This window comes from Micromonospora sp. DT228 (assembly GCF_049841595.1).
Classification (GTDB): Bacteria; Actinomycetota; Actinomycetes; order Mycobacteriales; family Micromonosporaceae; genus Micromonospora.
The window spans coordinates 56,174-110,132 of record NZ_JBNCKO010000010.1; the positions used below are offsets into that span (position 1 = coordinate 56,174).

At 72.4% G+C, this 53,959-nt stretch carries 60 protein-coding genes and 1 pseudogene; 35 read left to right on the plus strand and 26 right to left on the minus strand.

The features are described from left to right. The first annotated feature begins 11 nt into the window (after positions 1-11). Both ACLQ29_RS20750 and ACLQ29_RS20755 read left to right on the plus strand, forming a co-directional pair. Positions 12-1,211 carry a mechanosensitive ion channel family protein gene (locus ACLQ29_RS20750; protein ID WP_425773151.1) on the plus strand — a complete coding sequence of 400 codons (1,200 nt, stop codon included), beginning with the start codon at positions 12-14 and terminating at the stop codon, positions 1,209-1,211. A gap of 210 nt (positions 1,212-1,421) precedes the next feature. Continuing rightward, positions 1,422-2,693 carry an MFS transporter gene (locus tag ACLQ29_RS20755; RefSeq protein WP_425773152.1) on the plus strand — a complete coding sequence of 424 codons (1,272 nt, stop codon included), beginning with the start codon at positions 1,422-1,424 and terminating at the stop codon, positions 2,691-2,693. Between the two features lie 42 nt (positions 2,694-2,735). Here ACLQ29_RS20755 and ACLQ29_RS20760 read toward each other — a convergent pair whose 3' ends face one another. The 6 genes from ACLQ29_RS20760 to ACLQ29_RS20785 all read right to left on the minus strand — a co-directional run bounded on the left by ACLQ29_RS20760 (position 2,736) and on the right by ACLQ29_RS20785 (position 7,059). Continuing rightward, entirely contained in the window at positions 2,736-3,122 is a 387-nt protein-coding gene (locus ACLQ29_RS20760; RefSeq protein ID WP_425773153.1) for a VOC family protein, read from the minus strand. Next, positions 3,119-3,868: a hypothetical protein gene (locus tag ACLQ29_RS20765; protein WP_425773154.1), complete on the minus strand. Its 750-nt coding sequence runs from the start codon at positions 3,866-3,868 to the stop codon at positions 3,119-3,121. The genes ACLQ29_RS20760 and ACLQ29_RS20765 overlap by 4 nt, the downstream gene beginning before the upstream one ends. Before the next feature lie 201 nt (positions 3,869-4,069). Then, entirely contained in the window at positions 4,070-4,489 is a 420-nt protein-coding gene (locus tag ACLQ29_RS20770; protein ID WP_425773155.1) for a YchJ family protein, read from the minus strand. 172 nt (positions 4,490-4,661) lie between these two features. Then, positions 4,662-5,762 carry a magnesium and cobalt transport protein CorA gene (locus tag ACLQ29_RS20775; RefSeq protein WP_425773156.1) on the minus strand — a complete coding sequence of 367 codons (1,101 nt, stop codon included), beginning with the start codon at positions 5,760-5,762 and terminating at the stop codon, positions 4,662-4,664. A 110-nt stretch (positions 5,763-5,872) separates the two neighbouring features. Further along, positions 5,873-6,484: a class F sortase gene (locus ACLQ29_RS20780; protein WP_425773157.1), complete on the minus strand. Its 612-nt coding sequence runs from the start codon at positions 6,482-6,484 to the stop codon at positions 5,873-5,875. Positions 6,485-6,573: 89 nt separating this feature from the next. Further along, a complete protein-coding gene (locus ACLQ29_RS20785; protein WP_355033209.1) occupies positions 6,574-7,059 on the minus strand; it encodes a hypothetical protein in 486 nt (161 codons plus the stop codon). Positions 7,060-7,468: 409 nt separating this feature from the next. Between ACLQ29_RS20785 and ACLQ29_RS20790 the strand changes: the two genes are divergently transcribed. The 3 genes from ACLQ29_RS20790 (at position 7,469) to rnhA (ending at position 10,063) form a co-directional block, all read left to right on the plus strand. Beyond that, on the plus strand, positions 7,469-8,116 hold the full coding sequence (locus ACLQ29_RS20790; RefSeq protein ID WP_425773158.1) for an MFS transporter: 648 nt from the start codon (positions 7,469-7,471) through the stop codon (positions 8,114-8,116). Positions 8,117-8,163: 47 nt separating this feature from the next. Further along, positions 8,164-9,432 (plus strand): lycopene cyclase family protein, encoded by a 1,269-nt coding sequence (locus ACLQ29_RS20795; RefSeq protein ID WP_425773159.1) that lies wholly within the window; start codon positions 8,164-8,166, stop codon positions 9,430-9,432. 157 nt (positions 9,433-9,589) lie between these two features. Then, positions 9,590-10,063, plus strand: a complete 474-nt coding sequence (rnhA, locus tag ACLQ29_RS20800) for a ribonuclease HI (protein ID WP_030491933.1) — start codon at positions 9,590-9,592, stop codon at positions 10,061-10,063. Between the two features lie 7 nt (positions 10,064-10,070). Here rnhA and ACLQ29_RS20805 read toward each other — a convergent pair whose 3' ends face one another. The 3 genes from ACLQ29_RS20805 to ACLQ29_RS20815 form a co-directional block, all read right to left on the minus strand. Beyond that, positions 10,071-10,307, minus strand: coding sequence for a preprotein translocase YidC (locus tag ACLQ29_RS20805; RefSeq protein ID WP_238648548.1), 237 nt, complete (start codon positions 10,305-10,307; stop codon positions 10,071-10,073). 72 nt (positions 10,308-10,379) lie between these two features. Beyond that, positions 10,380-11,267, minus strand: a complete 888-nt coding sequence (locus ACLQ29_RS20810; RefSeq protein ID WP_425773160.1) for a pentapeptide repeat-containing protein — start codon at positions 11,265-11,267, stop codon at positions 10,380-10,382. A 73-nt stretch (positions 11,268-11,340) separates the two neighbouring features. Beyond that, positions 11,341-12,438: a DUF5919 domain-containing protein gene (locus tag ACLQ29_RS20815; RefSeq protein WP_425773161.1), complete on the minus strand. Its 1,098-nt coding sequence runs from the start codon at positions 12,436-12,438 to the stop codon at positions 11,341-11,343. Between the two features lie 181 nt (positions 12,439-12,619). On the opposite strand from ACLQ29_RS20815, the gene ACLQ29_RS20820 reads away from it, so the two are divergent. Together ACLQ29_RS20820 and ACLQ29_RS20825 are read left to right on the plus strand one after the other, a co-directional pair. Then, positions 12,620-13,228, plus strand: a complete 609-nt coding sequence (locus tag ACLQ29_RS20820; protein ID WP_425773162.1) for a hypothetical protein — start codon at positions 12,620-12,622, stop codon at positions 13,226-13,228. Positions 13,229-13,344: 116 nt separating this feature from the next. Then, complete coding sequence (locus ACLQ29_RS20825; protein WP_425773163.1) at positions 13,345-13,947, plus strand: MBL fold metallo-hydrolase; 603 nt, start codon at positions 13,345-13,347, stop codon at positions 13,945-13,947. Here ACLQ29_RS20825 and ACLQ29_RS20830 read toward each other — a convergent pair. Both ACLQ29_RS20830 and ACLQ29_RS20835 read right to left on the minus strand, forming a co-directional pair. Then, positions 13,920-14,339 (minus strand): hypothetical protein, encoded by a 420-nt coding sequence (locus tag ACLQ29_RS20830; protein WP_425773164.1) that lies wholly within the window; start codon positions 14,337-14,339, stop codon positions 13,920-13,922. The two genes, ACLQ29_RS20825 and ACLQ29_RS20830, sit on opposite strands and share 28 nt — an antisense overlap. A gap of 7 nt (positions 14,340-14,346) precedes the next feature. Next, complete coding sequence (locus tag ACLQ29_RS20835) at positions 14,347-14,958, minus strand: LysE family translocator (RefSeq protein ID WP_425773165.1); 612 nt, start codon at positions 14,956-14,958, stop codon at positions 14,347-14,349. Positions 14,959-15,020: 62 nt separating this feature from the next. Between ACLQ29_RS20835 and ACLQ29_RS20840 the strand changes: the two genes are divergently transcribed. Continuing rightward, positions 15,021-16,499, plus strand: a complete 1,479-nt coding sequence (locus ACLQ29_RS20840) for a PLP-dependent aminotransferase family protein (protein WP_425773166.1) — start codon at positions 15,021-15,023, stop codon at positions 16,497-16,499. 46 nt (positions 16,500-16,545) lie between these two features. Here ACLQ29_RS20840 and ACLQ29_RS20845 read toward each other — a convergent pair whose 3' ends face one another. Genes ACLQ29_RS20845 through ACLQ29_RS20855 form a run of 3 tightly spaced genes read right to left on the minus strand, consistent with a single transcriptional unit; the run spans position 16,546 to position 19,631 of the window. Then, positions 16,546-17,967 (minus strand): DUF6297 family protein, encoded by a 1,422-nt coding sequence (locus ACLQ29_RS20845; RefSeq protein WP_425773167.1) that lies wholly within the window; start codon positions 17,965-17,967, stop codon positions 16,546-16,548. Continuing rightward, positions 17,964-18,587 (minus strand): ABC transporter ATP-binding protein, encoded by a 624-nt coding sequence (locus tag ACLQ29_RS20850; RefSeq protein WP_425773168.1) that lies wholly within the window; start codon positions 18,585-18,587, stop codon positions 17,964-17,966. Before ACLQ29_RS20850 ends, ACLQ29_RS20845 begins: the two co-directional genes overlap by 4 nt. Before the next feature lie 45 nt (positions 18,588-18,632). Beyond that, positions 18,633-19,631 carry a helix-turn-helix transcriptional regulator gene (locus ACLQ29_RS20855; RefSeq protein WP_425773169.1) on the minus strand — a complete coding sequence of 333 codons (999 nt, stop codon included), beginning with the start codon at positions 19,629-19,631 and terminating at the stop codon, positions 18,633-18,635. Between the two features lie 44 nt (positions 19,632-19,675). On the opposite strand from ACLQ29_RS20855, the gene ACLQ29_RS20860 reads away from it, so the two are divergent. From ACLQ29_RS20860 to ACLQ29_RS20875, 4 genes are all read left to right on the plus strand, one after another. Continuing rightward, on the plus strand, positions 19,676-20,155 hold the full coding sequence (locus tag ACLQ29_RS20860; RefSeq protein ID WP_425773170.1) for a hypothetical protein: 480 nt from the start codon (positions 19,676-19,678) through the stop codon (positions 20,153-20,155). Further along, on the plus strand, positions 20,155-20,613 hold the full coding sequence (locus ACLQ29_RS20865; protein ID WP_425773171.1) for a hypothetical protein: 459 nt from the start codon (positions 20,155-20,157) through the stop codon (positions 20,611-20,613). The genes ACLQ29_RS20860 and ACLQ29_RS20865 overlap by 1 nt, the downstream gene beginning before the upstream one ends. Positions 20,614-20,676: 63 nt before the next feature. Next, the gene (locus ACLQ29_RS20870; RefSeq protein WP_425773172.1) at positions 20,677-22,179 is read left to right on the plus strand and encodes a flavin-containing monooxygenase; all 1,503 of its coding nucleotides are present in this window, start codon (positions 20,677-20,679) and stop codon (positions 22,177-22,179) included. A 23-nt stretch (positions 22,180-22,202) separates the two neighbouring features. Further along, positions 22,203-23,108, plus strand: a complete 906-nt coding sequence (locus ACLQ29_RS20875) for an SDR family NAD(P)-dependent oxidoreductase (RefSeq protein WP_425773173.1) — start codon at positions 22,203-22,205, stop codon at positions 23,106-23,108. A gap of 12 nt (positions 23,109-23,120) precedes the next feature. On the opposite strand, the gene ACLQ29_RS20880 is transcribed toward ACLQ29_RS20875, so the two are convergent. From ACLQ29_RS20880 to ACLQ29_RS20890, 3 genes are all read right to left on the minus strand, one after another. Beyond that, positions 23,121-24,572 carry a cryptochrome/photolyase family protein gene (locus ACLQ29_RS20880; RefSeq protein WP_425773174.1) on the minus strand — a complete coding sequence of 484 codons (1,452 nt, stop codon included), beginning with the start codon at positions 24,570-24,572 and terminating at the stop codon, positions 23,121-23,123. Positions 24,573-24,636: 64 nt separating this feature from the next. Next, positions 24,637-25,815, minus strand: coding sequence for a low temperature requirement protein A (locus ACLQ29_RS20885; RefSeq protein WP_425773175.1), 1,179 nt, complete (start codon positions 25,813-25,815; stop codon positions 24,637-24,639). 20 nt (positions 25,816-25,835) lie between these two features. Beyond that, positions 25,836-26,255, minus strand: coding sequence for a hypothetical protein (locus tag ACLQ29_RS20890; protein ID WP_425773176.1), 420 nt, complete (start codon positions 26,253-26,255; stop codon positions 25,836-25,838). A gap of 185 nt (positions 26,256-26,440) precedes the next feature. On the opposite strand from ACLQ29_RS20890, the gene ACLQ29_RS20895 reads away from it, so the two are divergent. Continuing rightward, positions 26,441-27,526 (plus strand): S-(hydroxymethyl)mycothiol dehydrogenase, encoded by a 1,086-nt coding sequence (locus ACLQ29_RS20895; protein WP_425756192.1) that lies wholly within the window; start codon positions 26,441-26,443, stop codon positions 27,524-27,526. Further along, on the plus strand, positions 27,526-28,155 hold the full coding sequence (locus ACLQ29_RS20900) for an MBL fold metallo-hydrolase (protein ID WP_425773177.1): 630 nt from the start codon (positions 27,526-27,528) through the stop codon (positions 28,153-28,155). The genes ACLQ29_RS20895 and ACLQ29_RS20900 overlap by 1 nt, the downstream gene beginning before the upstream one ends. A 27-nt stretch (positions 28,156-28,182) precedes the next feature. Here ACLQ29_RS20900 and tsaA read toward each other — a convergent pair whose 3' ends face one another. Together tsaA and ACLQ29_RS20910 are read right to left on the minus strand one after the other, a co-directional pair. Beyond that, entirely contained in the window at positions 28,183-28,611 is a 429-nt protein-coding gene (gene tsaA / locus ACLQ29_RS20905; RefSeq protein ID WP_425773178.1) for a tRNA (N6-threonylcarbamoyladenosine(37)-N6)-methyltransferase TrmO, read from the minus strand. Between the two features lie 55 nt (positions 28,612-28,666). Continuing rightward, positions 28,667-29,269, minus strand: coding sequence for a TetR/AcrR family transcriptional regulator (locus ACLQ29_RS20910; RefSeq protein WP_425773179.1), 603 nt, complete (start codon positions 29,267-29,269; stop codon positions 28,667-28,669). Positions 29,270-29,371: 102 nt separating this feature from the next. Here ACLQ29_RS20910 and ACLQ29_RS20915 point away from each other — a divergent pair, with 102 nt between their 5' ends. Next, positions 29,372-30,145: an SDR family oxidoreductase gene (locus tag ACLQ29_RS20915; protein ID WP_425773180.1), complete on the plus strand. Its 774-nt coding sequence runs from the start codon at positions 29,372-29,374 to the stop codon at positions 30,143-30,145. A 207-nt stretch (positions 30,146-30,352) separates the two neighbouring features. Continuing rightward, positions 30,353-31,072, plus strand: coding sequence for a hypothetical protein (locus ACLQ29_RS20920; protein ID WP_425773181.1), 720 nt, complete (start codon positions 30,353-30,355; stop codon positions 31,070-31,072). A 68-nt stretch (positions 31,073-31,140) separates the two neighbouring features. Here the strand turns inward: ACLQ29_RS20920 and ACLQ29_RS20925 are convergent, their stop codons facing one another. Continuing rightward, a complete protein-coding gene (locus ACLQ29_RS20925) occupies positions 31,141-32,511 on the minus strand; it encodes a hypothetical protein (RefSeq protein ID WP_425773182.1) in 1,371 nt (456 codons plus the stop codon). Positions 32,512-32,712: 201 nt separating this feature from the next. Here ACLQ29_RS20925 and ACLQ29_RS20930 point away from each other — a divergent pair, with 201 nt between their 5' ends. The 3 genes and pseudogenes from ACLQ29_RS20930 (at position 32,713) to ACLQ29_RS20940 (ending at position 34,769) form a co-directional block, all read left to right on the plus strand. Further along, entirely contained in the window at positions 32,713-33,024 is a 312-nt protein-coding gene (locus tag ACLQ29_RS20930; RefSeq protein ID WP_425773183.1) for a MazG-like family protein, read from the plus strand. Between the two features lie 358 nt (positions 33,025-33,382). Continuing rightward, positions 33,383-33,619 (plus strand): annotated as a pseudogene (locus tag ACLQ29_RS20935) (hypothetical protein); the annotation flags it as partial. A 175-nt stretch (positions 33,620-33,794) separates the two neighbouring features. Next, positions 33,795-34,769, plus strand: a complete 975-nt coding sequence (locus tag ACLQ29_RS20940; protein ID WP_425773184.1) for a pirin family protein — start codon at positions 33,795-33,797, stop codon at positions 34,767-34,769. A 443-nt stretch (positions 34,770-35,212) separates the two neighbouring features. Here the strand turns inward: ACLQ29_RS20940 and ACLQ29_RS20945 are convergent, their stop codons facing one another. Continuing rightward, positions 35,213-35,893, minus strand: coding sequence for a DUF1345 domain-containing protein (locus tag ACLQ29_RS20945; RefSeq protein WP_425773185.1), 681 nt, complete (start codon positions 35,891-35,893; stop codon positions 35,213-35,215). 42 nt (positions 35,894-35,935) lie between these two features. Beyond that, entirely contained in the window at positions 35,936-36,208 is a 273-nt protein-coding gene (locus ACLQ29_RS20950) for a DUF2795 domain-containing protein (RefSeq protein ID WP_328654669.1), read from the minus strand. Between the two features lie 157 nt (positions 36,209-36,365). Between ACLQ29_RS20950 and ACLQ29_RS20955 the strand changes: the two genes are divergently transcribed. The 5 genes from ACLQ29_RS20955 (at position 36,366) to ACLQ29_RS20975 (ending at position 39,784) form a co-directional block, all read left to right on the plus strand. Next, positions 36,366-36,776 carry a DUF2267 domain-containing protein gene (locus ACLQ29_RS20955; RefSeq protein WP_425773186.1) on the plus strand — a complete coding sequence of 137 codons (411 nt, stop codon included), beginning with the start codon at positions 36,366-36,368 and terminating at the stop codon, positions 36,774-36,776. Between the two features lie 206 nt (positions 36,777-36,982). Then, positions 36,983-38,008, plus strand: coding sequence for a TerC/Alx family metal homeostasis membrane protein (locus tag ACLQ29_RS20960; protein ID WP_425773187.1), 1,026 nt, complete (start codon positions 36,983-36,985; stop codon positions 38,006-38,008). Positions 38,009-38,084: 76 nt separating this feature from the next. Beyond that, positions 38,085-38,684, plus strand: a complete 600-nt coding sequence (locus tag ACLQ29_RS20965; protein WP_425773188.1) for a sulfite oxidase-like oxidoreductase — start codon at positions 38,085-38,087, stop codon at positions 38,682-38,684. Between the two features lie 7 nt (positions 38,685-38,691). Next, positions 38,692-39,456, plus strand: coding sequence for a ferredoxin reductase (locus ACLQ29_RS20970; protein ID WP_425773338.1), 765 nt, complete (start codon positions 38,692-38,694; stop codon positions 39,454-39,456). A gap of 34 nt (positions 39,457-39,490) precedes the next feature. Next, positions 39,491-39,784 (plus strand): DUF6510 family protein, encoded by a 294-nt coding sequence (locus tag ACLQ29_RS20975; protein ID WP_425773189.1) that lies wholly within the window; start codon positions 39,491-39,493, stop codon positions 39,782-39,784. An 18-nt stretch (positions 39,785-39,802) separates the two neighbouring features. Here ACLQ29_RS20975 and ACLQ29_RS20980 read toward each other — a convergent pair whose 3' ends face one another. Then, positions 39,803-40,519: an MBL fold metallo-hydrolase gene (locus ACLQ29_RS20980; protein WP_425773190.1), complete on the minus strand. Its 717-nt coding sequence runs from the start codon at positions 40,517-40,519 to the stop codon at positions 39,803-39,805. 111 nt (positions 40,520-40,630) lie between these two features. On the opposite strand from ACLQ29_RS20980, the gene ACLQ29_RS20985 reads away from it, so the two are divergent. Next, positions 40,631-41,188: a TetR/AcrR family transcriptional regulator gene (locus ACLQ29_RS20985; protein WP_425773191.1), complete on the plus strand. Its 558-nt coding sequence runs from the start codon at positions 40,631-40,633 to the stop codon at positions 41,186-41,188. Positions 41,189-41,241: 53 nt separating this feature from the next. Here ACLQ29_RS20985 and ACLQ29_RS20990 read toward each other — a convergent pair whose 3' ends face one another. Together ACLQ29_RS20990 and ACLQ29_RS20995 are read right to left on the minus strand one after the other, a co-directional pair. After that, positions 41,242-41,991, minus strand: coding sequence for an SDR family oxidoreductase (locus ACLQ29_RS20990; RefSeq protein WP_425773192.1), 750 nt, complete (start codon positions 41,989-41,991; stop codon positions 41,242-41,244). Between the two features lie 26 nt (positions 41,992-42,017). Next, positions 42,018-42,233, minus strand: coding sequence for a hypothetical protein (locus tag ACLQ29_RS20995; protein ID WP_425773193.1), 216 nt, complete (start codon positions 42,231-42,233; stop codon positions 42,018-42,020). A gap of 133 nt (positions 42,234-42,366) precedes the next feature. Here ACLQ29_RS20995 and ACLQ29_RS21000 point away from each other — a divergent pair, with 133 nt between their 5' ends. Together ACLQ29_RS21000 and ACLQ29_RS21005 are read left to right on the plus strand one after the other, a co-directional pair. Continuing rightward, positions 42,367-42,975, plus strand: a complete 609-nt coding sequence (locus tag ACLQ29_RS21000) for a TetR/AcrR family transcriptional regulator (RefSeq protein ID WP_425773194.1) — start codon at positions 42,367-42,369, stop codon at positions 42,973-42,975. 104 nt (positions 42,976-43,079) lie between these two features. Continuing rightward, a complete protein-coding gene (locus ACLQ29_RS21005; RefSeq protein ID WP_425773195.1) occupies positions 43,080-43,799 on the plus strand; it encodes a VOC family protein in 720 nt (239 codons plus the stop codon). Between the two features lie 34 nt (positions 43,800-43,833). Here the strand turns inward: ACLQ29_RS21005 and ACLQ29_RS21010 are convergent, their stop codons facing one another. Next, entirely contained in the window at positions 43,834-44,508 is a 675-nt protein-coding gene (locus ACLQ29_RS21010; protein ID WP_425773196.1) for an NAD(P)-dependent oxidoreductase, read from the minus strand. A gap of 97 nt (positions 44,509-44,605) precedes the next feature. Here ACLQ29_RS21010 and ACLQ29_RS21015 point away from each other — a divergent pair, with 97 nt between their 5' ends. The 8 genes from ACLQ29_RS21015 (at position 44,606) to ACLQ29_RS21050 (ending at position 53,929) form a co-directional block, all read left to right on the plus strand. Beyond that, on the plus strand, positions 44,606-44,995 hold the full coding sequence (locus tag ACLQ29_RS21015) for a winged helix-turn-helix transcriptional regulator (protein ID WP_425773197.1): 390 nt from the start codon (positions 44,606-44,608) through the stop codon (positions 44,993-44,995). After that, positions 44,992-45,558, plus strand: coding sequence for a GNAT family N-acetyltransferase (locus tag ACLQ29_RS21020; RefSeq protein ID WP_425773198.1), 567 nt, complete (start codon positions 44,992-44,994; stop codon positions 45,556-45,558). The genes ACLQ29_RS21015 and ACLQ29_RS21020 overlap by 4 nt, the downstream gene beginning before the upstream one ends. 90 nt (positions 45,559-45,648) lie before the next feature. Further along, on the plus strand, positions 45,649-47,322 hold the full coding sequence (locus tag ACLQ29_RS21025) for a S1 family peptidase (protein WP_425773339.1): 1,674 nt from the start codon (positions 45,649-45,651) through the stop codon (positions 47,320-47,322). After that, entirely contained in the window at positions 47,319-49,604 is a 2,286-nt protein-coding gene (locus ACLQ29_RS21030; protein ID WP_425773199.1) for a tetratricopeptide repeat protein, read from the plus strand. Before ACLQ29_RS21025 ends, ACLQ29_RS21030 begins: the two co-directional genes overlap by 4 nt. A gap of 30 nt (positions 49,605-49,634) precedes the next feature. Next, complete coding sequence (locus tag ACLQ29_RS21035) at positions 49,635-51,062, plus strand: VWA domain-containing protein (protein WP_425773200.1); 1,428 nt, start codon at positions 49,635-49,637, stop codon at positions 51,060-51,062. After that, positions 51,059-52,174, plus strand: coding sequence for a hypothetical protein (locus tag ACLQ29_RS21040; RefSeq protein WP_425773201.1), 1,116 nt, complete (start codon positions 51,059-51,061; stop codon positions 52,172-52,174). Before ACLQ29_RS21035 ends, ACLQ29_RS21040 begins: the two co-directional genes overlap by 4 nt. Before the next feature lie 3 nt (positions 52,175-52,177). Next, positions 52,178-53,602: an ABC transporter substrate-binding protein gene (locus ACLQ29_RS21045; RefSeq protein WP_425773202.1), complete on the plus strand. Its 1,425-nt coding sequence runs from the start codon at positions 52,178-52,180 to the stop codon at positions 53,600-53,602. A 3-nt stretch (positions 53,603-53,605) separates the two neighbouring features. Further along, positions 53,606-53,929, plus strand: a complete 324-nt coding sequence (locus ACLQ29_RS21050; protein WP_425773203.1) for a CU044_2847 family protein — start codon at positions 53,606-53,608, stop codon at positions 53,927-53,929. Positions 53,930-53,959 lie beyond the last annotated feature (30 nt).

Consider the following 53,959-nt stretch of genomic DNA (forward strand, 5'->3'; position numbering starts at 1 on the left):
GGAATGACCAGATGAGTGACAACGTCAGCGACGCGGTGGGCGACGCCCTCCGCTCGGTGATGCTCTTCCTGCCCAAGGCCGTCGCCTTCCTGGCGATCCTGGTGGCTGGTTGGCTGATCGCCAAGGCCGTGTTGAAGATCGTGGAGAAGGTCCTGGAGCGGGTGGGCTTCGACCGCGCCGTCGAACGCGGCGGCATTCGTCGGGCGCTGAGTCGTTCCCGGTACGACGCCAGCGACATCGTCGCGAAGCTCGTCTACTATGCGGTGCTGCTGTTCACCCTCCAGCTCGCCTTCGGCATCTGGGGGCCGAACCCGATCTCCGACCTGCTCGCCGCGGTGATCTCGTGGCTGCCCAGGGCCTTCGTCGCGATCGTCATCGTCGTGGTCGCCGCCGCCATCGCCAACGCGGTCAAGGACATCATCAGTGGCGCGCTCGGCGGGCTGTCGTACGGCCGGGTGCTGGCCAACATCGCCTCGGTGTTCATTCTCGGCCTCGGCGTCATCGCCGCGCTGAACCAGATCGGGGTGGCCACCGCGGTCACCACGCCCGTGTTGATCGCCGTGCTGGCCACCGTCGGCGGGATCCTCGTCGTCGGTGTCGGCGGGGGCCTGATCCGTCCCATGCAGAGCCGTTGGGAGGGGTGGCTGAGCCGTGCCGAGCAGGAGTCGCAGGTGATCGCCTCGCACACCCGCGCCTACCGGGCCGGCCGCCGCGACGCCGAGGCCGAGCTGGCCCGGCGGTCGGCCGCCGCCACCGACCCGGCCCGGCCGTCGCAGGCCGTCAGCGATCCGGAGGCCACCCAGGTGGTGACCGTGCCGGCCGACCCGCGGGTGGTGACCCGACCGGCCGATCCGGAGGCCACGCAGGTGGTGACCCGGCCGGCCGATCCTGAGCTGGTGACCCGACCCGCCGATCCGGAGGCCACGCAGATCGTGACCCGACCGGCCGACCTGGACACCGAGCGGGTGCCGACCGCGCTTGCCGACTCCGACACGACCCAGGTGGTCGGCCGCGACGCCGACACGACCCAGGTGGTCGGCCGAGGTGGTGTTGACGCCGACACGACCCAGGTGGTCGGCCGGGGTGGTGGCGATGGCGACACGACCCAGGTGGTCGGCACCGGTGCTGGCGGCGCGGTGCCCGGACAGCGTGCCGGCGACGACAGCGAGACCACCACTGTCATCCCGCCGATCGACCCGAACCGCCGCTGATTCGCCGCGGTGCCAGCGGGGTGGGGTCCGGAACGGACCGCACCCCGCTGGCAGGTGTCGGGCAGGCCGAAAGCGCTCGCCGACACGGCGGGACGCGGCTAGCATCGCCGGCATGACCTGGCGACATTGATCCCGCACCCTAGGCCGAAACCGTGGGCCGCCACGGGCACCGCACGTCCGGTGTCCGTCTCCACTCCACGGGAAGGCCTCATGATCCACATCGCCGCACGCGTGCCCGACCCGGCGGTCCGTCGGCTGACGACCACCCTCTACGGCTACGCGTTCCTCAGTGACCTCGTGCTGCTCTACCCGCTGTACGTGGTGTTCTTCGCCGACACCGGGCTGTCGGTGGGGCAGATCTCGTCGCTGTTCGTCATCTGGTCGGCGGCCGGCATCCTGTTCGAGGTGCCGTCCGGCGCGTGGGCCGACGTGGTGTCCCGACGGCTGCTGCTGTGCCTCGCCCCGCTGGTGACCGCTGCCGGTTTCGCGCTCTGGGTGTCGCTGCCGTCGTACCCGGCTTTCGCGGTCGGTTTCCTGCTCTGGGGCGCCGGCGGGGCGTTGGTCTCCGGTGCGCTGGAAGCACTGGTGTGGACCGAGTTGGATCGGCTCGGCGCGGTCGGCCGCTACGCCCGGGTGCTCGGGCGGGCCCGGACGGCGGGCGTGCTGGGCGTGGTGCTCTCCGGAGTGCTCGCCGGCCCGGTGCTCGCCGCCGGCGCGTACCCGGCGATCGGCGCGGCCAGCGTGCTCGCCTGCCTGCTCGCCGCGGTGGTCGCCACCCGGTTGCCGGAACACCGGCCAGCGGCCACCAGGTCGACCCGGTCATCGTCCGAACTGGACGACGACGGTGGTGATCTGGGCTGGTGGGAGACGCTGCGGGCCGGCCTGACGCAGGTCCGCACGCGACCGCCGGTACGGGCGGCGGTGCTGCTGGTCGCCGTCGTGGCCGCCGACTGGGGTGCGCTGGACGAGTACACACCGCTGCTGGCCCTGGACACCGGTGTCGGAACGCCTGTGGTGCCGCTGCTGCTCCTGCTGCTCTGGGCGGGGGTGACCATCGGCGGGCTGCTCGCCCCACTCGGGGAGCGGCTGAGCCGCCACGGCTACGCCGCCCTGCTGGGCGTGGTCGGCGTCGCGCTGGCCGGAGGCGCCCTGCTGCGGCACCCGGGCGGTTTCGTGCTGCTCGCGGTGGCGTTCGGCGCCGCGCAACTGGCCACCGTGCTGGCCGACGCGCGACTTCAGGCACGCATCGTCGGCAACAGCCGGGCCACCGTCACGTCGCTGGCCGGGATGGCCACCGACCTGTTGATCATCGGGACGTACGCCGGCTTCGGGCTCCTCGCGACAGCGGCCGGGACCGCTGTGGCGTTCGCGGTGACGGCGGGGCCGTACCTCGTCCTGGGGGTGGTGCTGCTGACCCGTCGGCGGCGCGGCGCGGCCGTGCCCACCGGCGGCACCGCGAGCGTCGTGGGGGGCCCTCACTGACCGGGGCCCCGGCGGCGGTGTGGCCGCCGCCGGGCCCCGCGCTCAGCCGGCCAGGTGCAGGAACGACCACTGGTGGCCGTCGAGGTCCCGGAAGCCGCGCATGTACATCGGCCCGTTCGCCATGCCCGGCCCGAGCGACTCCCCGCCGGCGACCGCGGCCCGGTCGACCAACTCGTCGACCTGCTCCCGGCTTCTGACCGACAGGCCGACGATGACCTCCCGGCTGGTGGTCGTGTCGGTGGTGGCGACCCCGGTGTACGTCTCGAAGGCCGAGCGGAGGTGCAGCATCAACCGGGTGCTGTCGGAGATGGTGAGCACCATGCTGTCGCCGTCCGTCTCGGCCTGGTCGGTGCTGAAGCCCAGCGTCCGGAAGAACTCGGCGGCCAGGGTCAGGTCGCGCACCGGCAGGTTGATGAACGTCGTGGTCATCGGTGGTCTCCGTTCGACTCGAGCAGTGTCTTCAACGCGGCGAGCCGCTCCCGCCAGTACGCCTTCAGCTCGACGGCCTGCTCGGCGCCGGTCAGCTTCTCGTGCAGGATGCTGACCCGGGCCTTCGACTCGCCGATCGCGTCGACGCCGACCACGATCCGGGTGGGACCACCGGCCCAGTCGGCCCGGAAGCTGCGCGGGGCGGTGGCGGTGCGGACGCGCACCTCGACGTCGGGCAGCCAACGGGCGCGTACCGTCTCGTCGGCGAAGGCCTCGAACAGCCGCGTCGCCGGGACCGCCACCGTCCGGCTGGCGCTGGCCTCGAAGCCGCCCCCGCGCCGCTGACCGGGGGCGCGCAGACCGCGCGCCTGCTCGTATCCGACGGTGATGGTCTGTGCCCACCACCCCGGCACCTCGTGCTCGACCACCAGGTGACGGGCGATCTGGGTGTGCGTCCGCTCGGTGCAGCCCACGGCGTCGAGCAGGGCGAACCACTCGGCCCAGCCACGGCCGGTGCGGGCGCGGATCAGGTCGTCGGCGATCCGCTCGGTCTGCGCGGCGGTGTGCCCCGCCGCGGCAGGCCCTACGGACGGCGCGGAGGCGGGGCCCGCGGACGGTTCGGTGGCAGGGTCTGCGGACGGCTCGGCGGCCCGACTGATCAGCTGTCGGCGGGCCGTGGTGTAGCTCTCGCCGGTCTTCGCCATCCGGGTTCGGACCCGGGCCTTGAACGATCTCTGGTTGGTCATCACATGCTCCCGGTCAACGGCACGGTCACCGGGACTCACGCTCCCGTCGACCCCGCCGGAGTGGGGCATGTGGCACCACGTCCCGAGGGCTCCAGGCCCCCTTTGCCTCCGCGTGGCCGGCGGCGTGAGCGCCGGGAGAGAGGTGCGGCGTAGGACGACGCCAGCCTCATCCTACGACAGGGCCGGGCGCCGGCGCGGGAATCAGGTCAGGTCGCCGTCGAGGTAGACCCAGCGGCCGTCCTCACGGACGAACCTGCTGCGTTCGGTCATCGTGCCGGGCTGGCCCGCCTCGCGGTAGTGGGCGTGGAACGTCACCGTGCCGGCGGTGTCGAGCAGGCCGCCCCGCTCGCTGTCGACGATCTCCAGCCGGGTCCACCGCTGCCCCGGGTCGAGTTCCAGGGAGGCGGGCCGGGTCGAGGAGTGCCAGCTGCGCAGCAGGTAACCGGAGTCGCCGAGGGCGAAGGCGCTGAACCGGGAGCGCATCAGGGCCTCGGCAGTCGGCGCCTGCGCGTCGCCGCCGTGCACGGGCGCGCAGCAGTCCGCGTACGGCTGGCCGGAGCCGCACGGGCACACCCGTCCCGTCGTCGCGTTCGCCCGTCGTCGTCCCGCACCCTTACCCACGTCGCCATCCTGCCGCACCGCCGGGCGGGCCCCGTACTGCGCCTCTCCCGCGATCTTGCACTTTCGGTCGCGGCATAAGTAGCAAAAGAGGCATAACGACGACAGAAAGTGCAAGATCGACGGGGTCGGGGCCGGGCCGGGCCGGGCCGGGCCGGGCCGGGCTGGGCCGGGGTTAGAGCCAGCCGGAGCGGCGGAACAGGCGGTACAGGGCCAGGGCGACAACGGCCATCAGGGTGAGGGAGGCGGCGAAGCCGTGCCGCCAGGCCAGCCCCGGGATGTGGTCGAAGTTCATGCCGTAGATGCCGGCGATGCCGGTCTGGGTGGCCGCGATGGCCGCCCACGCCGCGATCTTGCGCATGTCGTTGTTCTGTTCGACGGCGAGCTGCGCCAACCGGGACTGCACGATCGAGGTGAGCAGGTCGTCGTACGCGGCGACCCGGTCGACGGCTCGGGCCAGCCGGCCGTCCACGTCGACGAACCAGCGGTGCAGGGCGCGTGGCGGGCCGTCGGGGTCGAGCAGTGTCCGCATCGGCGCCTGCAACGGCAGCACCGCCCGTTTGAACTCCACCACCTCTCGTTTGAGCTGGTAGATGTGCTGGATGTCGGCAGCGCGGTCGCGGGCGAACACCGCCTCCTCGACCCGTTCCAGGTCCCGCTCCACGTGCCCGGCCACCTCCAGGTAGGTGTCGACCATCCGGGCGCAGACCGCGTACGCCACCGCCCACGGTCCGGTGGCCAGCAGGGCGGGACGGCGCTCGATGTCGGCGCGGACGCTGCGCAGCGCCCCGGCGGCGCCGTGCCGCACGGTGACGGCGAACCGGTCTCCGAGCAGCACCATCACGTCCCCGGTGTCGATCACCTCGGAGGTGTCGGTCAGCTCGTCGTGTTCCACGTACCCGGCGGTGCGCAGCACCAGCAGTGTGACCGGCCCGTGCTGCTGGACGGTGGGTCGGTGCCCGTCGGCGAGGGCCTGCTCGACGGTCAGCTCGTCGAGGCCGAAGGTCCGGCCGACCGCGGCGAGCACGGCCGGCCCCGGGTCGTGCAGACCCAGCCACACGAAGGAGTTGCGGCCGTGCCGTGCTCGGGCGTACGCGTCGGCGTAGTGCCGCTGGCCGGGCTCGCGCCGACCGTCGACGTAGACGGCGCAGTCGACGACCGCGTCCGGGTTGGACCGGCGCGGGGTGGGGGAGTCGCCCTCGACCCGGCCGAGCAGTCGACGGGCCAGGGCGCGTACGCCTCGACCCGCCCGGTCCCGTACCGGTCGCTGATCCACCGCGTGCCTCCCCGTCGCCCGCGCACCGCCCCGGTCACGGTGTCCGCCGGGGATGGTGCCACCGCATTCTGCCGAGCGGGGTCCGGCGCCCGACAGGTGGGCGACGGTGTTCAGGCGGTGCGGGTGGCGAAGACGACGACGTTGTCGACGTAGTTGCCGGTCGTGGCGTCGAACCGGCCGCCGCAGGTGATCAGGCGTAGCCCGGCGGCGTCCGCCGGGCCGTAGACGAGCGTGGTGGGAAAGTGCTCCTTCGGGTACGCGCGGACGTCGTCCACGGTGAACGTGGCGACCTGCGCGTCGGCACGGGTGACCTGGATCTGCGCGCCGCCGCGCAGCCGGCCGAGGTCGAAGAAGACGGCCGGTCCGGCGGGGGAGTCGACGTGTCCCACCAGGACGGCGTTGCCGGTTTCGCCGGGGCTGACCCCGTGCCGGTACCAGCCGGCGAGGGTGGGCTTGTCGAGCGGCGGCACCTCCAGCACCCCGGCGGTGTCCGCGCCGACCGGAACGACCTCCGCGCGTACGTCGATGGCGGGGATCCGCACCCGGACCGGCGCGGCGCGGGGCAGCGGCGCGAGGTCCGGCGCGGGATGGGTGCGCCTCGGCGCGTCGGCCGGCGGTGGTGGTGGCAGCGTCGGATCGGCGGTGAGGCCGACGGTGATCAGCCCCAGCCCGGTCACTCCGAGCAGGGCCACCACGGCCGGTAGGGTCCGCCGCCACCACACGTGGGCACACCTCCGTAGGGCATCGTCGGGGTGCCCGCGCCGGTGTCACCGGTGCGGGCACCCGTCCTCAGGGATGGAGCAGTCGCCGATCAGGCGACAGTGGACACCGGACGCCGCCGGCGGATCAGGACCACCGCGCCGGCCAGGGCGGTGCCGAGCAGGGTGCCACCGGCGGCCAGAGCGCCGGTGTCGCGGCTGTCACCGCCGGAGCCGGCCGGCGCGCCGCCGATCGGGGTGACGGTGAACGTCGCGGTGCCCGCCGAACTGCCGTCGCCGCAGGTCGCGGCCACCGTGTACGTGCCCAGGGTGAATCCGGCGGTGAAGAGTTCGGCGCTCAACCCGCCGCCGGCGGCGGCCGTGGTGGATCGGACGTTCTGGTCGCGGTTGGGGCCGGTGACCCGGAAGAGGGCGTCACCCGACTTCGGGTTGCAGGTCGTCGCGGTGAGTACGACGGTCCCACCGACCGGGGTGGTGGCCGGTGACACGGTCGTGTCGGCCAGTGCGGCGCCTGGCAGCAGGAGCGTGCCGAGGCCCACGCCGAGCGCCGCCGAGCAGAGTGCTGTTGAGACCTTCATACGCGTCTTCCCTCACTTTTCGTCCGCTGACTGCGTGGGACGTCGTTCGGGTGGCCAACTCCGACTAGCACCGGTGTGCCCAACACTAGGTGGGTTGGCCCCACGATCAGGTGAAAATGAGAATTCCTCGTTGCCGTCACGTGTCCACCAGAAGGCGGGGAGAGCTGCGGGCTGTCGTCCCTGGGTCGATGGCGAGGTATGGCGTCGGCTGTCCACGAGCCGGTGGGCGCGACCGGCCGGCCGGGTGGATAAAGGCCGGGGCCGCCCGCCGAAACGCTGGTAGGTTCGCTCGCCGTGACACCGAACGTGGGAGCTGGTCTGGGAACGACGTTCGCCCGACTCTGGGCGGCGACGACCCTGTCGGCCCTGGGCCGCCGCCGGCGACCCGCACGAACGCCGTACCCGCTCGATGGGCGCCGAGATCGTCGAGGGGCTGCGGTGGTTGGCCAACCAGCGGTTGCTGCGCACGATGGCGGTGCTGATCGGTCTGCTCAACGTGACCCTCACCGCCGCGCTCGCGGTGCTGGTGCTGCTCGCCGGCGAGCGGCTCGGACTCTCCTCCGTCGGCTACGGCCTGCTGTTCACCTGCATGGCCGCCGGTGGGGTGCTCGGCGCGTTCCTCGGCGACCGGATCATCGCCCGGATCAGCGCCACCTGGACGATCCGGATCGGCCTGCTCGTCGAGGCGGGCCTGCACCTGGCGTTGGCCGCGTCGCGCAGCACCGTCGTGGTCGGGTTCGCGCTCTTCGCCTTCGGCGTGCACGGCGCGTTGTGGAACATCGTGGCGAACTCCCTGCGCCAACGACTCACCCCGCCGGCGTTGCAGGGGCGGGTGGCCAGCACGACCCTCTTCGTGGCGGCCGGTGGCAACTGCGTGGGCGCGCTGCTGGGCGGGGTCCTCGCCGCCCGGTTCGGCATCACCGCGCCGTACTGGGTCGGGTTGGTGGTGGCGATCGGCGTCGCTGCCGCCACCTGGCGGGTCTTCAACCGCGCGGCGGTCACGCGCGCCTATGCCGACCCGCCCGCGGCCGAGCAGCAGCGCACGCCCGTGCCCTGAGTGGTGCGGCGGGTGGTGGTGGGCGGCGGTGTGGCAGCGTGGTGCGGGTGACCGATTCCGCGCCGCTCGACGTCGACCTCGCGCTGCTCGGCGGTGGCGGCGCGGCGTCGCTGCTGCTCGCCGCGCTGGACCGGCACGGCGTCCGGGACCTTCGCATCGCCGTCGTCGACCCGGTCCGCCGGCGCGGTCAGGACCGCACCTGGGCGTTCTGGGGCCACCCGGGCACCGACCTGGACCCGCTGCTCAGCGCGAGCTGGCAGCAGGTCGAGGTGGCGACGACGGCCCGCCGCCGCGTCCTGGACCTGACCCCGCTGCGGTACGCCATGCTCCGCTCCGGCCCGGTCTACGACCGGGCTGCCGCGGCCGAGCGCCGACTGGACGCCACCCGGATCGTCGCCCCCGCCGAGACGGTGACCGACGACGGCACGCGGGTGCGGGTGCGCACCGGCGACGGGCAGACCGTAAGGGCGGCCTGGGTGCTCGACTCCCGCCCCCGCCCGCCGGCGCGAGCGGGGCGAACCACCTGGTTGCAGCACTTCCGCGGCTGGTGGCTGGAGGCCGACCGGCCGGTCTTCGACCCGGCGCGCGCGGTGCTGATGGACTTCCGCACCCCGCAGCCACGCCGGGGCGTCTCGTTCGGGTACGTGCTGCCGGTGAGCGACAGGTACGCCCTGGTCGAGTACACCGAGTTCTCGCCCGACCTGCTCACCGACGCCGGGTACGACGCGGCGCTGGCCGGCTATCGCGACCTGCTCGGTCTGGACCCGGCCGGGCTGCGGGTGCGCGAGGTGGAGAACGGGGTGATCCCGATGACCGACGCGCCGTTCCCGGCCCGGCCCTCGCCCCGGGTGGTCCGGTTCGGTACGGCCGGCGGCGCGACCCGTCCCTCCACCGGCTTCACGTTCTCCGCCATGTACCGCCAGGCCGACCAGGTGGCCCGCGCCCTCGCGGCGGGCCGCGCGCCGGTGCCCGAGCCGGCGTACCCGCGTCGGCACCTGTGGATGGACGCGGTGGCCCTGCGGGCGCTGGACCGGGGCGGGGTCGGCGGTCCCGACTTCTTCGACAGGCTCTTCGACCGCAACCCGGCCGAGCGGGTGTTGCGCTTCCTCGACGGGGTCACCACCCCGGCCGAGGAGGTCGCGATCATGAACTCGACCCGGCTGTTGCCGATGATCGCCGCGTCTGCCGGCGACGCCGCACAGCGCGTCCGTGACCGGCTGCGCCCGACCCGGCCAGCGCCGGCCGTTCCGCCCGCGGTGGTGGGGGATCCGCTGGGCGCGGAGCCCGGCGCGGGTGGAGCGACCCGTCGGACCTGACCGGCGTCGCGTCCTGCGCCGCCTGTAGAGCTGCCCCGCCAGTGGGGCACTGTGTGCGCTGCCGCGGGAGTGGAGCACCGTGGGCGGGGCCGTCGCCCCCGGCGTGCCGGCCCCCCGAGCGGGGAGGACGACGTCACCGCCCGGTAGGTTGCCGGGCATGGTGGACGCGGCGGCCGGCAGGGGCGTGCAGATCTGGACCGACGGGGCGTGCAGTGGCAACCCCGGGCCGGGCGGTTGGGGCGCGCTGTTGCGCTACGGCGACCACGAGCGGGAGTTGTGCGGTGGCGAGGCCACGCCGACCACGAACAACCGGATGGAGCTGATGGCGGCCATCCAGGCGTTGGAGAGCCTGAACCGGCCGGTCACCGTTGAGTTGCACACCGACAGCACGTACGTGCGCAACGGCATCACCAGTTGGCTGGCGTCCTGGAAGCGCAACGGTTGGCGGACCGCCGCGAAGCAGCCGGTGAAGAACGCCGACCTGTGGCAGCGGCTGGAGGCGGCCTGCGAACGGCACGAGGTCACCTGGCTGTGGGTCAAGGGGCACAACGGCCACCCGGAGAACGAGCGGGCCGACGGGCTGGCCAACAAGGGCATGACCGAGGCGCGCGCCGCACTGACCAGCCGCTGAGCCCGGGTCAGCGGGTCGCGTCGGGGTGCCCCGGCATGCTCGACCCGCCGCCGCTGCTGCCGGACGAACCACCGGCGACACCCGAGTTGTCGGGCTCGGTCACGATGTCCGGCCGGACGTCGGTGTCCGCCGGCGCGGGCACCTCGGTGTCCGCCTCGACCTGCACCAGCGGCACCTGGCCGGCCTCGTCTTCGCTGTGCTGCGGGTCGCCCGGCAACTCACCGTCGCGCTTTCGGTAGCCCACGCCGTGCCCCCCGTCGATGCCGGTCCGCGTCGGCGCTGGCTACCCGGCGTCGTACCGGCCGAAACCTCGCGCTCAGCGCCGTCGGCGGCGGCCGGTGGAGGCGGTTGCCCGGGATGGCTGGCGGACCGGGGTGAGCGGCAGCGCCGTCCAGTGCGGTGGCCGGGTGTGGGCCGCCGGCAGGACGGTGCGCGCGTCGCCACGTGCGGCGTCGAGCTGGGACTGGTGCAGGAAGAGCGTGCTCCGCAGATCGGCGCCGCGCAGGTCGGCCCCGCGCAGGTCCGCGCCCGTGACGTCGGCCAGGCTCAGGTCGACGCCGCGCAGGTCGGCGCCGATCAGCAGCGCCCCGCGCAGGTTGGCCCGGCGCAGGTCGGCCCGGCGCAGGTCGACGCCGGGCAGGCGCGCGCCCCGGTGGTCGGCGCCCCCGGGTGCGCGGGCCGCGTCGCTGGCCCGGGACAGCAGCGGGTTGACCAGGTCCCGGTGCGTGGCGACGTCCACCGTGCGCAGGTGCGCCGGGTCACCCTCGGTCAGTGCCATCGTCTCGGCGCGGGCGCGGGCCAACTCGTCGCGCAGGTCGGCCGGCGGACGCAGCGCCAGCGCCTCGGTGACGTACCAGAGCAGTTCGTGCAGGGGGCGCAGCACCGCGAAGGCCTCCGCCATGGCCGGCAGCGTCTCCGGCGCGTCCCGCCAGTCCCGCCCGCCGAAGGTCACCTGGGCGACCTGCTGCCCGGCCCCGAAGCAGTCGAACACCGTGCAGCCGGGAAACCCTCGTTGGCGCAGCTCGGTGTGGATGCCGCAACGGTGGTCCGGACCGAGGTTGGGGCAGGCCCGCCCGGCCGGCTTGTCGATGGCGAAGTCCGCCGAGCGGGCGAACGCGGGCACCACGCAGCACAGGCCGAAGCAGCGTCCGCAGTCGGCGCGAAGCTGCGCCGACCCGGGCGGCGGTGCGGTGCTGGGCGACACGTGGCCGGTCCTCCTGGCGTTCGGGGCGGGGCCACAATTGTCTCGCGCCCCGAGCCGACCGGTCGGGTCGGGGTCACCGTCCGTGCGTGTCGTCGGCTCCCGCCGAGCGGGGACTCGGGGTACGGGAGGTGCCCGGTGGCGGCACCAACCGGTAGATCGCCCGCTCCGCGTCGGCGTGCCCGTACTTCTGGTCGAAGTGCCGTTTCACGGTGTCGACCGGCGTGTGGTCCCCGTCGGCGGGCTCCGCCAGCGCGAACATCGCGGGGGATGCCCCGGGCGCGCGGGGCGGCAGCATGGCGCGCGCGGTCAGCTGCCCGGTCACCCGGAACCCACGGCAGTCGACGTAGTGCTGCCCGTCCACCGTCAGGTACGGCACGCTCACCTCGGCCACGTCCGAGTCGTCGTGCAGGAGGGTGACCATGACCGACCAGTAGCGCTCCAGGTCGAGGGTGGCCTGTTCGTGCTCCCACAACTCCTCGAACCGGGCGTGCACGAACCCGCCCCACGGGCTGTCCATGTCGACCTCGAGCTGGGGGACGTTGAACGACAGCTTCCCGATTGGGAAGAACGAGATCAACGCCCGCCCGTCCCACTGGTAGAGCTGGATCGACGGGGACGCGTCGTAGAGCCGGATCTGCAGGCGTTGCCGCAACCGGGCGTCGAGGGCGTCGGTGAAGGCGGCCAGATGGCGCAGGTTGGTGCGGATCTGCCGGGGCACGTCGACCCGCTGCCGTTCCAACTCCTCGGAGCGTTGCTGCGCGGCGGTGCAGTCCGGGTCGAGCAGGAGAAGCTGCACCTGGGCGCCGTTGGCGAGTGCCGCCCGGATCGCGCTCAGCGTCTCCTCGCGGTGCCGCTGCTCCAGCAGGATCGTCCAGGTGTCGAGGATGCGCACCCGGCGGCCGGAGCGGTGCAACCGGGTCACGAACGCCTGCTGGTCGAAGCTCAGGTGCTCCTGCACCCGTGCCTTGCGGGCCTCCTCGAACAGCGGGTCGAAGATGACGTACGAGATGGCCGCCAGCACGACGCTGGCACCGAGATTGAGCAGCAGGTCGCTCAGGAAGCCGGTGCTGCGCCAGGCGGCCACGAGCATGACGACGGCGACCCCGAGCAGGGCCCCACCGACGACGAAGGCGTGTCGTTGCCGCCCGCCTCGACCAGCCCACTCGGGCATCCGGTCCCCTTCCGCTGTCGGTCGGCCCCACCGCCGCTTGCTGATCACCGGAATTCGGAGGATACGTGCCCGCTTTGCTGGGCGCTGTCCCCTTCTCCGAGCGGCCGGTTCACCGCTCGCAGAAGCTCCGCCGCTCATAGGGTGACGGTAACGGAGTCGTGCGACCACGGAGGGTGGCGGGGTGGACGAGAGCGAACGCGAGCAGGCGCTTCTCTCCGTCCTGACCACCGAGCACTACGCGTTGCAGACGTCCCGCGCCGGCACCATCGCCGAGGCCACCGGCCGCGCCACCATCTTCCTGTCGGTCCTGTCGGCGGCGCTGATCGGCCTCGGCTTCGTCGCCAGCAACGACAAGCTGATCCGGCCGTACCTGGCCGCGGTGCTGCCGACGCTTGTCATCCTCGGGGTGCTGACGTTTCTGCGGCTGGTGGAGACCACCGTGGAGAACTCGTTGGACCTGCGGCGGATCCAGCGCATTCGGGCCTACTACCAGCATCACCTCGCGGGCGAGCACGACTTCTTCGCCGACGCGGTGGTGGCCGACGACGCCATGAGCACCGCCTGGAACCTGGTCGGCACGCGACCGGGGCGGTGGGAGTTCCTGCTGACCACCGCCGCACTCGTGGGCGCGGTCAACGCGGTGCTGACCGGGCTCGGCGTCGCTCTGGTGACCACGACCGTCGGGGCCGGGGGCGTGGTGACGGTCGCCGTCGGGGTGCTGGTCGCGGTGGTGGCGTTCGGTGTGCAGTTCGCGTACATCGTCCGGGCGTCGGCCGCGCCGATGCGGTGACGGTGATCCTCGGGTAGTCCTCGTATCGCTGCGGCATGCAGCCGCTCCACCCCGGCACGGCCGGCCCAACCGCGACGGGGCCCCGGACCGAGCTGTCGACGGCGTACCGTCGCCGGATGCGGATCACCCGTTTCACGCACGCCTGCGTCCGGGTCGAGCACGACGGTGGGGTGCTTGTCGTCGACCCGGGGACGTGGAGTGAGCCGCGAGCCCTCGTCGGCGCGGACGCCGTCCTGGTCACCCACGAACACACCGACCACGTGGACGTGCTGCGCCTGGCCGGCCTGGGCGTCCCCGTGTACGCCCCGGAGGGCGCCCGGCTGCCGGATCTCGTGCCGCTGCCGGTGACCCGGGTCCGCGCCGGGCAACGCTTCACGGCGGCCGGCATCGAGGTCAGCGCCCACGGCGGCCGGCACGCCGCCATCCACGAGGGTCTACCGGACTGCCCCAACCTCGGCTACCTGATCGGCGACGGGCTCTACCACCCCGGCGACGCGTTGCACGTGCCCGACGAGCCGGTGCGCATCCTGCTCGTCCCGGCCCAGGGGTCCTGGCTGCGCCTCGACGAGGCGATCCGGTTCGCCACCGCCGTGGGTGCCGCCGCGGCGTACCCGATCCACGACGCGCAGCTCAACGAGCGTGGCCTGGCCAGCGTCGCCGGCTGGTTCGGCGAGACGATCCCCGGCTACCGTCACGTGCTGCCCGGCGACACCGCCTGACCCCTGTCGTCGCCCGCCGCCGGGGTGCGGAAGCGGGGCGCGGCGGCGGTGAGCACCGCGGCGGCCGTCGGGGCGGACCACCGGCCGGTCAGTTCCGTCACGAGGTCGGCGACCAGCCGGGTCACGGCCGGCGCGCACCCCGGGTGCAGCGCCTCGGCGGCGCAGCGGTACTTGGTGGGGCGCAGCCCCATCGCCGCGTACGCCCGCCGCCACGCCTGGATCTCCGGGAACCCGCTCTCGGCCCCACCGGCCAACCGCCGCCGCGCCTCGGCGAGATGGGCGGCCGTGCGTGCCGCCACGTCGGCGGTGGCGGTGATACCGGCGGCCTGCACCACACCGGCGACCAGATCGGGGTACGCGTCGCGAAGCTGCGGAGAATGTTCGAACTGCACGGTGGTCCTATCGGTCGGTGAGGGCGAGGGTCACGCCGAGCGCGATGAACGTGCCGGCGGCGGATCGGCGCAGCCAGTCGGTGACGCGGGGGCGGGTCAGCACCCGGTCGCGTACCCGGGCCGCGAAGACGCCGTAGCCGCTGAACACCACGAAGGTGAGCAGCATGAACACCGCGCCGCAGCCGAGCATCGCCCGGGTCGAGCCCGGTGCCGTGGTGTCCACGAACTGCGGCAGGAACGCGACGAAGAACATCGTCGGCTTCGGGTTGAGCAGGTTGACCAGCACCCCGGAGACGATCACCCGGAGCGCCGAGCGGGGTGGGGCGTCGGTCGTCACCGCGAAGGCGTCGCGGTCCCGCGTCATGGACCAGGCCAGGTAGAGCAGGTAGCCGACGCCGAGGTAGCGGACGGTCTCGAACGCCACGGCGCTGGTCTGCATCAGCGCGGCCAGCCCGGTCATCGCCGCCAGCAGGTGCGGCAGCGTCCCCAGCGTGCAGGCGAACGCGGCCAGCACCCCGGCGCGGGCGCCCCGGGACAGGCCGGCGGAGAGAGTGAAGATCACCCCGGTGCCGGGGGTGACCACCACGATCAGCGTGGTGATCAGGAACGGGATGGTCACGGTCGTCCTCCGGCGGAGTTGGCAGGTCAGGCTGCTGCTCACTCTGCTGCCACAATGGCCCGATGGGCAGAGCCAAACTGACCACGTCCGAGAGGTCCAGAACGGCCGGGTCGGACTTCCTGCACCTGAGCCTCGCCGACGCGGAGCCGGGCGGACGGACCGACTGGCTGACCGACCGGCTGCGGCAGGCCATCGCCGAGGGACGGGTGCCCGTCGGCGAACGGCTGCCCCCCACCCGGGTGCTCGCCGCCGACCTCGGTGTCTCCCGGGGCGTGGTCACCGAGGCGTACCAGCGCCTGGCCGAGGAGGGGCACGTCACCGGTCGGGGCCGGGCCGGAACGGTGGTCGTCGGCGCGCCGGCCGCGCCCACACCCGCCCCGACCGCCGCGCCGGCACCGCTCGCGACCTTCCCGCCGGCACCGGGCACCGACATCTTCGACGCGGTACGCGCGGCGCACGCGTCAATCGACCTGACGCCCGGCGTACCCGACCTGACCGCCTTTCCCCGCGCGGACTGGCTGCGCGCCGAACGGGCCGTGCTGCGCCGCCTCGCCGCGGCCGACCTCGGCTACGGCGACCCGTGTGGCGCGCCCGCGCTGCGACAGGCCGTCGCCGCCTGGCTGGCCCGCAACCGCGGGATCAGCGTCGACCCCGTCGAGGTGATCATCGTGGCCGGCGTCTCCCAGGCGCTCGGGCTGCTCGCCCAGGCACTCACCGCTGCCGGCGTCGACCGGATCGCGGTCGAGGACCCGGGCTCGCTCGGCGTGCGGCAGCACCTGAACAACTGGCGGATGGAAACCCCACCGATCAGTGTCGACGACGCCGGGCTGCGCGTCGACGAGTTGGTCGCCACGGGCGTACCGGCCGTGATGCTCACCCCCGCGCACCAGTTCCCGACCGGCGTCGTGCTCGACGGTGACCGCCGCCGCCACCTCGTCGCCTGGGCGCGGGCCGGCGGTCTGATCATCGAGGACGACTACGACGCCGAGCACCGCTACGACCGGCCACCGGTGCCGGCGCTGCGGGGCCTGCTGCCCGAGCAGGTCTGCTACGCCGGCAGCGTCTCCAAGCTGCTCGCCCCGGCCCTGCGGGTCGGCTGGCTGCTGGTGCCGCCACGACTGCGCGAGGCGGTGGTGGCCGCCAAGCGCAACGCCGACCTGGGCAACGCCGTGCTCCCACAACTGGTGCTCGCGGAGTTGCTGACCTCCGGGGCCTTCGAGCGGCATCTGCGGTTGCTGCGCCGTCGACACATCCGTCGACGGGACGCGATGATCGCCGCGCTGGCCCGAGCGCTGCCGTCGGCGACGGTGCACGGCGCCGCCGCCGGCCTGCACCTGATGATCACGCTGGACGACGACGTGGTCGACACCGAGCTGGCGGCGGCGACGCTGGCGTGTGGGGTGAAGGTGCAACCGCTGTCCTGGCACTGCCAGCGTCCCTACCGGCCGGGCCTCGTGCTCGGCTACGCGGCCCGTACGACGACCGAGATCGACGAGGGCGTCGCGCAGATCGCCGCCGCGCTCGGCCGCCGCCGGTCCTGATCACCGCCGGCGCCGCCGTGCGTCTCCCCGGCCGCGGGGTGGGGGCTCAGCCCAGGAGCAGCTGCACCAGCACCAGCGCGGCGAGCAGCGCCGGCCCGCGCGAGCCCTGGCGCACCAGGTCGACCGGGAGCATGCCGAACGGCGTGTTGACCGTCGCGCCACCGTAGTTGATCGGCGGGCGGGTGCCGGCCCGGAACGCGGCGGCCACCACGCCCAGCGCCAGCGTCGGCGCCAGCCAGGACGGCCCCGGCTCGACTGTCGGCAGGGTCAGCAACCACCACAGCCCCGCGCCGACGGCCGGCACCACCACGTGGATCCCGCGCAGCAGGGCGTCGCTGCCGCCCAGAGCCCGGCGCAGTCCGGGTGACCGGCTGATCGACCGCAGGCCACCGGTCAACCGGTTGGCGGCGAGGTACGCGAACACCACCTGCGCGGCCCCGGCCAACCCGGGCAGGGCGAGCGCGGCAGCGTACTGCACGCCGATCAGCGTCACCCAGAGCAGCAGGGCGCTCGGGTGACGGCGCAACCGGCGTACGTCAGCCTGCAGAAACGCCCACCAGGCGGGGCCGGGCAGCAACCGGCGGCTGCGGACCCGGCCGATCCGACGCCACCGCCGGCTCTCCATCAGGCCGGTGAGCAGGCTCGGATCGAGCAGGATCGTGGCCGTGGCGGCGGCGTTGGCGAACTGCGCGCCGGTGGTGAGCGTGGCCCGGTCGACCTGCGGCAACGCGCGTACCGCGCGGATCGTGCCCAGTCCCGCGAGGGGCAGCGCGAGGGCGAACAGCGCGACGGTCGGCGTCACCGCCGGCCGGGGCAGCCCGTCACCGAGGTGACCGAGAAGCACCACCACGGCGGTGACGACGGCGGCCACCACCATCGGCGCCGCACCGGCCACCGCCGGCCACCGTCGACCCGCCCGGCTGCTCTGGGCGACGACGCTGAGCGCCAGCGCCGCCGCACCCCAGCCCGCGCCGGCCGCGGCCGCCCAACCCAGCGCCGCCGGATCGCTGACCCCGCCGAGCGCCGCCACGGCCAACCCGAGCGCCGCCGTGCCCACCGCGGCACCGACCAGCAGCAGGACGAAGCGTGGCGCCAGCCATGCCCGCCGGTCGACAGGAGCGCTCGTCGCCCAGCTCTGCGTGGCCGGGGTGACCAGCAGCGGGCCGAGCGCGCGCAGGCCACGCCAGGCCAGGCCGGCGCCGGCCAGCAGCGCGGCGAGCGCCAGCCACCAGCGCACCCCCGGCTCCGCCTGCCCCACCGTGGGGGAATCCAGCAGGTCACGGCTCGCGCTGATCGCGAACCAGCCGTACATGCCCGTGAACAGGACGATGACGTACGCGTCGCCCAGCACCTCACCGAGGGAGTGATCGTGGTGCCGGCTGCGGGCCCGGCGCAGGTGGGTGCGCAGTTGCCGGGCGGTGGGCACCCCGGTCGGCGTGGCGGCGATGGTGGCCGGCGGGGCGCTCACCTGCCGATCTCGATGCGCTCGTCGACCACCGCGTCGATCAGCTCCGGGTCGTGCGAGGCCAGCAGCACGGCGGTGCCGGCCTCGCGTTCCCGCACCAGCCGCTCGGCCAGCCACTGTCGCCCGCGTACGTCGAGGCGCTGCTCCGGCTCGTCCAGGATCAGCACCCGGCGTGGCCGCACGAAACAGGACGCCAGCGCCAACCGGCGGCGCTGTCCGCTGGACAGGGTCACCGGGAGCTGGTCGCGGGCCGGTTCCAGACCCAGCTCGGTGAGCACCTCCTCGACCGGCTCGGCGTTGCTCCCGTGGGCGTACGCGACAAGCTCCAGGTGCTCGACCACGGACAGGTCCGGGAAGAAGTCAATGTCGTCCAGGGCGGCCGCCACCAGCGCCCGGACCTGTGGGTCGGTCTCGTCGGCCCGGCGGCCCTGCACCAGCACCTCGCCGGCGTCCGGCCGGTCGGCGCCGACCACGCAGCGCAGCAGGGTGGTCTTGCCGCTGCCGTTGGGCCCGAGCACCACCGCGATCCGGCCGGCCGCGAGCGTGAAACTCACGTCGTCGAGCACGACCAGGTCGCCGAAGTTGCGGCTAAGTCCCCGTACCGAGAGCGCGTCCACGATCACAGAGTCTCCCAGAGCGGTCCCACCGACCAACCCGAGCGACCTATGTCACGCGGTCGGCGGCGTCGTCGCGTCGGGCGCGTAGAGCGCGGCGAGCGCGGCGGCGGTGGCGGCCAGGCGTTCGCGCAGCGCGACAGGGGTCAGCACCTCGACGTCGGCGCCGAGGCGCAGCAACTCGCCCTGGGCGTGGGTGAGCGACTCGATCGGCAGCACCGCGGTCACCCAGCCCCGCGCGTCCGGCGGCTGGGCGCTGGCGTCCACCGCGGTCACCACCGGATCGCTGCCGATCTCGCGCAGCCGTTGCCGGCCGGCGGGGGAGAGCCGGACGGTGGCCTCGTCGCGGTGCAGGCGGGCCCGGAACTGCACCACGTGTGCCCGCCACCAGGCCGGCAGGTCGAAGTCGGCCGGTCGGACGAACTCCTGCGGCAGCGGGGTCAGCGCGAGGATCTGGTTGACCCGGTAGGTCGCCGGAGCGCCCCGACCGGGCTGGTCGGCCACCACATACCAGCGGCAGCCCTTGAGCACCAGGCCGTACGGCTCCAGCACCCGGGTCACCTCGCCGTTCCACCCGCGGTAGCGCACCTCGACGCGGTGCTGCCGCCAGACCGCCTCGGCGGTGCGGGACAGCTCGGGGGAGGCGTCGCCGTCGGCGTACCAGCCGGGGGTGTCCAGGTGGAAACGTTGTTGGAGCTGGGTCGCCCGGTCGCGCAGGGGAGCGGGGAGCGCGGCGTGCAGCTTGAGTCGCAGCGCGCCCACCACGTCGCCGTAACCCAGCTCGTCGGCGGGGCCGGGCAACCCGGCCAGGAACAGCCGGTCGGCCTCGTCGGCGGTGAGCCCGGTCAGCCGGGTCCGCCAGCCGTCGACAAGGTGGTAGCCGCCGGCGTGCCCGGCCTCCCCGTACAGCGGGATGCCGGCGGCGTGCAGCGACTCCACGTCCCGGTAGATCGTGCGGGGGGAGACGGCCAGCCGGCCGGCGAGCTGGGTGGCGGTCAGCCGGCCGTGTTGCTGGAGCAGCAGCAGGAGGGAAAGAAGTCGAGAAGCCCGCACTTCACTGACACTAGTTGTCAGGGGACCCGTCCTACCGTCCCGGCATGGCATTTCGCGACAAGGACCTTCGCGCGCCCGGACCGATCACTGTGGACGGCCGGCACCTCAAGCGCTACCACATAGACCAGCCGGAGCAACTGATCGAACCGGAGGTGGAGAAGGCCGCGTACGAGCAGCTACCGTTGCTGCTCGTCGACCTCGACGACGACGGCACCCCGGCCGCCGGGTGGGTGGTGCTGCACCGGGGCGCGGACACCGGCGCGTACCTGCTGGCGTACACCTGGGTGTGGGACAACGCGCTGGAGGTCCGGGTCGCCGCGGCCGGGCAGCCGGCGCTGGACTGCCCGGACGAGGACCCGACCCACTTCGTGGAGGTCCGTCGACCCGCCGTCGGCTGCGTGTGGGAGTTGGCGGTGCTGGAGCACGAACGGGCCGCCTGGGTTCGGCACATGCTTGCGCCGGAGGCACCCGACCTGACTGGATATCTCAACGACACGCGAGCGGAAGGGCCGGTGGGCCGCTGATGGGCGACTTCGACTTCTTTGTGGGCACCTGGAACGTCGTGAACAGGCGGCTGCGCAAGCGGCTGGTGGGCTCCGACGAGTGGGAGGAGTTTCCCGGGGTGTCGGTCGCGCACGGCTTCTTCGGCGGCGGCGGCCACTTCGACGAGATCATCTTCCCGACCAAGGGTTCCGCGGGCGCCACCGTCCGGATCTTCGAACCGGCCCGGCAGGAGTGGTCGATCTACTGGATGAGCAGCGTCGACGGCGTGCTGGGTCAGCCGCCGATGGTGGGCCGCTTCGTCGACGGGGTGGGCCGCTTCTACGCCGACGACCAGCACGAGGGGCGTCCGGTGCGGTGCCGGTTCATCTGGTCGGACATCAGCGCGACCACCGCCCGGTGGGAGCAGGCGTTCTCGGTCGACGGCGAGGAGACCTGGGAAACCAACTGGATCATGACTTTCACCAAGGCGTCCGACTAGCGGTTTCCGACCATCCGGGCGCGGTGTTAATGTCCGTCCACCGCGCTCGGATGGAGGAACGCGATGGCCTCCGACCACGTCGACGTGCTCATCGTCGGCGCCGGCCTGTCCGGCGTCGGCGCGGCCTGCCACCTGCGCCGCGACTGCCCGGACAAGACGTACGCGGTGCTGGAGGCGCGCGACGCCGTCGGCGGCACCTGGGACCTGTTCCGCTACCCGGGCATCCGGTCCGACTCGGACATGTTCACCCTCGGCTACTCGTTCAAGCCGTGGACCGCGCCGAAGGCCATCGCCGACGGCGCCACCATCCGGGAGTACGTGCGGGAGACCGCCCGGGAGTACGACGTGCAGCGGCACATCCGCTTCCGGCACCGGGTGCTGCGCGCCGACTGGGACAGCGGCACCGCCCGTTGGACGGTGCACGCGCAGCGCACCGACACCGCCGAGACGGTGGTGGCGACCTGCTCGTTCCTGTTCGCCTGCACCGGCTACTACCGCTACGACGAGGGATACACACCGGCCCTGCCCGGCGTCGACGCCTACGGTGGGCGGCTGGTGCACCCGCAGCACTGGCCCGAGGACCTCGACCACACCGGCCGGCGGGTGGTGGTGATCGGCAGCGGTGCCACCGCGGTCACCCTGGTGCCGGCGTTGGCCGAGCGGGCCGCCCACGTGACGATGCTCCAACGCTCACCCACGTACGTCCTGGCGCGGCCCTCGCGCGACCGGCTGGCCGACGCGCTGCGGCGCTGGCTGCCGGCGGCCGCCGCGTACCCGGTGGCGCGCTGGAAGAACGTGCTGCTGTCCACCGCCACCTTTCAGCTCAGCCGCCGCGCCCCCGGCCTGGTGAAGCGGCTGCTGCGCCGGGCCGCCGCCGGCCGGCTCCCGGTGGGGTACGACGTCGACAGGCACTTCGCGCCCCGGTACGACCCGTGGGATCAGCGCCTCTGCGTTGCCCCCGACGGCGACCTGTTCACCGCCGTGCGCGAGGGCAGGGCGTCGGTGGTGACCGACACCATCGACACCTTCACCGCGCACGGTGTCCGGTTGACCTCCGGCGCCCAGGTGCCCGCCGACATCGTGGTCACCGCGACCGGGCTCAACCTGCTCGCCCTCGGTGGCCTGACCCTGCGCGTGGACGGCGCCGAGGTCGACCTCGCGAGCACCGTGGCCTACAAGGGCATGATGGTGTCCGGGGTGCCGAACTTCGCGCTGACCCTCGGCTACACCAACGCGTCGTGGACGCTCAAGGCCGACCTGGTCGCCGGGTACGTCTGCCGGTTGCTGCGCCACCTGGACCGCACCGGCCAGCAGGTCGTCACCCCGCGCCCGCCCGCCGACGACGCGCGCGTGCCGCTCATCGACCTGCGCTCCTCCTACGTGCTGCGCAGTCTCGACGCGTTGCCCCGGCAGGGCGTGCGCGCACCCTGGCGGCTGCACCAGAACTACGCCCGCGACGTGCTGCTGATGCGGCACGGCCGGCTCACCGACGAGGGGGTGCGCTTCGCCCGCGCCACCGCGCCCGCCCCGCGTCCCGTCCCGACCCGTCCGGCCGCTCGCCGGTAACCGTCAGCGGAGGAGCACCGATCGTGCGGAGATTCGACTTCACCGGCGCGACAGCCGTGGTCACCGGGGCGGCCAGTGGGATCGGCGCGGCGCTGGCGCACGCGCTCGCCGGCCGGGGCACCGACCTGGTCCTGCTGGACCGCGACGCCGACCGGCTGGACGCGGTCGCCGCCGCGGTCCGCGCCGACCACCCGGACCGTCAGGTGCACACGTACCTCGTGGACCTCGCCGACGTGGACGCCACCGCCCGGGTGGCCGCCGAGATCGGTCGGCGGCACCCGCGCGTACGGCTGCTGGTGAACAACGCCGGCGTCGGCCTCGGCGGCCGGTTCGACCAGGTGACGTTCGACGAGTTCAGCTGGGTGGTCGACGTCAACTTCCGGGCCGTGGCGCAGTTGACCCACGCACTGCTGCCGACGCTGAAGGCGGAGTCCGGCGCGCACCTGGTAAACGTCTCCAGCCTGTTCGGGCTGATCGCGCCGGCCGGGCAGGCCGCGTACTCGGCGAGCAAGTTCGCGGTGCGCGGCCTCACCGAGGCGCTGCGCCACGAGTTGGTCGACGACGGCATCGGGGTGACCTCGGTGCACCCCGGCGGGATCCGCACCCGGATCACCGCGAACGCCCGGATCGGCAGCGGCGTCCCACCCGAGGAGTACGCGGCCGGCCGCGAGCAGTTCGAGAAACTGCTCACCATCGCGCCGAGCCGGGCCGCCGAGGTGATTCTGCGTGCCGTCGAGCGGCGGCGCGGCCGGGTGCTGATCGGCTGGTCGGCGAAGCTGCCGGACCTGCTGGCCCGGGTCCTGCCGGCCTCGTACAACCGGCTGCTGGTCGCCGGTCTGAACCGGGGCGTCGTCCGCCCGGCGACACCCGTCCCCGGTGTGCCGGCGCCCCGCCCCGGCGACGCCGACGCGACCCGCGAGGTGGCCTGACCGGCGGCGCGGTCACGGGGGTGTGCTGTCCCGCTTCTCCTCCTGGGCCAGCACCGCCTCGCGGTGCTCCGGCTCGTCGCGGCGGGCCAGCTCGGCGGCGAGGCGCGCATCGGTCGCCAACCGCACCCGGTTGCGGTGCAGGAAACTCTCGAAACCCCCGGTGTACGGGCAGGCCAGGTCGCCGAGCGCCTGCTCCGGGACGTAGCGGCAGCCGGAGCAGTAGTCGCTGATCTCGTCGATGTCGGTGCCGTCCACCGCGTACGGGCGGGTGTCCACCCGAGCCAGGTCGGCGTACTGGCTCATGCCGATCACGGTCGCGTTCATCACCCAGTCGGTGCCGTCGACGAAGCAGCGCTGGAACCAGTCCGCCACGTCGGTGGGCCGCCAGCCGCGTTGCAACGCGTAGTTCGCCAGCACCAGCAGCCGGGGCGTGTGGTGCGTCCAGGCCCCGTCCCGGACGGTGGCGAGGACGTCGGCCAGGCAGCGGGCCTCCACCGCGTCGGCGTCCAACTCGGCGAACCACTGCGGCAGCGGCTCGGTCGCGGCCAGCCAGTTCGCCCCCCGGTAGCGCGGCTCGAAGTACCAGTACAACTGCCAGAGGAACTCCCGCCAACCGAGCAGCCCCCGGATGAACGGCTCCACCGCCGTACGCGGGGCTTGGCCGGCCCGCCACGCCTGCTCGGCGGCGCGTACCGCGGGCTCCGGGTGCAGCAACCCGAGGTTGAACGAGGACGAGAGCGTCGAGTGCGCGAGCAGCGGGTCCGCACCGCTCATCACGTCGGCGTAGCGACCGTAGCCGGATAGCCGATGGGTCAGGAAGTGCGTGAGTCGGGCCTGCGCCTCGGCGTGGGTGGCCGGGTGACGCCGGGGGCCGTCCCGGCCGACGAACCGCACCCCGTCGGCGGCCCACCGGTCCAGGTCACGGCGGACCTCCGCGTCGATGTCATCCTCGACGATCGGCGGGGGTGGAGGTGGTGCGACAGGCGCGGCGCGGCTCTCGGGTCGCGGTCGGAGTCCCGGCCCGGTCGTGGCGGTCAGCACGTCGTGGCGGCGCCGGGCGTGCCGGTAGAAGTCGGCCATCCGCAGCGTGCCGCGGCGCGCGCGGTCCGCCCAGTCGGCGAAGTCGGTCCGGCTGGTGATGAAGCCGCGCGGCGGCAGCACGGTCAGCTCCGGCACCGATTCTGCGAAGCGCAGCGCCGCCCGCGAGTGCGGATGGCACACCTCCAGTGGCTCACCGACCTGCGCCAACGCCTGCCGGAACGTGTCGGTGCGCAGCAGCAGCGCCCGGTCACCCAGCTCGGCGGCGCGGTGGCGCAGCGCGGACAGGATCAGGTGTGCCCGCTGTCGGTGCATCCGCTGGCGGCGGAACAGGTCCCGGATCTCCACCAGCAGCACCTGTTGGTCGGGGTCGTCGAGGAAGTGCGGCCCGAGCTGATCGGCCAGCAACCATCGGCGGCGAGGCATGCCGTAATTCTGCCTACCCGCGGGCCGCCGCGCTCGGTGCCGCACCGAGATGGGCGTCGGCGAGTCAGGACCTGTTGACCGCGGTGCTCGGCCCGACGTCGCGGCGGCGCAGCAGCACGGTAAGCGTCACGAGCGCGACGAGCAGCGCCGCGAGCACGGACACCGGGGCCGGGCCGAGCGGCGTGAGCAGTGCCAGAAGCGCGACGACGGGGAAGGCGACGACCACCGCGCCGTGCTGCTGCCGGCGTACGTGCAGCACCCAGACCGTGAGCAGGAAGACGGCGACCGGGATGGCCACCGCGTACGCGGCGGTGCCTGCGGAGACGTGCGCGAGGTGCCGCTCGACGTCCACCGACACCCCCAGGCCGGCGCCGATCGCGGCGATCGCGGCGAAGACCAGGTAGTGGCCGTAGCCCCAGATCAGGGAGTACGGCAGCCGGTCGGGCGCCTCGTTGGGCCGGTCGAAGTAGAGCCACCAGAGCGCGAACACGATGACCGCGCCGGCCGCCGCGAGGGACCAGAGGCCGTGCTCCCCGGCGTCCAGCCCGGTCTGGATCGCGATCGAGATGGCCAGGACGGCCTCGCCGAGCACGATCAGGGTGAACAGCCCGTACCGTTCGGCGATGTGCTCGGGGTGCCAGGGGGTCATCCCGGGGCGTTCGGCCACCGCCGGCACCAGCAGGTCGGCAAGCGCCAGCAGCACGAACGTCGCGATACCCCACTCGGCGGGCAGCGTCAGCCGCAGCAGCCAGCCGAGCTGCACCACTGTCACGCCGATCGCGTAGCGGCGCGCCGCCGCGCGGTGGCGGGGGTCGCCGACCGCGGCTCGGGTCCAGTTCCCGACCGCCGCCAGTCGCATCACCACGTACCCGTAGGTGATGACGGTGAAGTCGCCGTCGGTGAAGGCGCGTGGCACGCCGGCCGCCAGGATCAGCGCTCCGGAGATCTGCACCAGTGTGGTGATCCGGTAGACGTCGTCGTCGGTGTCGTACGCCGAGGCGAACCAGGTGAAGTTCACCCACGACCACCAGATCGCGAAGAACACCATGGCGTAGCTGGTCGCGGCGTGCCCGAGATGGCCCTCGGCGACGTCGTGGTGCAGGCTGCTGGCCGCCTGCGCGACGGCCACCACGAAACAGAGGTCGAAGAAGAGTTCCAGCGGGGTGGCCGCGCGGTGTGGCTCGTCGCGACGACGGGGCCGCATCGGCCGGTAGAACGGCCGCACCGCACGGGAGTTCGTCACCGCCGCTCCTCAGGCGAAGCTCACCGGCGTCGACGGCCGTGGGTCAGCCCCTCCAACACCAGGGTCAGCCCGGCGCCGACAAGCCAGACGTCCTTGGCGAGCCCGGCGCCCTGCTGGGTCGGGCGGACGCTGCCGGGCTCGCGCATCCCCGGCGTCTTCAGGTACAGCTGCACCAGGCCCGCGCCGAACGCGGTCAGGCCCAACCCGACCAGGGGGGCCGGGACGAACGGCGCGAGCAGCGCGGCCCCCAGCGCGATCTCCGAGTACGACAGCAGCTTCGCGAAGCGCGGTGGGTCCAACTGACCGAGTTGCGGCATGGCGGCGACCGCCATCCCGTGGAGGCCCTCCGCGGCGGCGCCCTCCAGGGTCCGCTTGCCGAGACCCGAGTTGAGAAAGTACGCGCCGATGCTCAGTCGGAGCGGCAGGTGCGCGAGTTTCATGATCACTCCCCGTTGGCCGTGGTCGAATGCGGCCCGCGTACCCCGGACCGCCCGCGATAACCCGCCGGGGCGGCTGGGCCGGCCGTGGTGGTCGGGGTAGGTTCGCCCGGGGCCCACCGCCGAGCCCGTGGCACACCCGCCCACCCGGCTTCCGGCCCTGCCGCACACCACCAGCAGGAGGCGAAGTGAGCCAGGAAGTCCGGGGAGTCATCTCCCGCAGCAAGGGCGCACCGGTCGAGGTCACCACGATCGTGGTGCCCGATCCCGGCCCGGGTGAGGCCGTCGTCCGGATCCAGTCCTGCGGCGTCTGCCACACCGACCTGCACTATCGCGAGGGTGGCATCAACGACGACTACCCGTTCCTGCTCGGCCACGAGGCGGCGGGCATCGTCGAGCAGGTGGGCGAGGGCGTCACCGACGTCGCCCCGGGTGATTTCGTGGTCCTCAACTGGCGCGCGGTCTGTGGCGTCTGCCGCGCCTGTCGCCGGGGTCGCCCGTGGTACTGCTTCAACACCCACAACGCGAAGCAGCGGATGACCCTGACCGACGGCACCGAGCTGGCCCCGGCGCTGGGCATCGGCGCGTTCGCCGAGAAGACCCTTGTGCACGCGGGGCAGTGCACGAAGGTGGACCCGGCCGCCCGACCGGCCGCCGTCGGCCTGCTCGGCTGCGGGGTGATGGCCGGGCTGGGCGCCGCGATGAACACCGGCAACGTCACCCGCGGCGACTCGGTAGCGGTGATCGGCTGCGGCGGCGTCGGAGACGCGGCGGTCGCCGGTGCGGTCCTCGCCGGCGCCACGACGATCGTCGCGGTGGACACCGACAGCCGCAAACTCGACTGGGCCCGGAAGTTCGGCGCCACGCACACCGTCAACGCGTCCGAGACCGACCCGATCGAGGCGATCCGGGCCGCCACCGGCGGCTTCGGCGCCGACGTGGTGATCGACGCCGTGGGTCGACCGGAGACCTGGAAGCAGGCGTTCTACGCCCGGGATCTGGCCGGCACGGTGGTGCTGGTCGGCGTACCGACCCCGCAGATGCGGATCGAGCTGCCGCTGCTGGACGTCTTCGGGCGCGGCGGCGCCCTGAAGTCCAGCTGGTACGGCGACTGCCTGCCCAGCCGGGACTTCCCGATGCTCACCGAGCTGTACCTGCAGGGCCGCCTCGACCTGGACGCGTTCGTCACCGAGGAGATCGCGCTCGACCAGGTCGAGACCGCGTTCGAGCGGATGCACCACGGCGACGTGCTCCGCTCGGTGGTGGTGTTCTGATGACCGCCCGCGTCGACCACGCGGTCACCGCCGGCACGTTCTCCCTGGACGGGCAGACGTTCGACGTGGACAACAATGTCTGGGTGATCGGTGACGACAGCGAGTGTGTCGTCCTGGACGCGCCGCACGACGTCGCCGCGATCCTCGCCCTGGTGGGTGACCGGCGGGTCCGGGCGATCCTGGCCACCCACGCCCACGACGACCACGTTCGGGTGGCGCCCGAGCTGGCCGAGGCCACCGGCGCGCCGGTGCTGCTGCACGCCGCCGACCGGGTCCTCTGGGACATGGTCCACCCGCACCTGCCGCCGCACGGCGAACTGCACGACGGGCAGGAGATCGAGGTGGCCGGCACCACCCTGCGGGTGCTGCACACCCCCGGGCACAGCCCCGGCGCGTGCAGCTTCTACGCCCCCGAGCTGGGTGTGGTGTTCACCGGCGACACGCTCTTCGCCGGCGGTCCGGGCGCGACCGGCCGCTCGTACAGCGACTTCGACACCATCGTCGGCTCGATCCGGACCCGTCTGCTCACCCTGCCGGCGGAGACTGTCGTGCACACCGGCCACGGCGCCGACACGACGATCGGCGCGGAGGCGCCACACCTGCAGGAGTGGCTGGCCCGGGGCCACTGAGACGCTGCGCGCGGCGCGGTCGACGGCTCAGCGCTCGTCGGCCGCGCCCAGCACCGGTTTGACGTCCAGGACCGGGGTGCCGTCCAACGCCTCCAGGTCGGCCACCCGGACACGCAGCCCGTCCACCGCAAGCACCCGCACCCGGTGCAGCCCGATCGGGTTGGGTCGGTGCGGGGAGCGGGTGCTGAACACCCCGGTCTCGGGCCGGCTCTCGTCGCCCCGCGGGCGCACCGCCAACACGTCGCGGCGGGCACGGTCCAACCAGGTCAGCACCAACAGTTCCGCGTCGGCGTGCAGGTCGCGCAGCGCCGGCGCGACGTGCGCGTCGAAGACCAGCCAGGCCTCCGGCGCGCCCTCGTCGCCCTGCCGGGGCGCGCTCGCCGCGTCGGTCAGGGGTGAGACGACCCGCCCGACCGGGTGCAGCACGTACGCGTCGTCGCCGGGCACCTCGACCATGTCGCTCCCTTCCGGACGGTTCAGCCTAGTGGGTCCTGACCGTGACACGAGGCGCTCAGTCTTGCGCCTGGGGCCAGGCGGAGAGCGCCAGTTCTGCCGTTTCGGTGAGCTCGCTGGTCGTTGCGCCGTCCCGGGCGCGCTGCGACATGCCCTGAATGACCGCGGCGAAGTAGGCGGCCAGGGCGCGGGGGTTGGCCGCGGCGGATAGTTCGCCCTGCTGCTGTGCGGTCTCCAGGTGTGTTTCGAAGGTGGCCAGGTTCGCGTTGCGCAGGTCGCGAAGGAACACCGCGACCTCGGCGTCCTGAACGGTGACGTTTGTGGCGGCGCTGATGGTCAGACATCCGGCCGGATGGGAGGGGTCGGGGTAGACGGCCGCCGCCTCGTGAAGGATGCGGCGGAACGCGCTGCGGGCGGTGGGCTCCTCTTGCAGGGCAGTACCGACGAACGCACCCACGGGAGAGCGTCCGTAGGCGTGGACGACCTCCTTGAACAGGGACTTCTTGTCCCCGAATGCCGCATACAGACTGCCGGGCTTGATGCCCATCGCCCGGGTCAGCTCCCCGATGGAGGTCGCCTCGTAGCCGTGCTCCCAGAACAGGCGGGTGGCGGCTGTCAGGGCTGTCGTGCGGTCGAACGCTGGCGGCCGTCCTCGCTTCACGCCTGGTCCACTCATGCCTCGATTCTAGAGCGAGCGCTCAAGAACTTGTGTCACGTCAATTCTTGAGTCATCATTCAAAAAATAGGGAGGTGGACAACAGTCATGGCAACAGGAGCACTTGAGGGCAAGGTTGCGCTGGTCACCGGAGGCAGCCGAGGCATCGGCCGGGCCATCGCGGAACGACTCGCCCGGGACGGCGCCGCCGTCGGCGTCGCCTACGCGCGCGACGAGACGGCGGCGAGCGAGACCGTCGAGCGTATTCGGAAGAACGGAGGGCGGGCCTTCGCGCTGCGCGCGGAGCTGGGACGGCACGGCGACGCAACTCGCCTGTGGGCCGCCTTCGACGCCGCGGGCAAGGACCACGCGTCCGACGGGAGGCTCGACATCATCGTCAACAACGCCGGCATAGGACGCAGCGCGGCGTTGGCCTCGTTGACCGAGGAAGCATTCGACGAGGTCTTCGCCGTGAACGTGCGTGCGCCGTTCTTCGTCGTGCAGCAGGGGCTGCCGCGTCTGCGTGACGGGGGCCGGATCATCAACATCTCCAGCGGTGCGGCCAGCCTGGCCATGCCGGAGATCATCGCCTACGGCGCCACCAAGGGCGCACTGGACACCTTCACCCTCAACCTGGCCAAGGAGTTGGGCCCGCGGGGCATCACGGCCAACTCGGTGGCCCCCGGGATCGTCGACACGGACGTCAACGCGGCCTGGCTTCGGGGGAATCCGCAGGCCGAGGCATATGCGGCAGCCCTGGCCGCCCTTGGCCGTGTCGGGCAGCCGGAGGACGTGGCCGACATCGTGGCCTTCCTCGCGTCCAACGACGCGCGCTGGGTGACCGGCCGGGTCGTCGACGCGACCGGAGGCGCCGGGCTGTGAGTCGTTCCCCTGTCGTCTGTACCGACCTGTCCGATTCGTCGGGCCGGTGGCCGGCGCAACACCTCGGCGGCTCCGGCATTTCCGGAATGACCGACACGTGAACCCGGTTGTGTCCCCCGTACCGTCGGAGCCCAAACCCTCTTCCGCGGTCAACTCCCGAGGAGCGTTCACCCCGGAGCGTTCCGCACGATCGAGAGGGCCACCATCGTGAAGGTCGACTTCACTCGATGGCTCCCCGCCATCGCCAAGGACTCGTACCGCAAGACCGCGCTGAGCGTGGTGGGCGTGGCCGCCCTCGGCGGCCTGGCACTCGCGCCGACCGCGGCGGCCGCCCCGGTCACCTCCGGACCCCACGAGGGCGCCGTGGCCGCCATCGATCTGGCCACCGGCAAGGCCAAGGCCGCCACCCCGGCCCGCCAGGACGAGCAGCCCGTCGAGTCGGGGCTGACCACCGGCTCCGCCACCGGCAAGCCGCCGGCCGGTAAGCCCAGCCGTGACCAGCTCATCCCGCACGGCATCGAAGGCGCGCAGTCGCGCATCCCGCTCGACGACGCGCAACTCGACAACGCCCGCAAGATCGTCGACGCCGCCAAGAAGACAGGCGTCGGCGACCGGGGCGCGGTGATCGGCGTCGCCACCTCGTTGCAGGAGTCGAAGCTCTACAACCTCGGCCACCTCGGCGCGTACAACGACCACGACTCGCAGGGCCTGTTCCAGCAGCGTCCGTCGTCCGGTTGGGGCACGCCCGACCAGGTCACCGACCCGGAGTACGCCGCCACGGCGTTCTTCACCGCACTGCGCAACGTCGGCGGCTGGCAGGACCTGCCGCTGACCGCCGCCGCGCAGACCGTCCAGGTCTCCGCCTTCCCCTACGCCTACGCGCAGTGGGAGGAGCAGGCGGCGGACATCGTCCAGCAGATGTGGTGACAACACCCGGACCACCGCCGGCCGGCTCCCCCGTGGGGGAGCCGGCCGGTTGGCGTCGGTAGCGCGGATCAGCAGGCCGGGTAGAGGCGACGGGTGCCAACCCCGGCGGCGTACGCGTCCCGGTCGCTGAACCGGCAGCCGTAGTCGGGCCGTGCCACCACCGCCGGATCCGTCACGGTGTCACCGGCCGGGCGCTTGCCGGTGCGTACCCAGGACACCAGGTCGTCCCAGGCGGCGCCGGCCTCGGCCGGGGTGAACTCGCAGTGTTGGGTGGTCCGGATGGCCCGCTGCACCACAAGCCTGCCGCGATCGTTGCGCGCCACGTCGGTGGCGTACGCCTGCTCCATGCTGAACGGGACGAACAGGTCACCGAGGCCGTGCAGGCTGAGCAGCGGCGCGGTGGGCCGACCGGCAATCCGCGGCACCTCGGTGAGCGTCGGCAGGAGCCGCTGTACGACGTCCTCCGGGGCGACCCGCCGCACCGTGGCGTTGACGTCTACCGGGCTGTTCGGGGTGTACCTGGTGCGCAGGTTCGTGGAGAGCTGACCGGGCCGCTGGGCGGGGGAGTCACCGCTTCCGGTGGGCACGCTGATGGAGAAGAGGAAGTCCTTCCAGACGGCGAACGCGGCGTCCGCACCGGGACGCGGCCCGCCCGAGCGGTTCACCGTGATCGCCCGCAGTTGCCTGCCCCGCTCGGTGGTGGTGTCCGGCCCGGTCGGGGTCAGCCCCGCCAGGCCGAGCGCCGCCTGGATGCGGGGCACCGCCGTGGTCAGGTAGTCGGCCGGCGTCGGATGGGCCGGCACCCCGGCGAGCGCCTGCGCGACCAGGTTGTAGTCCAGGTAGAAGTCGAGAAGCGTCTGGTCACCGAGCACCCCGCACATCGGCAGCGCCCCGTCGTAGTAGCCGGGATACTGCTCCAGCGAGCGACCGATGACGTACCCGCCCATCGACACCCCCGCCAGGTAGATGTGGTGCGGTCGGCGAACGATCCGTCCGAAGTGGTCGGCCAGATCCCTGGTGCCCAGCACCCCGGAGCGGATGTCGAAGCCGTTGCGGTCGTACGACGACGACGCCCAGGCGTACCCCTGCTCCAGGAGACGTTCCCGCAACCCGAAGTCCGGCGGTTCCGGCGTGAGCACCGTGCCCTGGCCCCGGTAGCCGTGCGCCCACAGCACCAGGTTGCCGTTCCACCGGGCGGGGACCTCGATGAGGTAGCCGGCGTGGCGGTGTACGCCCTGGCGTACCGTCGTCGGCCCGCCGCCCACGACCAGCGGGGCCAACGGCGGGTTCTCGATGGTGTAGCCGGGCAGCGGTTGGCCGCCACTCGGGTCGCGACCGGTGGCGCCGGCCGGCGCGGCGCCGGCCAACCCGACCGCGAGGGTCAGCGTCGCGGTGGTGGCGAGCAGCCGGCGGAGGGTACGAACGGGTGCGGACAGCATCGATGCTCCCCATCGGGCGGATGTCGCCCCGGGGGCGACCAGGCGGGACGGTTGCCTACCGGCCGGTAGCGTCCTGAACCTAGGACCGCCGTCGATACGTGTCAATGGCTGCGCGGATCGGCTGGCTGCCTGCTCGTGGCTGGTCCCGGCGCGCGTACCCGGTTGCCAGGACGGATGGGCCGGTCGGGTTGACTGGTCCGCGTGGACGAGTTGATCTGGGATGCGGCGCGGGCGTCGCGCGACTGGTTGGACGCGGCGAACGGCACCGGGCAGACCGAGCTGACCTGCCGCATCCTCAAGCTGACCGAGGAGGCGGGGGAAGCATCAGCGGCCTGGATCGGTCTGCTCGGGCAGAATCCTCGCAAGGGTGTCACCCACACCCGCGAGGACGTCGCGGCGGAGTTGGCGGACGTCGCCTTCACGGCGTTGGTGGCCATCGAGAGCCTGGGGCTGGACGCGCAGACCGTCCTGGACGCCTGCGCCGCGAAGGTACGGTCCCGCCTCGCCGGGTGACGCGCCCCAATCCGGACATGTCGGCCAAGCTTGGCGACCGGCGAACGCCCGCCAGTCATGCTTCCCGCGACATCACTGATGTCGGGGCATCACACCTCCCGGGACACCCCGGCGTCAATGATCGCGTGCGGATCATCGCGCGGCGGTTGGCCTGCGGCCGCGACCGCCCGGGTTGCTTGGGCCGATTATCCGGCTGTGGGCGGTCGCTACCTGTGACCGGGCGCACCGGCCGGCCGGAATGATGGCCGGGGCGGGGTCGTTACATACCCTGACGATCGCAGCACCACCGGCTCGCCGCCCCGCCCAGCCGGGTTGGAATGCGGGCCCCGGTCCGGTCGTTGCAGTCCCCACGAACGACGACTCGCTGGTTTTGTTCCAGCAGCGCCCCAGCTCGGGTTGGGGTACGCCGGAGCAGATCACCGATCCGGCTTACTCGACTACGGCGTTCCTGAAGGGGCTGCGTCAGGTTGATGGGTGGCAGGACATGCCGTTGACCGAGGCTGCGCAGACTGTGCAGGTGTCGGCGTACCCGGATGCGTACGCGCAGTGGGAGCAGCAGGCCGCTGATCTGGTTGGCCAGTACTGGAACAGCTGACCCCAGCATCACCACCGCAAGACACCAACCGTTGGCCGGCACCCCGCAACCCCGGGGGTGCTGGCCAACGGCGTTTTCCGCTCCGCCCAGCGGATCCACCTCGACCTGGCTGTCGGGCGGGAACAGGTCGACGAAGCGCCGCGTCGGCTGGTGGGCGTGCGCGTACAGTCGGGCGGTGGAGCGTACCGAATCGATGCTGGCGCAGACCCGGCCACCTGGCGTGGCCGACGTGGATCCCGGCAGTGTGTTGTTGCCCGGCCACGACGTGCCGTTGGGTCGGTACACGACGGTGCGGCGGCTGTTGCCGCAGCGGGTCCGCCGGATGGTCGGCGCCTGGTGTTTCGTGGACCATTTCGGCCCGGACGATGTGGCGCAGCGGCCCGGCATGGAGGTGCCGCCGCACCCGCACACCGGTCTGCAGACGGTGACGTGGCTGCTCGACGGCGAGATCCTGCACCGCGACAGCCTCGGCAACGTCCAACCGATCCGGCCCGGTCAACTGAACGTGATGACCTCGGGGCACGGCATCGCACACTCCGAGCGGTCGCCGGCCGTCCACCCGCCGGTGATGCACGGCGTGCAGCTCTGGGTGGCGCTGCCGGACCCGGCGCGGGCCGGAGCGGCCGACTTCGCGCACCACGCCGACCTGCCCCGTTGGCGTGCCGGGGATCTGGAGCTCACCCTGCTGGTCGGGGAGTTCGCCGGGCAGCGGTCGCCCGCGGTGGTGCACACCCCGCTGGTCGGCGTGCAGGTCGAACTGAGCGGCGAGGCGCCGACGACGCTGGAGCTTCGGCCCGACTTCGAGTACGCCCTGCTGGCGATGTCCGGCGCCGCCGAGGCCGCCGAGGTGGGGTTCGAGCCGGGGGAGCTGCTCTATCTGGGCTCGGGTCGCCGGGAGCTGACCGTGCGCGGCGGGGCCGGGGCGCGGTTGTTGCTGCTGGGCGGTGCGCCGTTCGAGGAGCCGCTGGTCATGTGGTGGAACTTCGTCGGCCGCTCGCACGAGGAGATCGCCGCCGCCCGGTCGGACTGGATGGCGGGGGACGGCCGGTTCGGTGTGGTCGCCGACGATGCGGCGCCACCACTGCCGGCCCCGGCCCTGCCCACCACCCGGCTCAAGGCCCGCGACCGCACCGGCGGCCGCCACGGCTGACGCCGCCCGACGAGGGCCCGGCGTGACCGGAGGGCCACCCGGGTAGTCGCCGGGATGTCGAGCACTCTGATCACGCCGATGGCGGACCGCAAGCGCCTGGCGCGCCGCCTCGCCGGCAGCGGACGGGGCTTCGCCGAGCGGTACGGCTTTCGCACCGGTACGCGGAAGTGACGGGCCGGCGGTGACGTGCCCTGGCCCACACTTCACCAAATTCTGACCAAACGGAGGATGTTCTGTCGTATGGTTGGACCCGGCAGTGCTGACCGCTCGGTTCGGGCGGGCATCCACCGCCTGGTGACCGCGACCGGTTCGGACGTGGCTCACCGCCTGGGCAGGCTTGCGTGGCGCCCTGGGTCGCGGTTCGCGACCAGGGGCGCCCGCCTGTCCCGGCCCTTCCTTCCGTGCCGCCCCGTGCCGTCCCCGGGGTCAGCGCGACCCCCCGCTCAGTTGGCCAGACCGGCCAACAGGTTCACGGTCACGGCGATGATGAAGGCACCGAACAGGTACGACACCATCGAGTGCCGGAGCACCGTACGACGCATCTCGTTGCTCGTGAGGTTGGTGTCGGAGATCTGGAACGTCGTCCCGATGGTGAACGCGACGTACGCGAAGTCGGAGTAGCGCGGCGGCTCGGACTGGTTGAAGTTCACCCCGCCGTCCGGGCCGGTGTAGTAGATCCGGGCGTACCGGGCGGCGAACACGGTGTGCACCACGAACCAGGACAGCAGCACGCTGAGCACGCCGAGGCCGCCGTGCGCCTCCCGGCCGAGCCCGGGTGGCGCGCTCTGGGCGCTGGCCACCACCAGTCCCACGGCCAGCAGGCTGGCCAGGCAGGCGACGAGCAGCAGCGCGTCGCGGATCGCCCGGTTCGGATCCTCGTGGACGGCCAGCCGGGCGGTCCGCTCGGCGTCCATCGGCCAGAGCTTGTGCCAGACCAGCGCGAGCCAGCTCAGCGCGCCGACGTCCCAGCCGGCGAGCGCGGCGAGCGGTAGGGGCAGCAGCAGCGCGAAGAGGCAGCCGGCGAGGACGCCGACCACCGCGACGACGGCGAGTTGCGCCGCGGCCGGGAAGCGCGCGTCCGGTGGGCGGGAGGACGGTCGGGATGCGGGGCCGGTGTGGGTCATCGGCGACGCCCCGGTGTCGAAGCCGTGGCCGCCACCGCCGGGTCAGATGCCGCGCAGATGTTGCGAGACCCGGTTGTGCGTCTTGTCCCGGGCCTGCTCGGCGCGCTGCGCGGGACCCACCTCGGGCGCGGCCTCGATGCCGGCCGACCGGGCGACCTCGGTGCCGTTGGCGTAGTCCACCGGCGGCAGGGCCCGCAACGCCTTCAGCACGTCCGGTGGGGCGCCCTCCCGTTCGGCCTCGCGGACCACGTCGTCCTTCTCGGCCGGGTAGTCCAGGCTCGACAGGTACTGCAGGACGTCGGCGTAGCTCGCCATGGCGTGGGCTCCCTCGGGGCATCGATGTGGTCACGACCGGCGGCGGTTACCCACCCGCCGGCCGGTCACGCCCGACCGGCCGAGGAATCCCGGCGTCGTTTCCACTCCGCCGCCGCGGGTACCCGCAGACGCCGACGCGAGCCCAAGGGAGTACGCGATGAACTACGACACCTTCATCGACCAGGTTTCCCACCGCACCGCGACGTCCTCGGAGCAGGCGGTCGAGGTGACGCGCGCCGTTCTGGAGACGTTCGCCGAGCGGCTGACCGGCGGTGAGGTCCTGGACCTGGCCGCCCAGCTGCCGCAGCCGCTGCAACTGGTGTTGAAACCGAGCCCGAGCACCGAGCAGGCGGACCGGTTCGGGGCGGCCGAGTTCGTCGCCCGGGTGGCGTTGCGCGCGGGGGTGCAGGAGCCGGCGGCCCGGGACGCCGCGCGGGCGGTCTTCACCACCCTGCGGGAGGCGATCACCGGTGGTGAGTTCGACGACGTCGTCACCCAACTGCCGCGCGACTATCGGGGCCTGGTGGAGCAGGCGATGGCCCCGGGGGCGGCGCTGCGCCGTGGCTGACCCCCGCACACACAGCTGTTTACCAGGGCAACCATCGATGTCCCGCTTGGCGTGAGGATTCGGCCTGGCCTAACCTTGTCGTGCGAGGGGAGTACTTCCTACGAACCATTCCGGTCAGTACGGCGCGCCCGGCGCGCCTCGGGTGGTTGCCCATCAGGTGATGGGTGAAGGAGACCTCGAACATGACGGTGTTCGAGGAGACCCCAATGAGCGAAGTGTCATACCTGTCCGCCGCCAGCGACCTGTCGTCGGTGGGCACGCCCATGCTGTGGGCGGTGACCATCATCGGCGTACTCCTGCTGTTGGTGTTGGATTTCCTGGTCACGCGCCGCCCGCACGAGGTGTCGATGCGGGAGGCGATCGGCTGGTCGGTGTTCTACATCGCGCTGCCGCTCGCGTTCGGCGGCTGGCTCTGGTCCCGCTACGGCTCCCAGCAGGGCGTGGAGTACCTGACCGGTTATCTGGTGGAGAAGTCGCTCTCGGTCGACAACCTCTTCGTCTTCATGCTGCTGCTGGCCGCGTTCGCGGTGCCGGCGGTGCTCGCCCAGCGGGTGCTGCTCTACGGCATCGCCGGCGCGCTGGTGCTGCGGGCCGTCTTCATCGCCCTCGGCGCGGCGGCGTTGCAGACCCTCGACTTCGCCTTCCTGCTCTTCGCGATCATCCTCATCGCCACGGCGGTGAAGCTGCTGCGCGACGCCATGTCCGGGCATCAGCAGGAAGTCGACATCAACAAGATGCGCTCGGTGAAACTGCTGCGCAAGGTCATGCCGGTGGTCGACGACTACCACGGCACGAAGATGACCGTCCGGCAGGGCGCGAGGCGGGCGCTCACCCCGTTCGCCCTGGTGGTGGTCGCGGTGCTGGCCACCGACATCGTCTTCGCCGTCGACTCGGTGCCGGCGGTCTACGGCATCACCGAGGACCCGTACCTGGTCTTCGCCACCAACGCGTTCGCCCTGCTCGGCCTGCGGGCGCTCTACTTCGTCCTGCACGCGGCGCTGAGCCGGCTGGTGCACCTCAGCTACGGCCTGGCCATCATCCTGGCGTTCATCGGCCTCAAGCTGGGTCTGCACTGGGCGCACGGCATCTGGGACAGCGTGCCGCAGATCCCCACGCTGGCCTCGCTCGGCGTGATCGTCGGCGTGCTGGTGGTGGTCACCGTGACCAGCCTGCGCGCCACCCGGGGCGGCGACGTGCCCGAGGAGCGCGAGGTCGTCGCGGAGCGGCACTGACCGCGCCGCGCCGGGGCGACGAGGAGGTACGCGGGAAAGCTCCCGGCCGGGCCGGCGCGGGTGGTACGACTGTGCAATGGGAATCGTGTCACCGGGCTTTCAGGGTCGGCCCCGAACGCAGGAGCCGGCCCTGCCACCCGGTCAGTACCTGACCGAGGACTACCCGGTGCTCTCGGCCGGCCCGACGCCCCGGGTGTCACTGGACACCTGGGAGTTCGTCATCTCCGCCGAGAACGGCAGCGAGCACCGGTGGTCGTGGCAGGAGCTGATGGCCCTGCCGCAGGAGACGCCAACGGTGGACATCCACTGCGTCACCCGCTGGTCCAAGCTCGGCACCACCTGGCAGGGCGTCTCCCTGGACACGCTGCTCGACGGCGTCGACACCGGGGCCCACTTCGCGCTCGCGCACTCCTACGGCGGCTACACCACAAACCTGCCGCTCGACGACCTGCGCGGCGGTCGGGCCTGGGTGGTGCACACCTTCGAGGGTGCGCCGCTGCCCGCCGAACACGGCGGGCCGGCGCGGATGCTGGTGCCGCACCTCTACTTCTGGAAGTCCGCCAAGTGGGTGCGCGGCCTCCGGCTCAAGACGATGGACGAGCCGGGGTTCTGGGAAACCGCCGGTTACCACGACTACGGCGACCCGTGGCGCGAACAGCGGTACCAGGGTGACTGAGCGCGCCGTGGCCACGAGCAAGCCACCCCGGACGGCCAACCGGTGGCAGGTCGGCCGACTGGTGGAGCGTCGGGTGGAGACACCGACCGCGCAGACCCTGGTGCTGGAGGTGCCGGACTGGCCTGGACACCTGCCGGGGCAGCACGTCGACCTGCGGCTCACCGCTCCGGACGGTTACCAGGCGGCACGGTCGTACTCCATTGCCGGGCCCGTCGTGGACGGCCCGGGTGGCCCGCGCATCGAGGTGACGGTCCAGCGCGTGCACGACGGCGAGGTGTCCCCGTACCTCATCGATGTCTTTGCCGACGGCGACCCGCTGGAGGTCCGCGGGCCGCTCGGTGGCTGGTTCATCTGGCGGCCCGAGGAGACCGCGCCGGTGCAGTTGGTCGCCGGTGGTTCCGGCATCGTGCCGTTGATGGCGATGATCCGGGCCCGGAGGGCGACCGGCAGCAAGGCGCCGTTCCGGCTGATCTACTCGGTGCGCACACCCGGCGACGTGATCTACGCCGACGAGCTGCGCCGCCGGGTCCGCGACGACTTCGGCCTGGACATCGCGTACGTCTACACCCGCGAGGCGCCCGAGGGCTGGCGCGGCGAGCCGCACCGGATCGGGCTGGCCGACGTCAACACGCACGGCTGGCCGCCCGACCTGGAACCGCTCACCTACGTGTGCGGTCCGACCGCGTTCGTGGAGACCGTGGCCGACCTGCTGGTGGGGCTGGGTCACCCGTCGCGGCGGGTCAAGACCGAACGCTTCGGCCCCACCGGTTGACCGCCCGCCCGCTCCCGTACCGCGAGGAGATCCGATGACCGAGATGTCGTACCTGGACGGCAATATGCTCGACGGCCCGATGCGTGAGCTGTTCACCGTCGACCTGAGCAGCGCGATGGGCCGATGCGAGAACTGCGGGATGACCGGCTCGATGGCCAGCCTGCACGTCTACTCGCACGCCCCGGGTCTGGTCGCCCGCTGCCCCTCCTGCGAGGAGGTGATGGTGCGACTGGTCCGCGGACCGGACCGGGCGTGGCTGGACCTGCGCGGCACCACGTACCTCCAGGTGCCGATGCCGATGGAACAGACGTTTCCCGGCCCGCTCTGAGGGATCGCCTCGGCGGGGTCAGGCGTCGGCGACGGCCCTGATCGCGCGAATCGCCTCGGCGACTCCACCCGACCACGGGGTGCCGTGGCCCGGTAGGACCCACGTCGCCTGGACGTCTTCGAGGTGGCGCAGCGACGCCAGCGCCTGGTGGGGATCGTCGGTGAAGGGCGCGGGTTGCGGGCCCCGCTGGCCGGTCAGCACGTGCCGGGTGGTCATGGCGTCGCCGACGAAGATCGCGTCGGCCACGGGCACGTGGATGGCGATGCTGCCCGCCGAGTGCCCGGGAACTCCGATGATGCGGGGCGCGCCGGGCAGGTCGAGCACCTGGCCGTCGTGCACGGTGACGACCTCGGTGAGGTGGGTGGTGCGAAGTCCACCCCTGCGCATCGCGTACCAGAAGAAGCCGGCCGTCGCGCCGAGCTTCATCGTGCCCCACGAGACGTCGGCTTTGACCTCGCCCCGCGCGCGGGCGGCGTCCGCCTCGTGCACGTAGATCGGCACTCCGTGGTCGCGCCGGAGCCGTTCGGCGAACCCGAGGTGGTCGGTGTCGCCGTGGGTGAGGACGACGCCGCGGATGTCGTCCACCGAGCGGCCCAGGTCCGACAGCTCGGCCAGCAGCTCGCGCCAGTGTCCGGCCAGGCCCGCGTCGATGATCGTCACACCTTCGTCGGTGTCGACGAGGTAGACGGCCACGATGTCGTTGCCGATGCGGCGCAGGTGCGGGGCGAGCCTCATCGCCGCACCCCTGTCGGGATTGCTATCGTCAGCATGATAGCTACGATACGTAGCCATCATGGCTATGGTCAATAGCCATCGGACCGACCCACCCATCCGGAGGGAAGCGTCATGCCCACGCCCGATCGGACCTCCCTCGACGCCATCGTCCACGCGGGACGCGAGATCCTGGAGGCGGCGGGCATCGCCGGGCTGACCATGCAGGCCGTCGCCGACCGGGTCGGCGTGCGCGCGCCGTCGCTGTACAAGCGGGTGCGAAACCGTGACGACCTGGTGCGCCTCATCACCGACGCCACCGTCCGCGACCTCGGCGAACGGCTCGCGGCGATCGGTGCCGGCACCGATCCGCGCCGCGAGCTGGCCGAGCTGGCCCGTGCCTTTCGCGCGTTCGCGCACGCCCGACCGAGGGGTTACCAACTGATCTTCGCGCCGCGACCCGACCCCGCCGGGCCCAGCATGGAGGCTCTGACCCACGCCGTCGAACCCGTGCTGCGGGTGACCGCCAAACTCGCCGGCGACCACCACGCCCTGGACGCCGCCCGCACGCTCACCGCGTGGGCGAACGGATTCGTCAGCATGGAGATGGCCGGGGCCTTCAACCTGGGCGGCGATGTCGACCAGGCGTACGAGTTCGGGATCGCCCGCCTCGCCGACGCGCTGGCCCGATGAGCGCCGGCCGGCATTCTGGCACCGGCCGGCGCCGTGGTCGGGCGAGTGTCCGGTCAGACCTGGTTCGCGCCACCGTCGACGAAGATCTCGCCGCCGGTCATGAAGCTGCTCTGGTCGGAGGCGAGGAACAGCGCGGCGTTCGCGATCTCCTCGGGCTGGCCCATCCGGCCCAGCGGCACCGTGGCGGCGAGCACCTGCAGGAGCGCGGGCGCCTCCTGCGGGCTGGCGGCCAGCCCGGTGATGCCCGGAGTCTCGGTCGGGCCCGGGACCAGGGTGTTGACGCGGATCTGGCGACCGGCCAGCTCGGCGGCCCAGGTGCGACCGAACGATCGGATGGCGGCCTTGGAGGCGGCGTAGACGCCGAAGGCGGGACCGCCCTTCGTCGCCGCGGTCGAGCCGGTCAGGATGATCGACGCGCCGTCGTTGAGCACCGGCAGGGCTTTCTGGACGGTGAACATGGTGCCGCGCACGTTGCGGTCGAAGGCGTCCGCGTAGTGCTCCTCGGTGATGGCGCCCAGGGCGGCGAACTCCCCTCCGCCGGCATTGGCGAACAGCACGTCCAGTCCGTTGCCGCGGGCCGTGATCGCCTCGAAGACGCGGTCGAGGTCGTCGAGGCTGCTGACGTCGCTGCGGATCCCTGTGGCGTTCGGGCCGATGGCCGCGACGGCCTCGTCCAGCTGCCGCTGGCGGCGGCCGGTGACAAAGACGTGTGCGCCCTCGGCCGCGAAGCGGCGGGCCGCGGCCAGGCCGATGCCTGTGGTGCCGCCGGTGACCAGGGCGGTCTTGCCGTTGAGCTGAGCCATGAGTCGTACTCCTTGGGGTTGGTGTTTCAGAAGCGGAGGGCGTCGATGGGCCGATCGCTGCCGCCCGGGACCAGGTCGTCCTCGCCGAAGCCGAGGCGGGCCAGGTTGGCGCGGTAGGCGGGGAAACCGATGAACATCCCGATGCCGTCCCGGGCGGCCTCGCGGACCTCGGGCCGGGCTGCGCCGCGCAGCTCCATGCTCCAGATCCCGGCCGGGCCGAGCGCGCGCCTCACCGTGTCCATGGCGACTCCCTCCAGAGTTTCTGTACCGCTCGGTATGAAACGAAACCTAGCAGGGTCCACCGCCATTCCCCCAACTTCTGTACCGATCGGTTTCGCCGGGCGGTAGAGTCGGTGTGGTGAGGAGGTGCGGGAGATGACCCAGACCGGACGACCGCGTGGTTTCGACACCGACGAGGCACTGGATCGGGCGATGGAGGTGTTCTGGCGACACGGCTACGAGGGCGCCTCGCTGACCGAGCTCACCGGGGCCATGGGCATCAACAAGCCCAGCCTCTACGCGGCGTTCGGCAACAAGGAGGGCCTGTTCCGCACGGTGGTGGCCCGGTACGCGGACGTCGAGATGGCCTACGCCCGCGACGCGCTGGACCAGCCCACCGCGAGGGGCGTGGCGGCGGTGCTGCTGCGGGAGAACGCGGTGGCGCTGACCCGACCCGACCGTCCCGCCGGTTGTCTCTCGATTCAGGGCGGCACCGCCTGCGGCACCGACAACGCGGCGATCGCCGACTTCCTCGCGGCCAGCCGGCTTACTGGCGAAACAGCCCTGGCCGCTCGCTTCGCCCGCGCCGTCGAGGAGGGCGACCTCCCATCGGAGGTCGACCCCACCGCACTGGCCCGCTTCCTCAGCGTCGTCACCGAGGGGCAGGCCGTGCACGCGGCAGCCGGAGCCCGGCGAGACCAACTGGAACAGTCCGCCGAGATCGCCCTGCACGCCTTCACCGCCGCGGCGTACCCCGTCCGCTGACCACGGCGCGCCGAAAACTCGGGTGCGGACGATCCCGGCTCGCACCTAGGCTCCCGCACCATCGGCTGGCGCGGCGTCCGGCCGGACGGGAGACGGGCGAAGCGATGACGGCACACCTGTTCGCGATCACTTTCGACGCGCACCAGCCCCTGCGACTCGCGCAGTTCTGGTCGGGGCTCCTCGATCGGGAGGTGATCGACGATCCACACGACGGCGTACTTGTCCTGCCCACCAACGACACCGAGTTCCGGATCCGCTTCGCCCCATACGAGCAGCCGAAGGTCGTCCAGAACCGGATGCACTTCGACCTGACCAGCAGCTCGCTGGAGGACCAGCGGCAGAAGGTGGCCAGGGCACTGGAGCTCGGCGGACGGCACGCGGACATCGGCCAGGGCCCGGACATCGATCACGTGGTGCTCGCCGACCCCGAGGGCAACGAGTTCGACGTGATCCCGCCGGGCAACAACTTCCTTGCCGGCTGCGGGCCGGTCGGCGCTCTGGCCTGCGACGGATCGCAGCAGGTCGGCTACTTCTGGAGCGCGGCGCTGGGGTGGCCGCTGGTCTGGGACCAGGGCGAGGAGACCGCGATCCAGTCACCCAACGGTGGCACGAAGATCTCCTGGGGCGGTCCGCCGTACATGCCGAACGGGGGCAGGGAGCGGGTGCGTTTCGACATCACCCCGTCCGCCGACGTCGACCGACAGGTGGAGATCGACCGGCTGATCTCGCTCGGCGCGACGGTCATCGACCTGAGCGATGTCGGCGGCCGGGTGCTGTTGGCCGATCCGGACGGCGTCGAGTTCGCGGTGTTGACGCCCCGCTGACCCGGGCCGCCCGGGCTCGGACGGTGTGGGTCGGTCAGTCGAAGACCGAGACGCGGGTGCGGTGGTGGCGTGGGGTCTCGATCTCGTCGAGCACCGCGACCGCGAGATCGGCGTACGACAGGGTCGTCGATCCCGACGGGGGGACGCGATCCCCGCCGAGTCGGTAGCGGCCCAGCCGAGGGCCGGCCGCGTCCAGCATGGCCGGGGGAGTGAGCATGAGCCAGTCGACCGGGGTGTCCGCCGCGCGGAGCCGGTCCAGGCCGGCGGTGTGCGACAGGGCGAATGGACGCAGGTGACCGGGGAACGCCGCGGGGTCGTCCAGGATCAGACGGCCGTGCTCGTCGCGAAGGTTGGCGAAGAGTCCGATGAGGACGAGGCGGGGCACACCGGCCTCGGTCATGCCGTGCAGGAGCGCGTCGACGGCGTTGACGAAGAACCGGTCGTCGAGCTGGCCGAGGGCGGCCAGCGCCTCGGGTCCGGACGCGGGGCTGACCGCGCTGACCACGGCGTCGTGCCCGTGGGAGATCGTGTACGTCGAGTGCGGGTCCGTGACGTCGCCCCGGACCACCGCGACGCCGTCCGTGCTGATGTCGCTGATCGCGCCCGGATTCCGGACGACGGCGGTGACCCGATGTCCACGGGCGCGCGCCTCGGCGGTGATGGCCCGTCCCGCCCTGCCGCCGGCCCCGAAGATGGCGATGCTGCTCATGGATTCGTCCCCCGTCTGGCTGTCGCTGCGAACCACGGGAACGGTATCTACGAGATACTGGTTACTACAAGGAAACTGGGATGGATGGGGGCATACCATGACGGAACTGGATCCGGAGATGTTCGATCCGATGTGCCCCTCCGGTGCCCTGCCGTTCCAGATCGGTGACAAGTGGACCGGGATGGTCGTGCTCTGTCTGCAGGGCGGGCGGCGTCGCTTCACGGAGATCCGGGTGCCGCTTCGGGGCGTCACACCCAAGGTGCTCACGCAGACCCTGCGGGCGATGGAACGCGACGGGCTGGTGCTGCGCACCGCGTACCCGGAAAATCCGCCGCGCGTCGAGTACGAGCTCACCGAGCTGGGGCGCACGCTGTTGACCCTGATCGAGGCGGCGCGCACCTGGAGCAAGGAGCATCTCCCCGCCCTGCTCAGGGCCCGGGAGGAGTGGACACGATCGGCACCGGTCGGTCAGAGTGGTCGGCCGTGAGATACCTGCGTACCGGTGGTCCCGCCGCGATCCGCCGGCCCCGGCCCACCGACGCCGACGAGTTCGTCGCCGCCACCCGGCGCAGTCGGGACCTGCACCACCCGTGGTTGGTCGCGCCGGCCAGCCCGGAGGAGTACGACCGTTACCTGAGGCGGATCCGCCGCCGGGACAGTGCCGGTTACCTGATCTGTGACCGGGCCAGCGGCGAGATCGCCGGCTACGTGAACATCAGCGGGATCGTGCTGGGCGCGCTGCGCGGTGGATACCTGGGATACGCGGCGTTCCAGCCGTACAGCGGGACCGGGCACGCCTCGGCGGGCGTCGCGCTGGTGATCGACCACGCGTTCCACACGGTCGGCCTGCACCGGCTGGAGGCGAACATCCAACCGGGCAACGAACCGTCCCGCCGGGTGGCCCGCAAGCTCGGTTTCCGGTTGGAGGGCTTCTCCCCGGACTACCTGTTCGTCGACGGCGCCTGGCGCGACCACGAGCGCTGGGCGATCACCGCGCCGAGCGACTCCGGAGGGCCGCCGGGCGGCGGCGAGGCCACGTCGCAAGACTGACAATAAGCGCCTTCAAACCTCACGAAACGGCGCGAAGGTGATGACGCGGGCCAACGGATATGATCGGGCTCGATTACCCTCAGCGAGGTGATGGTCAGCCCCGGCAATGAGCCCTGGCCGGTCCGTGTCCGTGCGGAGCACGGCGAGGTGCTGGGCGCCGGGATGGCACTTGACGACCGCCACGTCCTGACCTGCGCCCACGTCGTCGGCGCGGGCGGCGAAACGGGTTTCCCCAGCGCCGAGCCGGCGTGGGCGGTCCTGGTCGACCTGATCGGCCAACCGGGCGGCCGGACGGTCCCGGCCCGCGTCGTGCCCGGCTGCTGGTGGCCGCCCACAAGCGACGGTCGGGACGACATCGCGCTGCTCGAGCTTGCCGAACCCGCGCCGCAGGGCCCGTTCGCGCCGTTGCGCCGCCTGCGGGGCACGTGGGACCGCCGCGTCGTCATGTACGGCTTTCCGGAAACCCTGGAGCACGGCGTCTACGTCGAGGCGCGGCTCACCGGGCGGTCCGGAGCGGGACGGGAACGCGTCCAGATGCTCTCGGCAACCACCGGTCCCCAGGTCAGCCCCGGCTTCAGCGGCTCGGCGGCGGTCGACGCGCAGACCGGGCACGTCGTCGGGATGGTGGTCAGCACATACCGCGACGGTGGCCGCAACCCGGCCGTGGCCGGCGCCACCGACCCGGGCAGCGGCCTGTCCTGGATGATCCCGGTCGAGACGATCCTGGGCCGCCTTCCGCGGCTGCGCGCCCAGGTGCCCGGCGAATCCTCGGTCGACCCACGCTTCCGGTCCACCGAGGACACCCCGGCGAACCCGCGGGTCCTGCGCCAGCTCGCCGACTTCTTCGGTCGCCTCGCGTCCGACAACGTGCTCGTCATCGTCATCGACCACCACGAGTCCGACGTCGCGGCGGCGGTGCGGCAGGCCGCCGTGCTCTCCAGTCGGGAGCTGCGGCCGTCGATCGACCCGGACGAGTTCCCGGACGCCCCGCCGATCGGCAGCATCGACCTCGCGGTGGACGCGACGGACCGGAGCACGAAGGACGTGTCCCGGCGGATCGCCGACTGGGCCGGCGAGGCCGACGCCGCGAGCACGGCGCCCGGTGACGACCGGGCCGCCGAGACGACGCCGCGCTCCATCATCATCAACAACATCGACGAGGCCGCCGAGCCCGAGACGTTGCTGTCCGAGGTGGTGCTTCCGCTTGTCGACCAGGCGTCCACCCGGGACCTGCGGATGCTGCTGACCTTCCGCGGTGAGTCGATCCCGCTGCGCACCACGCTGTTGGCGAGCCGCGTCGCAAGCCTCCACGCCGTCGAGGAGGCTGCCCGCCGGGCGTACCGCAGAGCAGCAGCCCTGGTCGCCGACGTGCCGCGGCTCCAACCCAGGGCCACCGAGCTGCGCATCCAGCTGACCAAGCTGCGGGCCGCCACCGCCACCACCACCGACACCCTGGCCGCCCTGCTCGCCTCGACCGAGCAGGCCACCGACCGGGCGCTCGGCGCGGCCGAGTCGCTCCGCCGCGAGATCGTGGCCCGGGAGGATCTCTGGTCCGAGCTGCACGGTCGGCTGGGCGCCTATCGCGCGAAGGCCGTGCAGCACCGGCTCGCCGAGGATCGCGCGCTCGGCACGTCGTACCGCCGCGCGCACGACCTGCTGCTGACCGCGCCGTGCGATCTGGTGGTCGCCGAGGCGGCGGTACGCCAGTACACCGAGGCGGTCTCGCACCGAGCCGACGAGCGACGTGGAGGGGACGGGTCGTGACCACACCGTGCGACTGGCCGGGCTGCGCCGGCACCGTCGACGAGACCGGGTTCTGTGACGTCTGCGGCCTGGCGCCACGTGGCACCGACAGCCCCAAGCCGGCCGCGACTCCGTCCCGGTCGACCGCTCGGGACATCTGGACGGTGGCCAGCCTCGTCTCCCTTCCGGTGCTGACCTTCTCGCCCGACGGCACCGGCACCCAACCGTTGCGGGTGCCCGACGAGTTCCGCTTCTGCCCCAAAAACAAAGACCACCCGGTCGGTCGGAGCCGCGGCGGTCGGCCGGGTCGGGACAGAGGCTTCTGCCCCTACTGCCCGACTCCGACGCCGTTCAGCTTCCTCCCCGGCCTGCGCGCCGACGATATCGTCGCCGACCGCTACCAGGTGGTCCGCTGTGTGGCCCGGGGCGGGCAGGGGTGGGTCTACCTCGCCCACGACACCCACAACGACCACGTCGACGTCGCGCTCAAGGGCGTGCTGCACGCCGCCGACGAGGCCTCCCTGAAGGCGGCCGTCGACGAGCAACGGTTCCTCAACGCGCTGGACCACCCCAACATCGTCCGGAGCACCGACTTCGCCACCCACCACGACCCGGTCGCCGGCCCCACCGGCTACATCGTGATGGACTACCTCGACGGCATGTCGCTGCGCAGGTTGCAGGTCGCCGCGAAGGACCCCCGACAACCGGATGTCTCGCTGCCGATCGACCACATCCTCGCCTACGGTCACGAGATTCTCGCCGCACTCGACTACCTGCACCGGCGAGGGATGCTCTACACCGACATGAAGCCCGACAACGTGATGCGCACCGCCGACCGCATCAAGGTGATCGACCTGGGCGGGGTCCGCAAGGCCGGCAGCGGGATCGAGGGGCTCGTCCACTCCGTCGACTTCTCGGTCAGCAGGACCGAGTTCCAGACCCGGGGGCCGACCGAGCGCTCCGACCTGTTCGCCGTCGGTCGCACGCTGGAGGAGTTGTACCGGTCCCGCACGCCCGGCCCGGACACTCCGGGCGCGTCCCCGGATGCCCTCGGCATCGAGTCGTTCAACCGGCTCGTCGCCCGCGCGGTCCGCCCGGACTGGGACCGCAGGTTCGCCTCCGCCGCCGAGATGTCCGAGCAACTCCTCGGGGTGCTGCGGGAGATCCTGGCGGGCCAGCCGGACCGGCGTCAACCCGAGCCGATCTCACTCTTCCAACCCTCCGCGCAACTGCTGGACGCGGGCCTGGGGCTGGCCCTGCCCCTGCGTACCTGGATCGGCGCGGGCGACGGCACGCACCTGGACGACGGCCGGCCCGCCGCCGTCGACGTCGCCCTCGGTCTGGCGGTGCCCCGACCCGACCCGGACGACCCGGCCGTCGACGTGCTCCGCACAGTCGACGCCTCGGACGCCCAGGCACTGCTGGGTGAGCTGTCGATGGTCGAGCAGACGTCGGTGGAGATCGAGCTGAGCAGGTGCCGGGCACACCTCGCGCTGGCCGACCCCGACGCGGCCGCCGCGAGGCTGGCCAGCGCCGAGACGTTGACCGGCGCCCGAGCCGACGTCGACTGGCGGATCGCCTGGCACCGTGGGCTGCTCGCGCTCGCCGCCGACCGGGTCGACGAGGCGGGGCAGCAGTTCGACGCGGTCTACAGCGACATCCCGGGAGAGGTCGCGCCGAAGCTCGCCCTCGGCTTCTGCGCCGAGCGAGCCGGCGACCACGCGAGGGCGGCTCGCTACTACGCGGCGGTCTGGCTGCGCGACCCCTTCCAGGCCAGTGCCGCGTTCGGGTTGGCGCGGCTCCGTCTGGCCGCGACCGACCGGACCGGGGCGGTCGCCGTCCTCGACGAGGTGCCGGAGCTCTCCCGGCACCACGACGCCGCGCGGGTCGCCGCCGTGCGGGTGCTGTCGTCCCGGTTGCCCGGCGGTCCACCCACCGCCGGTGAGCTCAACCTGGCCGTCGACCGGCTGGCCGCTCTGCACATCGACGGCGAGTCGCGGGACCGGCTGACCACGGCGATCCGGGAGATGGCGCTCGACCTGACCCGTGCCGGCGACGCCACCGACCTGACCGACGGCCCGGTGCTGGGCACGCCGCCGACCGAACGCGCCGTCCGCGCGTTGCTGGAGAAGTCCTACCGGTCGTTGGGCCAGCAGGCCCAACACGCCGATCTGCCCGAACCGGTGGCGGGGCGCTCGGGCCGCTTCCGGCGGCCCGGTCGCACCGGCGACACCGCCCGCCGTGCGGCCCACGACCTGCTCGTCGACCGGGCGAACGCCGTCCGACCCCGCACCCGATGGTGACCGACCCGACCCGGAACGGAGCGTGAACGGGTGGATACCGCGATGCAGTTCGACCTGGAAGTCAACCAGAACAAATATCTGCCGGTGGGCGGCCGGGAGATGCACGCGGTCCTTTCGGTGGCCGGACAGGAGGCGGCGGCCGGGGACGACGCGCCCGCCCGAACGGATCCGTCCCGGCTGGTCGAGGTGCTGGTGATCGACTGTTCCGGATCGATGGCCGACCCACCGACCAAGATGGCCGCCGCGCAGCAGGCCGCCGCCGCGGCCGTAGACGTCCTGCCGGACGGCGTCCGGTTCGCGGTGATCCAGGGGACCCACGAAGCCACTGTCGTCTACCCGGTGACGGGGACGCTCGCGACCGCCTCGCCGGCCACCCGGAAGGAGGCAGGCGTCGCGGTCGCCCGCCTCGGCGCCAGCGGCGGGACGGCGATGGGCAGTTGGCTCGCGGCCGCCCTGGACCTGCTGCCGTCCTCCGCCTCGACGATCAACCACGTGCTGCTGCTCACCGACGGCATCAACGAGCACGAGACCGAGGAGGAGCTGACGCGCGTCCTGCGCGGCTGCGCCGGTCGGTTCGTCTGCGACCCGCGCGGTATCGGAGAGGGTTGGCACCCCGCGGACCTGCTCCGGATCGCCGCCGCGCTGCACGGCACCGCCGAGGCGGTACGGCGGCCCGGCGACCTGGCCGCCAGCTTCCGGGAGTCCGTTCTCGCCGCGCTGACCAAGCTGCTGCCGGACGTCCGGATCCGGTTGCGGACCATGCCGTACGCGGAGCTGGTCTTCTTCAAACAGAGCAGCCCCACCATCCAGGACCTCACCGGGTACGCCGACCGGGTCGACGAGCGCACGTGGGAGTTCGCCACCGGCTCGTGGGGTGCGGAGCACCGGGACTTTCACCTCTGCCTGCGGTTGGAGGCGCCCGACGACATCCGGGAGCAGGACCGGTTGGCCGCCCGGGTCGACCTGGTGGTCGACGGGGACCTGCGGGCCGCCGCCGCGACAGTCCTCGTGAACTGGACTGTCGACATGGCCAAGTCGGCCCGAATCGACCTCAGCGTCTCCCAGTTGACCGGGCAGGAGGACGTGCGGCAGGCCATCAACGCCGGCTGCGACGCGTACGACCGGGGTGACCGGGTCGAGGCACACGCGCAGTGGGCCCAGGCGGTGGCGCTGGCATCCAAGGCACGGGACGAGGCAGCCCTGGAGCAACTGCGGCATCTGGTGGACATCGAGCCCGGCGGCCTCGTCCGGCTCAAGGAAGATCTGAGCCAGACCGACATCAAGGTCAGCATCGTCGGCTCGGTGCGCAACCCCACGCACCCACCGGCGCCACGGGGACCGGCGGTCGCGGAGAAGATCTGCGGCGCGTGTCTGGAGAGGTCGCCGGCGGGCTCGGAGACCTGCGAGAACTGTGGCACCCCGTTCACCGACAATCCGTTGGCGGAGGTGCCGGCATGACGGCGGACGCGCGTAGGCCGCCGTGGGTCAGCACCACCCGGCAGACCCTGGTTCGCCTGCGCGGGTGGCTGCTCGGGGTCACTGCCGTCACCCTGGCGACCAGCCTGGCGGTCTTCCTCGGTGTCGCCGGCAACGCCGACATCGCCGCGGAGCGCTCGGTGCCGGCGATCCTCGCCAGTTACGACGCCCAGGACGCGCTGCGCAACGCGCACCTCGCGGCGGTGGACAATCTCGGCAGGGGCGGTGTCGTCCTCGGCGGGCCCGGGGTGGAATACCAACGTCAGATCGCCGCCGCCGGCCAGTTCCTCACCCTGGTGGCGGAGAACAACGCGGCCGGCGACGGCGGCACCCGGGACATCCAGACGATCGAGGCGCTGCTGGTCACGTACACCGGGCTGATCGGCCAGGCCGACGCGCGCTTTCGCGATGCCGATCTGGGGGCTCTCGGGGTGGCCGCGCTCCGCGACGCGTCGAGTCTGTTGAACGACATTCTGGTCCGGCTTCAGAGTCTGCGGGGCAAGCAACTGCTTGCCCTGGACGACCAGGCGGACAACCTGTGGACCCACGAACTGACAATTGTGGTCTGGTTGCTGCCGCTGGTCGCGCTCGGCGTGTTGTTGGTACGGGCACAGGCATATCTGACCCGCCGGTTCCGCCGGGCAGTGAACGTCCCCCTGCTGCTGGCTACGGCCGCGGTGGTGGGGATGATGGCCCTCGCCGGGCTGAGCCTCCTGTCGGCGGACAAGCTGGACGAGACTCGAGCGGGCGTCCAGGTTGTTGACGGCAGCAGGGAACACCAGCTCGTGGAGGTCGGCTCCCGTGCGGCTTATGGCCTCGCCGATCAGGTGGAGAAGCAGTGTGGCAAAAAGGCCTGCGTCGACACCACAGCGGCGCTGCGCAGCCCGTTCCCGTCCCCGCCTCCGACGCCGGGGGCCGTGGCCGCCAGCACGGACGACGCCGAGGTCGCGGCCAATGACGCCCTCACGAACGATGCCGACGCCGCGGCCAACAGCCGCCGCGGTGAGATCCTGCTGCCCGTGCTCGCGCTCGTCATCGCGGGGCTGGTCCTCCTGGGCTTCCAACCCCGCCTGGCGGAATATGGAAGGCGGTGACCCATGAAGCACAGGGGACGGGTGGCTCGGACGGCACTGGCGATGGTCACGGTGCTGCTCGCCGGTGTCGCGCTGAACGGGTGCTCTGCCGAGCCGGCAGGGGAGCTGGTTGTCTTCGGCTCGTGGACCGACGACGAGGCGGATGCGTTCGAGATGGTGCTGGAGGACTTCGAGAAGCGGTCCGGTGTTCTCACCAGTTACCAGGGGCACCGGGACGTCAGCCAGGTGCTCCAGGTGGCGATCGACCGCGACCGCCCGCCCGACGTCGCGGTCCTGCCCCGCGTCAACGACCTGCAACGGTACGTCAATGCCGGCCAGTTGGCGCCGCTGACGGGCGCCGTCACGACCGATCCGGGCGCCGCTCCGCAGTTGATCAAGCTTGCCCCCAGGACCGGGCAGGGCGGCGGCGAGCTCGCCTACGCGGTCGCGATCACCACGGCCCTGAAGAGCGTGGTCTGGTACGACCCGAGCGAGCTGACGGATGTGGCGAACGCTCCGCCGAGGACGTGGGACGAGCTGGTCGAGTTGACCAAGCGCAAGATCGGCGGAGAGCAGGTGCGTTGGTGCCTCGCCATGAGTTCCCAGCCGGTTTCCGGCTGGCCGGGCACCGACTGGATCGAGGACATCCTGTTGCACCAGTCCGGCCAGACCGTCTACGAACAGTGGACTCGCGGTGACCTCGCCTGGAATTCCCCGCAGGTCAAGGCCGCCTGGGAAGCGTGGGGGGCACTGCTGGGGGTCTCTTCGAAGGAGACGTCCCGAGCCAGTCTCTACACCACCTACGAAACCGCGGCGAGAGGGCTGCTTTCGCCGAAGGTGGCGGAGCCGTCCGCGTCCCCAACCGCGGAGCCCGCCGCACGGCGGTGTCACCTGGACCACCAGGGTTCCTTCGCGATCCGCACCTACCGGCCGGAGCCATCCGCGAGCGCGGCGGCCACCGATTCGGCCGCCCCACCATTGGCCTTCTTTCCGACACCGCAGTTCGGAACGACGGACACCACGTCACTTCGGGAGGTCTCCGACGATGTCGCGGTCATGTTCCGCCCCAGCACCAGGGACACCACTGACGACGAGGCCACCGACCGCGCCAACAAACTGATGACGTACCTCGCCTCCGCCGAAGCGCAGGCGGTCTGGCGCGAGCACACAAATGACGTGGCGTTCAGCCGACGTGGCGAAGCGCCCGAATACCCGGACCAGGTCCTGGCGGCGGTCGGGCAGCGGCTGCGCACCGGCACCCTGTGCTGGGACGGGTCGGACCTGATGCCGGCGGCGATGGCCACGGCCTTCGAGCGGGCGGTCCTGGTCTACCTCGAAGCGCCGGAACGCCTGACCAGTCTGCTGGCCGAACTCGAGGCATTCCGGCTGCCGTCCAGTCCCGAGTGGATGGATCTCACCTGCGTGCCGACCAGACAAGAAGGAAAGTGAACGATGACGGAACTGCGTAGGTTCGACCTCGACGGTGGCGGCTCGGTGGTGGTCGAGGTCGACGGTCGGGCCGGCGTGACCCCGGCCGGCAATGCCGGCAAGGTGGTGCGTGAGGCGCGGGCGACGTTCGACCGGGCGCTCTCGGAGGTCCGCGACGCCGCCTCCGCCGCGCTCGGCCAGTTCGAGTCGATGGCCCACCGTCCCGACGAAATCGAGATCACCTTCGGGGTGCAGTTGACCGCCGAGGCCGGCGCGGTGATCGCCCGGACCGGCGTTCAGGGCCAGCTCACGGTGACGGTGCGCTGGCAGCGGCCGCCGACCCCGTAGGCCGGTCGGGAAGTTTCACCCGGTCCGGGT

What these genes read in the sequence shown, in the direction of transcription:
- ACLQ29_RS20750 (WP_425773151.1), top strand. Translation starts at nt 12, where the DNA reads ATGAGTGACAACGTCAGCGACGCGGTGGGCGACGCCCTCCGCTCGGTG.
- ACLQ29_RS20755 (WP_425773152.1), top strand. Translation starts at nt 1,422, where the DNA reads ATGATCCACATCGCCGCACGCGTGCCCGACCCGGCGGTCCGTCGGCTG.
- ACLQ29_RS20760 (WP_425773153.1), bottom strand. Translation starts at nt 3,122, where the DNA reads ATGACCACGACGTTCATCAACCTGCCGGTGCGCGACCTGACCCTGGCC.
- ACLQ29_RS20765 (WP_425773154.1), bottom strand. Translation starts at nt 3,868, where the DNA reads ATGACCAACCAGAGATCGTTCAAGGCCCGGGTCCGAACCCGGATGGCG.
- ACLQ29_RS20785 (WP_355033209.1), bottom strand. Translation starts at nt 7,059, where the DNA reads ATGAAGGTCTCAACAGCACTCTGCTCGGCGGCGCTCGGCGTGGGCCTC.
- ACLQ29_RS20790 (WP_425773158.1), top strand. Translation starts at nt 7,469, where the DNA reads ATGGGCGCCGAGATCGTCGAGGGGCTGCGGTGGTTGGCCAACCAGCGG.
- rnhA (WP_030491933.1), top strand. Translation starts at nt 9,590, where the DNA reads ATGGTGGACGCGGCGGCCGGCAGGGGCGTGCAGATCTGGACCGACGGG.
- ACLQ29_RS20815 (WP_425773161.1), bottom strand. Translation starts at nt 12,438, where the DNA reads ATGCCCGAGTGGGCTGGTCGAGGCGGGCGGCAACGACACGCCTTCGTC.
- ACLQ29_RS20825 (WP_425773163.1), top strand. Translation starts at nt 13,345, where the DNA reads ATGCGGATCACCCGTTTCACGCACGCCTGCGTCCGGGTCGAGCACGAC.
- ACLQ29_RS20840 (WP_425773166.1), top strand. Translation starts at nt 15,021, where the DNA reads ATGGGCAGAGCCAAACTGACCACGTCCGAGAGGTCCAGAACGGCCGGG.
- ACLQ29_RS20860 (WP_425773170.1), top strand. Translation starts at nt 19,676, where the DNA reads ATGGCATTTCGCGACAAGGACCTTCGCGCGCCCGGACCGATCACTGTG.
- ACLQ29_RS20865 (WP_425773171.1), top strand. Translation starts at nt 20,155, where the DNA reads ATGGGCGACTTCGACTTCTTTGTGGGCACCTGGAACGTCGTGAACAGG.
- ACLQ29_RS20870 (WP_425773172.1), top strand. Translation starts at nt 20,677, where the DNA reads ATGGCCTCCGACCACGTCGACGTGCTCATCGTCGGCGCCGGCCTGTCC.
- ACLQ29_RS20880 (WP_425773174.1), bottom strand. Translation starts at nt 24,572, where the DNA reads ATGCCTCGCCGCCGATGGTTGCTGGCCGATCAGCTCGGGCCGCACTTC.
- ACLQ29_RS20890 (WP_425773176.1), bottom strand. Translation starts at nt 26,255, where the DNA reads ATGAAACTCGCGCACCTGCCGCTCCGACTGAGCATCGGCGCGTACTTT.
- ACLQ29_RS20900 (WP_425773177.1), top strand. Translation starts at nt 27,526, where the DNA reads ATGACCGCCCGCGTCGACCACGCGGTCACCGCCGGCACGTTCTCCCTG.
- tsaA (WP_425773178.1), bottom strand. Translation starts at nt 28,611, where the DNA reads ATGGTCGAGGTGCCCGGCGACGACGCGTACGTGCTGCACCCGGTCGGG.
- ACLQ29_RS20915 (WP_425773180.1), top strand. Translation starts at nt 29,372, where the DNA reads ATGGCAACAGGAGCACTTGAGGGCAAGGTTGCGCTGGTCACCGGAGGC.
- ACLQ29_RS20925 (WP_425773182.1), bottom strand. Translation starts at nt 32,511, where the DNA reads ATGCTGTCCGCACCCGTTCGTACCCTCCGCCGGCTGCTCGCCACCACC.
- ACLQ29_RS20945 (WP_425773185.1), bottom strand. Translation starts at nt 35,893, where the DNA reads ATGACCCACACCGGCCCCGCATCCCGACCGTCCTCCCGCCCACCGGAC.
- ACLQ29_RS20950 (WP_328654669.1), bottom strand. Translation starts at nt 36,208, where the DNA reads ATGGCGAGCTACGCCGACGTCCTGCAGTACCTGTCGAGCCTGGACTAC.
- ACLQ29_RS20955 (WP_425773186.1), top strand. Translation starts at nt 36,366, where the DNA reads ATGAACTACGACACCTTCATCGACCAGGTTTCCCACCGCACCGCGACG.
- ACLQ29_RS20960 (WP_425773187.1), top strand. Translation starts at nt 36,983, where the DNA reads ATGAGCGAAGTGTCATACCTGTCCGCCGCCAGCGACCTGTCGTCGGTG.
- ACLQ29_RS20965 (WP_425773188.1), top strand. Translation starts at nt 38,085, where the DNA reads ATGGGAATCGTGTCACCGGGCTTTCAGGGTCGGCCCCGAACGCAGGAG.
- ACLQ29_RS20975 (WP_425773189.1), top strand. Translation starts at nt 39,491, where the DNA reads ATGACCGAGATGTCGTACCTGGACGGCAATATGCTCGACGGCCCGATG.
- ACLQ29_RS20980 (WP_425773190.1), bottom strand. Translation starts at nt 40,519, where the DNA reads ATGAGGCTCGCCCCGCACCTGCGCCGCATCGGCAACGACATCGTGGCC.
- ACLQ29_RS20985 (WP_425773191.1), top strand. Translation starts at nt 40,631, where the DNA reads ATGCCCACGCCCGATCGGACCTCCCTCGACGCCATCGTCCACGCGGGA.
- ACLQ29_RS20990 (WP_425773192.1), bottom strand. Translation starts at nt 41,991, where the DNA reads ATGGCTCAGCTCAACGGCAAGACCGCCCTGGTCACCGGCGGCACCACA.
- ACLQ29_RS20995 (WP_425773193.1), bottom strand. Translation starts at nt 42,233, where the DNA reads ATGGACACGGTGAGGCGCGCGCTCGGCCCGGCCGGGATCTGGAGCATG.
- ACLQ29_RS21000 (WP_425773194.1), top strand. Translation starts at nt 42,367, where the DNA reads ATGACCCAGACCGGACGACCGCGTGGTTTCGACACCGACGAGGCACTG.
- ACLQ29_RS21005 (WP_425773195.1), top strand. Translation starts at nt 43,080, where the DNA reads ATGACGGCACACCTGTTCGCGATCACTTTCGACGCGCACCAGCCCCTG.
- ACLQ29_RS21010 (WP_425773196.1), bottom strand. Translation starts at nt 44,508, where the DNA reads ATGAGCAGCATCGCCATCTTCGGGGCCGGCGGCAGGGCGGGACGGGCC.
- ACLQ29_RS21015 (WP_425773197.1), top strand. Translation starts at nt 44,606, where the DNA reads ATGACGGAACTGGATCCGGAGATGTTCGATCCGATGTGCCCCTCCGGT.
- ACLQ29_RS21025 (WP_425773339.1), top strand. Translation starts at nt 45,649, where the DNA reads ATGGTCAGCCCCGGCAATGAGCCCTGGCCGGTCCGTGTCCGTGCGGAG.
- ACLQ29_RS21040 (WP_425773201.1), top strand. Translation starts at nt 51,059, where the DNA reads ATGACGGCGGACGCGCGTAGGCCGCCGTGGGTCAGCACCACCCGGCAG.
- ACLQ29_RS21045 (WP_425773202.1), top strand. Translation starts at nt 52,178, where the DNA reads ATGAAGCACAGGGGACGGGTGGCTCGGACGGCACTGGCGATGGTCACG.
- ACLQ29_RS21050 (WP_425773203.1), top strand. Translation starts at nt 53,606, where the DNA reads ATGACGGAACTGCGTAGGTTCGACCTCGACGGTGGCGGCTCGGTGGTG.